This window comes from Clostridium sp. HMP27 (assembly GCF_000765165.1).
In the GTDB taxonomy this organism is placed as follows: domain Bacteria; phylum Bacillota; class Clostridia; order Clostridiales; family Clostridiaceae; genus Clostridium_AK.
The window spans coordinates 1-57671 of record NZ_JMFY01000002.1 but is presented as its reverse complement, the minus strand read 5'-3'; the positions used below and the strand labels follow the sequence as shown (position 1 = coordinate 57671).

Genomic DNA, 57671 nt, shown 5'->3' with positions numbered 1-57671 from the left:
TATTTAAAAACCATAAAGTAAATGATCCAATAATAAATTTTATAAACACCTTTTTTATTGTACTCCATTTGGATTTTCTGATATTTAAAAATGCAGTAACTATAAAATATAATCCTACCAATAGCAGACATATTACATATCCCACTAGGAATTGAAGAATAAAAGGAAATTCTATATTCTTATAAACGATAAATAATACCATTACAGTCCATATTATAAATACAATATACATACACTTTTTTATATTATCCCACATATTTTGCCTACTTTCTTCTTTAGTAAATAGTTTAAACTTTATGAGCTCCTTCAGTATTTATAAATCATATCTTACTTTCTATATTTCAAGATATAAAGATTGTAAATTATATTGGCTCCTTAAAGTTAATTTAAATTGTAAACCCCAGTAAACTCTATTTTTTTATTACGTTCTTTTGCAAATTCTAAAACATATCTTAAATCTGAAAGAGAAAACCATGATACTGGAAATATTAAATATTTACTACTATACTTATTGCAATATTTCCTACGCTTGATGATTACATAAGATAAGGGATATTCTAAAGAAACTCGACCTATGCGTATTGAATCAATATCTGTTATTAAAATTTTACGTTTAATAAAAACTTTATTAATTTGAATTTCCTTTTCCTTGACTTCTAGTTTAATTCGTTTCAGAAAAAGAAATGTGATTGTAGTAATAAAATAGAGAGAAATTAAAATCAAAGATAAGTATATAACAATACTATAAAAGACCTCACTTATACTTAAATTATCTGTTAAATTCCCACTGCCACTTAAGTATCCTAGGTATGTACAAAATGCGATTATAAGTAAGCTTAAAATTGCGTAACTTGTATATTGTTTTGGATATATTATTCTAATTATTTTATTTGAATGTTTTAAGTTCTTATTTTTCTTCATATAAATCACCATTTTATGTTTAACTATTTTATTTATTCTATAAGAATTATTTTAGATTACCTCGAAATATTCCTCCATTTGTTTTACAGCATTTTTCAGCTTCTCAGTTATGAACTAAGAAGTAAGGTTATAATTTATATGTATTCTCAGTAATAAAATCCTTATAAAGAGAAGTAGAAAATGCTTCAATTGCAGTTTGGTCTGTTGGAAATGTAAAAGTTAAACTATACTCCATTGAATCTCCATATATTGTTCCTAATATTTTTATATGACCTGTTTTATCTAAATAAAATTGTATGTTAGAGCCATAACCAATATCATATAATTCAACTTTATTTAATTTAAAATTATATAACTCTCTTATTTCCTTAATAAAAGAAATAAAATCTTTAATGTTATATTCAAATTCAGCAGTACCTGCAAAATCTCCAGAAATTACTTTAACACTAAAAGATGTATTATAGGGATTTCCGTTATTGAAATCATCGTAGGAAACTCTAATATTACTAATAATTAGCTGCTCATGGGGGTTTCCTGTAGCAATAGAGTATTTCCTCAAATTTATCACCTCTCAAATCTTGCATTATACTGGTTTCATCAAATGTATTCTTACATCTTAGTATAAGAAGATTGTGTATTAGAACTTATTGAACCATTTTTGAAATAGTTTATTTAAACTTTTCTATAAATTCAAGATTTAACTCCCATTGTTCTCTTATAGGCACTATTCTTCTACTACTCAAAGAAATAGAACCCTGTTCTGACCATAAAGGAGGATAGAAGCTTAAGCCCTTATCGCAAGGAATTTTTGTAACATCTTTTGCCCAGTCATCCCATCTTAAACCTTCATAGAATGTTTTTAGATTATTATCTAAAATCCATCTGATAAAGTCAGTATATCCCATCGTCATGTCTTCCCACTCCAAAGTATCAGGAGCCAAGTAAAAGATATTACCTATTTCACCTTCAAATGCTCCGCCATTTATAGAAAAAAATCCTCCAATAATGTCATAAGCTACAATCATTGAATTTCTGACAGTTCTAATGATATATGAGCTTTTCATGCAATTCCAATAAAGCAAATCGCCGAAAATTTTTTCATTTCCTGCCCCAAGTATTTTTAGCCAGCCATAGTCTATCAAAATGCCACCTGTTTTATAGGCTATTGCTCCTAATGTTGATTTAGTTGTTACTTGTAAATTATAAAGAGTCTTTTCAGATTCTTCTTTAGAAGTATCAAGAATTTCATAATTAACAGGACTCGCCTTAAACCAAGATTGCAAAAGTTCCCATATTTTCTCACTTTCATAGACTAGTTCTTGTAATGTTTTTTTAGTCATATTTATATCTCCTAAAGCAAACTAATATGCTGCGCAGTAACTTAAGATAACGCAGATAATAAAATAATTTATAAATACATTAATCATTTAACGCTAGTAGTAATATTTATATCTTTAAATATTACATATCGCCATAAACCAAGGCCTGAATTAAAACAAAAAACTTTTGATTATGCCATCCAAAATCATCTTTAAATTTTCTACTCATATTTATTTTCTTTTTTCTCCCAGGAATCATTAATACTTTTTCTTGTAGCAACCCATCCTAAAGGAAGGTCAAATAATTGATTTAAAGTATCATCCAAATTAACTATCATTCCTAATGATACAATCATAGCATCTTCCACAGAAACATTATTACCATAGTGGAACTGCCAAGCACCATCCTCTTCATCGTGGTAAACATAGAGTATTGGCATACCTTCATTAACAACCTGCCTTGTCGTAAAAACAGCTGTATTTTTTACATCAGAAAATTCCCATTTCATATTTTCTTTCAAATCAAATGCTCCTTTTATATAAAGTTTGGCAAAATAAATTGCTCTTGCATCGAAAAATTATAATAATTTATCTGAAATTCAAATGAGATACTGTCATAATTAATACAATCAAACCAAAAATGGGGATAAAAATACAAATCATTGCATGTCCACCAATAAATTTTGCCTGAAAATGCCCTGGACAACGATAAGTATTAATAAACTTTTTCTTATAATAAATCCATCCGAGCTTATATGAAGGAATTAAGATTAGTAATCCTATTAGATACAATGATGAGAAGTCATATTCATTTGTAAGCCAATTTTTCATTCTAACATAATTTATTCTATAACATGCAACGGCAATGGGTATAAAAATAATACTCTCCCAATTTAACAAATGATCCAAGAAATCAACATTATTGTCTTGTAAGCAACATAAGTATCCAAATATAAATACGAATATAACAAAAATACCAAGTCCTATCATGCCCTCAACTGAGGACAATATTTATTGAATGGCCAAATCAAACCCTATACTCTCCTTAATTTGTTCTATCACTAAATCATCCTCCATATCCTTTATAAATGCTTCAATTACAGTTTGGTATGTGAAAAACGTAAACCTTAATAAGGATTGTTATAAAAATACACCCATATAGCAATAATCATAATCAATATAATTACTGAGGCTATTCCTAAAGGTTTATTTTTATTAATTATTCCATAGATTATGCCCATAATTGCAGATATTGCAAGGGCAATACCTAATGCCATACTCCACCACTCCTCTATTTTAACACTTGCACTTATTATTACTTTTTAAAAGAGTCGGATTTTAATTAATAAGTTCACACCTATTTACAATTCTTCATAATAAATAATTTACCGCTATCCGCCCTTTGATGAATCACATGCATTTTGTTTATCATTTTAACTTTCTTTTTTCTTTTCATTTCTTCTTCCTCTCACACATTTTCAAAAGTTCCCTGCATAGGACTTACTCAACATCTTTAATATAAGTCTTGAAGAATCTAAGATATTGCTTATTAATCCTTATTTATTATGTGGCTTGGGTTATTTGGTAATGATATTAGCTTTTCCTTTAAGAAACTTGGTCTTATATCTAAGCTGTTTAATTCATCAAAACTAAACCATTTATATATTAGCTTCTTATCTTCTATCCCATTAAAGGAATGATTCTGATTCAATAACCATGATTCCTTATCAAGATTCACAAGATATATCGTTGAAATCTCATGATACTGTTTGTCTCCATATCTAAAGAAATTTTCTACCATCCATAGTAGTCTATTTATCTCAATAACCTCGCCTAATTCTTCTTTGATTTCTCGTTTTATTGAACAATCTGATGGCTCTAGCATTTGTACTCTACCACCAACAAGCGCCCAAAAATCATCATCTTCTTTTCTATGCAATAATATTCTTTTGCCGTCAGATATAACCCCACATGTTCTATAATTAAAAACAGTACTGTCATTGTTATAGAAGGTAATGTCCATATGTTCTCCTCCTTTTTATCCAAAGTAATTTGATTCACATTAAATTACTGTTATTAAACAATATAAGAAAATTGCCACATAAAGTATCTATTTATTATTAAATAACTGATTTACTCTGCTTATGAAGCTCTTATCCAGGCCTTTAGCATAGTTATCAAAGTTTGTTTTGTTTACAGTTTTATTAATCCCTTGTGTTTTTAACTTCTTGTCTAAGTCAATCAATATATACTCAAAGCCTCTATCCTTATCCTCATGCATACTTCCTCCAAAAAGATTTACTGACTTTTTATCAGAAAATGTTACAGTATAGTATGGAGAGTAGGAACTTCTATTTTCTTTTTCTACCCCAACATCAACTCTTTTTATATCACTGTATTTATAAATTGTATCAGCTGGTTTTATTGGTGAGCTTAACTTTATGCTGTCACTGTACAAAATTGCATAACTAGTCATTCCGTAGTATAAGGCTATCAATAAAACTGGTATGTAGCAAACTTTTATTACTTTGAATATCTTTGAAATAATATTATCAAATGCTATAAGCTTATTTAGCAGACTAATAATAGTCTGCTCTTTTCTACTAAGTGTGTCAGTATCTACAGGTTCAGCTTCTTCTATTAGCTCTACCTGTACTTCTTTCCTTTTGAATAACTTTTCTTTTATTTTAATTACTGCATATATGATTAAAGTCATTATCATAAAAACAGGTATCATATTCGAATTATTGGATATGAAAAGTAAATAGTCTCCTCTACCAAACAAAAATATCTGTAATGGAAAGTAAGTAAATATTGTTCCAAGTGCCAATATTGTTGCAAATATAATTGTTCCTATAAAATAAAGGATACCAATGCCTATCACTTTTAATATTTTCATTTGTTGTCCTTCCTTTAAAAATTCTAAAATAAAAGTATATTGATATAATACAAAGCTATATTTTAAAATAGTGTTGAAAATATACATATTTTTTAAAAGTCATTTTGACTTTTCTTAATTCGTCTCTAATTACTGTTACTTAACTTTTAAATAAAAGTACGGAGATAAAGGTATATAACAAAGGAAATAACTCCTAAGATAATTCTTAGCATTCTACTTTTCTTGCTTATTGCCGTTTCAATAAATAATACAGCCGTCAATAAGATCCATATCCTTTCAATTAAAAATGCTCCCCAAAGTGTCATAATTGAAAATCCAAATATGGGAAGCACCAAAATTAATGATACTATGAAAAGTGCACCTAAATATAATAGTCTTGTCTTAAGGGAATATCGTTTATAATATGAAAATGCCAAGAAGCATATAGTAATTAACAACGGTATCCATTGAATAATCATCTGCAAATCCTCCACTTTATTAAATTCCTAATTATTTTTCTTATTTTTATATCATCTATGTATTTTATACGAAAACAGGTATGTAAAAAGTGAAAGCATTATTAAATCATAAATCCATTTTAACCCTCTCACATTTAAAGTTTGGACATTGCTGTAATTAATAAATCTATATCTCTTTAAGAGTTGGCACCTGAAAAAATATTGAGTGAATTACCATTTATTAATTTTATTGGATAAATCAATCAGAATGTCTTTTATAGCACTTCTTATAATAGGATTATGATGGTTTTCATATCTAATAAAAATTGGTATATACTTATGATTACAAGTATTGCCTAATGCATATAAGGCATACTCAAGTAATTCAGGTTCTGACTCCAACTCGTCTATCCTTGTAGCTAAATAATCTAATGATTTAGTTGCATAGTCTCCTAACAATTGGAGAATATCCTCTTTAACTTCCTTAATATTAGTCAAAAACAAATGATCTTGAAGAAGCATAATAATATCATCAAAATAAGGTAAATTATATCCATAATAAGGGTCGAGATATTTATCTAAACAAAATAATAAACTTCTTTTCTCTGCTTCACCTGTACCATTTAAAACTTTATTTATTGCTTCTATGCCACCCTTTACAATACAACTATGCTTATTTGTATATGTTACAAAATCAACCTTATCTTCGCTCACTCAGCACACCTCGCACAAATTTATGTTTCTTGTTCGTTTTATAAGAAGATAGCGAACTAAATATACTTAATCCCTCCATCTTTTTTGATTGTAAACTTTTGAACATTGTAAACAAAGACCATCTTCATCTACTTCAAGTGGTTTAAAATATTTTCGAATATTATATGCAGCAATAGAATATTCTTCTCCAATGTGTTCAGGCATTTCAGGTTTATGTCCTTTGCTATGGCATATAGGACACTCATTTATCCACTTTAATAATTCAGGATACATTTTCAAATAAAGTTCACTATCTTTTTTATGTTTCAATATTTATCCTCCAATCATCTCAGAAATTATTTCAATCCGTAAAATTTTACCATTACTTAAAAATCATACACTTATGATTAATAGATTTTATAACAAGATTACGTATTAACACTAACATTTTTCATTTATTTCAAAACTACTTATAAAGAAATATGCGCCTTTAAACCTACCTACCAACTCTTTTACCGTACCTTAATTTCTCCCCTATAAATTCACTTCTATCACGCCATTTTATCCCCTTTGCAGAAATCCACATAGTATTATCATTATTAGGATTATCAATATTCCAATCTTCTTCATCCGCCCAATAATATATCCCATCCTTGTACTCAAGTGTTACTCCGAAAATACTATACCAATAATCCGAAGATGTAGAAACAATGTTCATTCTTTGGATTTCTCTAAAGTAAACCTCAATTGCTGAAGGATTTTCAAATTGTCTTTGAAATAATACTTTGGCATTTATTGAGTAATCTCCACAACCCATTCCTAAATCTTCAGAAACATGATAGCTATTCCATAGATGAATCTCTCTTAAACACCCATCATGAAACCACCCAAATGTATTTAATAAATTTTTAATATCATCCTCGGTTTTTATTTCTATCCAATCCATACTGTAATTATCACTCCATTTACTTATAAAGATACTGTAAATAATCTCATTTCAAAGATACAATAAATTACTGTTGTTCAACAATATATTAATATTTCGAAACAAAGATTTATTAATCTTCAGGTGATTCCCACTCCTCATCAAGTGCAAATTTACCACTTTCATTACGAATAAATGCAGTTCCTGCTGCTGAATCAAGAAACGGAATTATATCAGGGTCATAATTACATATAGTGTTGATTTGATAAATACCATGGTTGTCAGGATTATTCATATAATCATCATCCTCATCACCAGCCATAAACCTCCAACCACTATCAGGATTGCCATTTTGATATGGTTCTTCTCTATACATAAACCCAACCTTACAACCATCTACTGTAATTCTATCAGTTGCAATACATCCCTCATCTGAATCTATAATCCTTTTTATTTCATTACCAGATAAGTAAAACTTTTTTATCATAAGTCTATTCCCCTTTTTGTTCGTTATAATTTATCCTTGCAGCACAATTTAAGAACAATACTATTTACTAATAGCTTCTATTTGTAAAAGGTTTTTATAGGGAAGAAAAATCAAATCTTCAATATTCAAATTTTCAATCATCACTTGTCTTTCATCCTTAATTTCTAGCAGATCTTCGTCCTGCCAGAATGGATAAATATATATTTCTTTCGCCAATTTTAACACATCTATAAATGCATCTTTTAAATTGCTGAATTGCTCATAAAAATCACTAAAATCATATTCATATACTGTTTTTTCTTTTTCTTTTATATCATAATAAATAGAATAATTTAAATCAGTATTTTTAATTAGATAATTTTGATATTCCTTTAAGGCATTCTGATATTCCTTGTTATTCTCTAGTGTTTTATACATCTCATTTACTTTAGGATAAAGAATTTCATGAATCATTTTGATTTGTTCTTCTTGCTTCAAATTTGATTTAAATATCTTTTCTTGTTCTTCAGTTTCATAATCATCTATATGTTTACTAAAACTTTCTAGTACATCCCATAGCTTGTCTCTTGATTTTCAAATTCTTTTACTTTTATGTCATACTCTTTAGAAGTCTTTAATCTTTTCATTTTGTTTAATTTCTCAATCTCTTCGTTTTTCTTTCTTATTTTATACGCATTAAAATTACTAACATTTTCTTCTCGAAGCCTTGAAATAATGCTACTACAATCACAACCACTGTTAGCAGAATAAAATTCATAGTTTCTCGCAAGATCATTAAATTTGTAGTAGCTATCTTTAATAATATATAAATTATGTTTTTCAAAAATGCTTATTACCTCTTCTTTTGGTACACTTTTAGGCACCATATATAAATTTAATTGACACATAAACTCCACCCTCTTATAAAAGCTTTATATTGTACTCAAATGATATAAAATCAGCACATCAATTTGATGCTAAATTCCTTTAATGAGCATTTAGAAAGTATTCTTTAATTTTCCCTATCATAATTCAATCTCCTTTAATATGAATATAAGTTGTGTTCTATTAGGCTACAATATTAGATAATTGCTGTATCATATAGGAATGTTGACAATTATCATGTCTTACTATATTAATTATAAATTACATAATGGTAGGGTCTGCACCATACCATGTTTGTACATCATTCTCATCAGTACATTCATTAATCCAAGCTATACCAAAAACGAGTATATGAGATTTAGTAGTTGATAATATATTGTATCCTATCCCATTATCTAAATAGGTACTGTCATAATCATAGTTACCAATTCTTTCTCCTGTATCAAAATAACCAGTATCACATTCTATTCCTATTGATAGTTTTACCTTATCTTGATAAAATGCTTGGCATTCTAATCTTTCCCCAGATTCAGGATAATAGTTGGTTTTGATACAATCTATATCCTCAATGACACAACAAATACAGTGTGGTAGATTATCACTTTCATATTCAATTATTATTTTATATCTACCATTAATATCGGGAAATAAAACTGAATCATTGTTTAATTTTATTGCACTATATTTTACCTTGCAATCATCTTTATATATTCCCACTAAACCTAATGGCGTTATCAATTTTTCCACTAGCATCACCCCGCAACCTTAATTGACCATTTCTGTTTCGTAATATTTTTACCATTGCGTATTACTATCTAACTATTCTTCCTCATTAGTCATATATTCCAAATGGTCTGAAATCATACATTTGCTAATCCAATCGTTTAAATCTTTATATACCTTTGTTTTTGGATATTTAGGATCATCTTCTCTACCCTTAGAGTAAGTTAAATGCACTACGGCAAAACCAAATTTTGAATCATGTACCTGAAATAAAACTTCATCACAATCGTACCGTCTTCCTATTGCAACAACCCTTTTCCCATATAAAACATGCTGTTCTCCTACCTCATTGTAAAATTCTTTTTCAAAATAACTTGGATTTGTGCAAAGATCTTCCCATGGCTCTAGCCAATTGATATTGTTATCCATTATTAGCTCCCTTCCTTACATTTAATGTCATACCCTAATATTTTATTCTTTCACTGTAAAATAATAAGCTTACTCGCTAATCCTCTTTTGTTTTAGTAACAAATATATTACCATTCTTAAAACATATTAATATAGTCAAACCAGAAGCAAAAAGTATTTCATGGGATAAAGTCTGTTCATCTATTGGCAAAAACTCATCATAAGCCCAATCATCAAATCCTCTTCTATCCCCCCAGCCCTCAGCTTCTTTATAATTCACATTAAACTGCTTAATATGTTTATAAGTTATTTTAAACGTATCCACACTATTTGTAATATATATATCTATTGATATAGGATTTTTAACTCCATACTCCTTGTGTGTTAACACTATATTCTTTATGTGAAAATCATGAAAGCCGTGATTCTTCAAATATATCTTTAAAAACTTCTGAGAAAATCTAATTTTAACTGATTGAAATATTTCAGAGTATACTTCGTAATTTCTATCCCATTCGGAGTCTGCTTCATCACGTTCCTTTTGTGAATCACTATTTAGCTTTGACCATAATTCATTAGTAAAATACTTCACAGATTTGAACCTCCTAAGTTCGTAGCTTTTTATAACTGTTTAAATATCGTGAAATTATGATTTACCTCTTAACCATTATTTAATCTTAGTGGTTCCCCTTCATTTTGCCCAATACCCTTGTCCCAAACTTGCCTTTCTATTGAAACGATTAGATTTTCTTCCCTTGGAGCATTTAATTTTCTTTTACTGAATAAATCAAAAATTCCCCAGCATTCACCATCTACAATTAAAGCAGTTCTTTCTGAATTATCTGACCATATAATAAATACTTCTTTACATTCCCATATTGAAGGATTAATTTGATTATAAATCCATTGATGTTCAACTATTTCATCAAATTCTCCATTTTCTTCACAACTACATAAATACATATATCCAGTTTCTCCATCATCTTCGAAAATAGTAATCCATTTATTATCTGGTGAAGAAGAGTCTATACAATAACTTTATTTTTCTTGATTTAAACATTTATCCATAATTACCTCCAATAATATCTAGTGTGTAATTGATCATAATCCTCTTACCTCAGCTATTTGTCTATATATTCTATATAAGCCATATAATCTACATAATATACGTTTTCTTGTTGTTCATATAAACTGTTAGTACTTCGTCATATGAGAAGAATGTTAATTAGTTTTGCTTAAAGTCATTTCATTCCAAACACTTCTAGCATTACTGAACCATTTTTATCATATACTACAACAGATATAAATTGTTCTTTTCCGTACATATCAATCTCATAATTAGTTTCTGATTTTGCACTTCCTATAAATGTATATATAACATCAGAGAAACCTGGATGATATCTATCTGGTTTTTCAATATCTATTCCCAATTCATTTAAGAAATTCACTAATTCAGGAAATTGCTTATGAGCATCAATTATTGACTTTAACCTATGCCTATACATTAATTGAGTTTTCTGCACATCAAGACTGAACTGCCAACCATACTTGTCAATTTTCATAATATATGCCTCCTCTAATGCTCATATTCGCCATCTAATATTTATGTTCCACAATAAATTACTGTTGTGACTTTTTATAAAAAAATGTGACTTAACATTGACTTTTAATTATATTATTTTTTAATTATGCTGTTTCATTAGCTTATCGGCACTAAAATTCCTATTCAGCTTTTAAATAACAGTGCGGAGATAAAGGTATATAATAAACGAAATAACTCCTAAAGCAATTTTTAATATTCTACCTTTCTTGTTTATCGCTGTTTCGATAAATAATACAGCCGCCAATAAGATCCATATCCTCTCAATTAAAAATGCTCCCAAAAGTGTCATAATTGAAAATCCAAATATGGGAAGCACCAAAATTAATGACATTATAAAAAGTACACCTAAATAGAATAGTCTTGTCTTAAGGGAATATCGTTTATAATATGAAAATGCTAAGAAACATATAGTAATTAACAACGGTATCCATTGAATAATCATGTAAGAACCCTCCACTTTGTTAAATTTCTAATTATTTTTCTTATTTTTATACCATCTATATATTTTATACGGAAACAGGTATGTAAAAAGTGAAAGCATCATTAAATCATAAATCCATTTTAACCCTCTCGCATTTAAAGCAGGCTTCATATAATCAGTTAATAAATTAAATGTTGGAGGCAGTATAAGGCAACCTACTAATAAAATAATAATAAGTAATATATAAGTAATTAGCTTTACTAGCTTTGATAAAATTCACTTAATCATTTTTATCCTCCATTTGAATTGTAATATATTTCTTATGTCCTTCTACTTCTGTAACTATGCCTTCAAATGATAGTAAATTAATATTTTCTACTTGCTGATTTTAATAAATACCTAATAGAACTTACTATCCCCAATATATAAAAGAATGCGTCAATATAGCTACCATTATTATTTATCAATATATCATATAGTGACAAAATGAATATAAGTATAACAACGACCATAACTATAGAAACAATCCAATTATTTAAATACTTTTGAAACCTTTCTTCAAATATCGAAATTAAAACCCATAGGCACAATATACCTATCAGTATTATTTTATAGACATGATTAAGTTCACGTAGCATATTTCACACCCTTCTTGTGTTAATTAATTTTACATCATTATTATAAAAAACTATTTTTATCCAAAAACAATAATACGCCCTATAAGAAGAGTGCAAATTAACTATCTTATATCTCTGATATGTTATCTTCTATATTGGCTAATACCTCACAGTCACAAAAAACACCATTATCTTGCAGCCAATTTAATGATTCGTCAATTGGTAACTCATTATCTTCTAAAAATTTTATTGTATATTTTAAAGTATCATCACATCCATGCTCTCCTAATATTTCATCAAGATAGTCAAATAACATAGAACTAAATGGAAGGGTGGCAACGAAAGTCATCTTCTGTTCTACATAATACTTTTGTTTCAATTCTTTCTTCTTATTTTTATCCATGAATTCTTCCTCCTGCCATATCACTAATCTATAATTCGTCATATATTACAACTGTTTAAATATCATGGATTTATGATTAACTACTATGTTAACAATTTTGTAAAACTAATTAATTTTTGCTTCTTTGATGCTTCATAAATTCATCAATACTATTTGGGCCTGCTATGAGATTTCCTCCAATAATTGCTATTGCTATTATAATTATTAGCATTAACCAACCGTCATATAATTGCAAAATACCAATAGAATAAAGTGGATAAAAAATAATTTCCATAACTGGACGTATTAATAATGAAAATGTAAGCCATTCACCAGCCTTGAACCCCTTATAAAATAAAAGTGAGATTATCACCACAGCTGATATTGCAAAAATTTGTTTTAGTAGTACTTGTGTATTTTGTATATTCAAACCCATAAAAAAGTTTATGCCATAATATAGATTATTAATTACAATGATTAATAAAACGATTTTTCTACCTTTGCTAACTTGTTCGCTATTACTATATATAGCCTCACCTTCTTCTTGATAAGTTTAATTTATATTTTTAATTTATTACATAAGCATTGATTCTTTTAAATTTTATGAATATATCGTTGTATTCCCATAACAATACGGTACATAATTGGGAAAAATAAAATATTAATAAGAAGAAACATTAAATTACTTAAATCAAAGCTTGAAACAAATGCTATTAAGCTTAGCATGATTGTTACAATGTATCCATACATAAAAAACTTTCCAACAAAAGTAAAGAGCTTACTCTTCCCTTGGAATTTATCAATCCAAAATATTTTATGTAAAAGCATTTTTAATTTTATTGCTATATTCATATATCTAATAACCTCCATAGAATTTTTTTTGCATTATAAGCAAAGTTTAATACTTGCATAATATATCTCTTTGCATAAGTTATGTTCTCATTATGCATTACTCTTATAAAACTTAAAACCAGAAATGAAAAAATTTATTTAAAATCAAAATAACAGAAAGTAGAAAAACCAATGCCAAAAAAGCACAGCAAACTATGAGCAGAATCCCACTTAAAATATGTGCTGCTTTAGTACTCTTAAAGCTTATGAGTTTTAATGTTAGATATATTGTTGAAATAATTCCGATTATAATTAGCGGATAAAAGAAAGAATATAAAAATGGTTGTTGAAACATAAACCTTCCAATTAGACCTCTTCCTAAGCAAACAACAATTACCCCAAATAATAGAGTTTTTCCACCTTTTGCCCCAAAATAACGTTGAAAAATATCTGTTCTATAATCTAAAATAAGATTCTTGAATTTGCTCCCTTCTTGCTCCATTTTAAACAAATCCAAATTCTCATCATTTTCTTTTATTTTAATCACTCCCTTTGCAGAAAACCTAATTAATCTCCATAAATCAGATATGCCCCACTAGCCACTGTAATCACAGCAATAGCAGCTAAGCAAAGAACATAGAAAAAACCAATGTATTGACTACCGCCATGTCCAAAACGTCCATATCCTCGGATTGTTGGGATGCTTATATAACCTAACTTTACTATCTTTCTATCATTAATCAAGCCAACTAAAAAAACAAAAATGTTATAAGCTAATATAAGAATTAAAAATTTAAATAAATAATTATCTCTCGAAATCCATATTCCAGTCTCAAAACTATAATAAATCCACATACAAATTACTAACAATAGTGATACCTTAGATTCAATAATAACTATTCTTTTGAGTAAATATATATTTTTTTCTGCGATTGATCCTAAATACATCATCAAAGCCAAAGAAAAAAATATAGCTAAAATTAAAGCAACTTCTTTCAATGCATGCCCCCCTTTGTCCTTACACTCCACTAATTTAGCATGTTCTACTATCATAACTCAATATGGGGAAGAGTTATTACTTGCACCAGTCAGCAAGCTATTACACTTCCAACCAGCGAGTTTACCTGCTATCGCCTTCATCTGGTGAAGTATTCATTGAATACTCTTTCATTATTTCTTTATATATAATAGCACCTTCAATATATATAATAATCGGAATTGTCATCATTAAAGAATGTAAAAGGCATCCAAACCAATCTAGGTTTTTGTGCATTATAAAAATGAAAATCATTTGTATAATAAATAATAGTATAAAGATTAGAAAAAATCTTTTTAATACATTCTTTAATCTTCCTTCCTTCTTTAAATCTTTCAGAATGCTAAATAATGAAATAATGCTAATAATTATTATTCCTATACCTGTTAAAAGAAATATTATTATGGAAAACAACGCAAAATATTTAAAATATGAAAGTTTAGAAAATAATGCAATAGCACCAAAAATAAAAACCGCTGCCAGAGAAGCTATTGCTGTTATTTGGAAACCATTAAAAATTATATCGATGTAATCTTTTGAAGGCTTTTCCTTATAGTTTAAGGTCTCCAATTCCACTGAAATCTTTTGCCAATTCTTTTTAAAATCATTTCTTTCCTTCACATACCAATACCAATTAATAATAGTACATATCATAGCTATTACTGTAAGAATTATTGCAGCAGTTGGATTCTTAATATCTCTTTCTATATAATATCTAAAGATAAGGTTTAATGGTGGACCGGAACATATAATTGTGTTCCAAATTGCTCCATACGGGTTTGGCTTTAAAACTTCCTTGAATTCTTTAACTATTTCTGATTCATTATTATCTTTAACCATTTATTTTTTAATCTCCTGAATAAATTCTTAAAAACATTTTGATACCATATACCCTTCATAATAAATTACTCATACTTCTCAACATAAGAAAATGGTAAATTTACTTGAGACAGCATTTACTCTCTATTCCTGAGCTTGTTCTCTACTAACTCGTCCCCTAAATGCTCCAAAACCAAAGCAAACAATTGCAGCAATAATTACAACAATTTGATCTGATGGATTTTGTATTAGATACTTAAAATACTCATTTATTATAATTAAAATATCACTTCCTGTGATTGCAGCTCTTTCTGATATTATAATTGTTAAAATGATTGCAGCCGGAACTTGAACTAGGCATATTAATCCCATCAAAAATCTTATAATTAAACTAAATGATTGCTCTAAATAATATTTATTAAAGCCTGCAATAATTAAAAAACATCCAAATATAGGTATCATTAAATAATTTTTTTCTAATGAATAAATTGTAACTCCATAGACAGAAGTTGTAATAACACAAAATAAAACTGCAGCAATTATTGCTTTAATTATGTTATTATCCAGCTCTTCATTATCCTCATTTAAACTTTCAATATTAATTTCATCCTCTATGTAAACTTTATTTAATTGCTCTCCTATAGTTAATAGTAATCTTTCAGTATCTATTTCACTAAAAAACCTGAGTGGTATTTGAAAAGACTGTGGAGGAATGCCATATAGTGAGGTAAAGTTATTAGATATGGTCCTTTTCTTCTTTTTATTTACATCTTTCTCAAGTAAGATTGCGAGCATAGTATTATTATTGTATTCATATATTTGTGCTTCATGAATCTCTCTCCAATAAGCCGTTTTAGATTTAAAAGGCATGGAAACTCTTATATATTCTTCTGTCATTTCTATATAAAACCTTTTCAAAATTCCTACAGCTATAAGTATATAGGCAAAGTAAAAACCTATTCCAAGCATAAACAGCCCCATAACTAACCCCATGATAAACTCTTCTTTCATAACAGCTACAAGCATAAAGATGCCTCCACCTGCTGTAAAGAGAGTAAGCAGCAAAAATATCAGTTTCATATGCCACTTTAAGCTTGATTTTTGGTGAAACGGGATATTGTATTCCTCCATAATAAACCTCCATTAATGTAATTAATTCAAATTATTTAAGTATTGAAGTTTTGATATTAGTAAATTATAGCTTGTCTTATAATTTGAAAATTTCAAACAAAATTATGCAATATATTACAATTATATAAAGAATTGTTTCTAAATACTACAAGCATTTTATACCAATTATATTCTTCAATGCCCATACTTTTATTATATTTAAAATTTCCCTCTTAAACTTTATATGTTCTGTAAAATAATGATACAGTAATATACAAAATATGTTATAATTTTCATATAAATCATAAAAGAGGATTTATATGCTAAAATGACTGCTTAATATAAGCAGCAACAAAAAAATAATTATATGGAGGTACTATGAGCGAGAATAGTTTATTTTCAGAATTTCCCCTTATTAAAAAAAGTGAGATTTCACTAAGAAAAATAGAAAAATCAGATTTGGATGATCTTTACTCTATATATAGTAACAAAAACTTATTCAAATATAGACCATCAGAAGCCAAAAAGAATAAATCTACTGTTGAAAATATGATTTCCCATTTTGAAAGAGATTTTAACAAAAGAAAAACAATCTTTCTTGGAATTTGTTTAAATGAAGATTTAAGCAAAGTTGTTGGAGTTGCTGAAATATTTGACTTTGATGCAAAAGTAAACATGGTAACCATCGGATATACTTTAAATGAAGATTACTTCGGAAAAGGTATCGCCGCTAAAACAGTAAAGGCATTACTTGATTATTTGTTTAATACTGTTGGTCTAAATAGAGTACAAGCCTATGTTATGCCAGATAATATAAAATCAAAAAATGTATTAGAAAGAAATGGTTTTACAAAAGAAGGAACCATAAGGCAGGGAGCAATTTGGACAGGAAAAGGTGTTGTTGATTTAGATTTATATTCATTCCTAAGATCAGATTTATGATATGCTCTCCTCTCTAGTAAAGCTTATATTTTTTCTACCTTAAGGCGAGCATATCACCCCTTAGAGCTAAGAACTCTGAGGGGTGTTTTCTGAAGTTAAATCTTTGCATCGCATGCCTTTCAGCTTAATTAACATATGCTGCAAGTATTTATTTAAATTTTTATATTTAAATTTATCAATTATAAAATTTATTGAAAATGATGATATTATCGCAAAAATCCAATACGTCACAGGGAGGAAGAGACCTATTAAAACCACAGCTATAATAGGCTTTCTAAGCACTACTGTAATTACTCCCGCTGCAATAATAGCTACACTATAGGTTGGATCAATTTTCAATATATCACTAACAGCAAATGCTATACAAAAGGAGGCAAATATTGTAGGGAATATCTGTCCCCCAACCCATCGAAAATTAATAGATATTTTAGTAGCTAATATCTTTAAAAATGCAATAAATAATATATATATATCTCCCAATTCATCAAAGTTATTAACAATTTCTCTTAAGGCATGTTCACCAGAAAAAAGTGTAAGAGGAAAATAAGCCCCTAAAACTGCCAAAATCCCTCCACCAATTATCGCTTCTGTAAATGGATTTAAGCTTATTTTAGTTTTTTTACAAGTATATTTTACTAAATCACCCATATAGTTAAAAGATATACCTATTATTATTGAAAGAATTAAAATAGGTATAAAAAACATTAACTCTTTACTGGAAATATTATTTTTGCTTAATTTAAAAATAAAGCTTCCTTTATGTGTTAAATCACTTAAAAATTTTATAGTAAAGTAAGCAGATAAAGCTGTGCAGCTGTAGGTAACATAATTTAATAACTTTTTCGAAATAGGCTGTACTTTATATATTGAACTTTTAAATTTTTCACTTAGAAAAGTTGAAAGCATAGCTACCATTCCAAAAAGACCAGCTTCAGGACCTATACTGCCTCCAAAAATTAAAGGTAAAAAAGCACATATAATATATTTTGGTAAAGGTTTATAGTCAATAGTTTTTGTAAGCTTGTATTCATGAAGTATTTCATCCATTTCTTTTGGATAAGGACCTAAATATTTTTGACAAAGACCTATTATTAATCCTCCTAATGAGCATAAAATTATAGTAATGGTAAAATTATTTACTTTTATAATATGAGGCAGCTCATGCCACAGAAAATTACTTGATAAATTTACAAGAAACATAAATGCCCAGCAAAAGGCACCAATAACTATACCAATAATAAGCCCCAAAAATATAATATTTTTTATAATAGATTTAATAATATCCACCACCCCTATATAACATCTTTCTGTATTTTTACTTTATAGTTAAACTAATAAATTCAACTAAGAAATCTATATTGTCTTCTTTATCATTTGGATGAAGTTCCAACATTATTAGCATTGATGCCAATAGAGATTCTGCTAGCCTAGTATTAATATTTGAGCATTTATTAATCCTCTCTACCTTATCAATGCATTTAAAAAGATCTTCTACTCTTAAAAGCAAACTATTTTTCAAATCAATAATTTCTTTATCATCTTTTAACTCATCAATTGAAGTATTTATCAAGACTTTTCCTAAGCCATTTCTTGCTTCAATATCTTCATAAAGAGTATTTATAAACTTTTTAAGCTTTTCTTCTGAAGAAATATTAAGCTTATTTACAGCATCAAGCTTATTAAATGTGTTTTCCCAGCTTTCTTTAAGTATGCTTAGATAAAGCTGCTTCTTATTTTTATAGTAATTATATAAGGTTCCAACAGCTACCCCGGATTCTTTAGATATCATCCGCATATCAACATTAATATAGCTGAGACTAATAAATAATTCCGCAGCACAATTTCTAATATTTTTCTCAACATCCTTTATTATTTTTGGCATAAACATCACCGTCCATTTTTATTATGAACTATTGTTCATTTAAATTATAATATTATTATATTATCTTCTTCTTTATTTGTAAATTAATTTTGTATTTCCATATCCTATTTAAATGAAACAAAAATAACCCTAGAGAATATCTCTAAGGTTATTTTTTACTACGACTTTTAATTATATTTCTTTGTACTTTTGCTAGTGTATAAAGCTGGTAGCAAATAATATATCTTTAATTAAAATTCATGCTTCTTCAACACTGATACTAGAAATACAACTAAAACAATCAACATCAACAAAGCAGAAGTCATTACTGTCCAATGCACAAGAGCTCTGTTAAGAACAATTCCATACACCAATGCCCCTAAGGGCATACCGCCCTTGGTAATCATTCCAACAATTGAAAACATCCTGGACATGTATTCGTTTGGCGTTGATTTTTGTATGAAGGTCTGTATAGGAACATTGATAAACATAATGGCTATGCTTATCAGACCGAGAGTACCTGACAGTAAGTAAAAGTATAAAATACTGCCTTTCCCCAGTACAAATAAGCTGTGTGGGAACAATAAAAGCGAGAATGCAAGCATTGCAAACATTAGCAAGCTGCAGCCACTTACAAGGGACTTAGTCATATCCTTCTCTTTACCAAACAAAAGGCTTAAAAGAATTGTTCCAAGCAATGCCCCTAGTATGATTATCATCTGCAGATAGCCGTATTGTGTGTCGGAATACTCCAATTGAGTTCTAAAAAACAGAGGCAATATAACTGAAAATATTGGCTGAATAACTGCATATATTATCAAGAAAAAAACACACAACTTGAGAATTGCTTTATTAGTTAAAATAAATTTAATGCCATCTGAAAAATCTGCTGCAAATCCTTTCTCATCAATGGATTGTTCTCGCTTCACATGCCTGTACTTAATTAATAGTGAGCTGCCTGCTGACATTAAAAATGAGATTCCATTGATAAAGAACACTGCTGTAATTCCCACTTTTGCATATAATGCAGCACCAATTACAGGGCCCAAAAGGCCGCCTAAGATTCTAAGCGTTGCAAGAGTTGAATTAGCTTTGGTTAATTCATCTTGAGGTACCAATTGAGGCAGCATACCTTTAGTGGCTGGGTCGAACAAACCATAAAACAAAGATACTGCTACCTGCATGGATAAAAGCAAAGTTAAGCTCATTTTATCCAAATGTGCACCAAAAGCCAAAGCCATCACTGCTGCTGCACTGCCTAAGTCTGTTAAAACTGTTATCATCTTTCGATCAAGCCTATCAGCAAGTACTCCGGCAAATGGATAAATTATAAGAGCTGGCACTAAACTTAAAAAAGAAAATAACCCAACAGTAGCTGATGAACCTCCTGAATCGATGATATACAAGGGCATAACCACCATTTGAATTCCTGATCCAGTATCGGATATCATCCTTCCAAACATAAGCAATATAAAATTCATATTCTTCATAGAAGTTCTACATATCCTTCTTTTCCATTAATTCTTATTCTCTGTCCATCTTTTATTAGCTTTGTAGCATTTTCAACACTTACCACTGCAGGCAGACCGTATTCCCTTGCAACAACAGCTCCATGAGTCATCATACCCCCTACTTCAGTAACCAAACCTTTAATTGATACAAATAATGGGGTCCAGCTAGGGTCAGTAAATGTTGTAACTAAAATATCTCCTTCTTCTATCTTGGCATCCTCCATCTTTAAAACAACCCTTGCACGCCCTTCAACAACACCTGATGAAACAGGTACTCCCGCTAAGGCACCTTCTGGTATTTTATCTGTATTATACTCACCAGTTATAATCTCTCCATCGGAGGTTATAACACGAGGAGGCGTAAGCTTTTCAAAAGTTTCATATTCTTCTTTTCTCTTGGTTATTATATTGTAATCTAATCCACTTGTTTTAATAGCATCCCTAAGTTCATCAAAAGTTAGATAATAAATATCCTCTCTATTTTGTATAACACCCTTATTAACTAAAATGTCCGCTTCTTTCATAAGTGCCTCTTTTATAATCCATTCATACCATATCAAAGTGTACTTGTTGAATTCACGGTAACCAACATAATTGCGTAAAACGCTGATTACTTTCTTTGTCTTCTTAGCTTTTCCATTTCCACCAGGCAGCTTCTCAAGCCTCTTTAAAATTTCCTGCTCTTTCTTCTTTGCTTCCTTAAGTCCCTGCTCAAATTTAGCACTGTGTGCATTTGGGGCAAAAACTTTTATATTGCTAAGAATTGCTGGAATAAGTATAGTAGGATTTTCATTCCATCGAGTCCTTGTGATATCTATTTCAGCTGAACAACGCATACCATATTTTTTAAGAAATACTTTAATTGAATCACTAACAGTTAGGCCTCCTTCTAAACTCACCAAATCTTCAAAAAAAGTCTCTTCCCTAGGCTTTTGAAAATATTCAATTACTTCTGGATACTGCCTTACCACATCGGAAACATCCAAAAGCTCAAGTCCCATTTCAGATGTCACGTTATTAGATACAGATTGAGCTAAAATATCAGCTACATTCTTTTCACCTAACCACTTTTCAATATTTTTATTTATCCAGTAAGATGCATAAGCTCCTGCAAAAACCAATCCATAGCTATCTAGTACAATATCTTTTATTTGATTCATACTGTTAAAAATAAAGTTGAATAGTTCATCCCCCGAAACTTTAGTAATGCTTTGCTCCACTTCCATCATCAAAGCCTTATTATCATTCATCTGTTTTTCAACAATAGCTGGATCGTTTGCTCTATAGTCTTTTATGGTATCCCTTAGCCATTTAATCCCCATTGCCTTTGAAGGCATAGCTGTCTTTCCTTTATGAAGATTTTTGATAAAATCCTCTCGTTGCATTAGGTTAATAAGTGCATTTTTCATTAAAACATCTACTGTATCCAGACCTTTAATAAAAAGCTTACTTCTAAGGGGTGAAGAAATTTCACGGGACGCATCCATATACAACCTTCCACCCATTTCAATCATCCTATAGTTTACCATCTGATCAAATAAATCTTGAAAGAAGGATAATCCTAAGGGTCTCATGGCTTCAGTCATCATCTGTCTATGCCCAAAGGAAATATACACATGATTTTTTCCATCATTAATTTCTGGCGGCATAGGATACAACGTTGTGATAGGCCTGCTCTGAACAATATAGAAATTATTTTCATACAGACACCATTCTATATCCTGTGGACGGCCAAAGTATGCCTCAATTTTTCTGCCTATGCCCTCTAGCTGTAAAATACTATCATCTAAAAGAGTCTGAGTATCCTGCTTTGCATCTTCAAGTTCTTTCTCCTCTGTGCCTCCATTTTCAGCTTTATAAATTGCTAGTTTCTTCTTAGATATCTTTTTATCAATTATTTTTCCTTCCCGTACTTTATATATATCTGGATTCACTAGACCAGATACAAGAGCTTCTCCAAGTCCAAAACTTGCATCAATGGATACAACTTTTCTATTAGATGTTATAGGATCTGCAGTAAACATTATTCCCGAAGCCTGTGGGAAAATCATCTTCTGTATTACTACAGATAAATAGACCTTGCGGTGGTCAAAATCATTTTGTATACGGTAAATTACTGCTCTATCTGTATATAGTGATGCCCAGCACCTTTTGATATGCTTAAGTATCTCCTGTTTCCCTATAATGTTTAAATAGGTATCCTGCTGACCTGCAAAGGAAGCCAGCGGCAAATCTTCTGCTGTAGCACTTGAACGTACTGCATAGGCATTTTTTTCACCAAGCTTTAAAAGATGTTTTATAACTTCTTCCTCAATATCCTTTGAAATGGCTATTCCTTCTATTTGCTCTCTAATTTTTTTGCTAAGCTTACCGATTTCTTCTCTGTCATCTGCCTTTAAAAGTGATAATTTATCTATTAAAATATTAAATTCCGTACTGCTTTCAACAATTTCTTTATAAGCTTCAGTAGTTATACAAAAGCCATCTGGAACACGTATCCCCTGAATTTTGGATAGTTCCCCAAGATTGGCACCCTTACCTCCCACAACTTGAAGCTTTGATTTATCAATATCTTTAAAGTCTAATACATATAAATTCATACATATTCCTCCTTATAAAAATTGTTTCTAAGCAAATCTATAAACTCCTCAAACTCTTTGAAAAAAGCCTCATAATCAACTTCTTTCCTGTTTGATATTTGATTCATATAACCCTCAGCGAGGCAAACAAGCATTTTCATAACCAGCTTTGGATCTATACCTTCCTTAAATTTGGAATAATCCATACCATCAAAAGCAATTTTACTTCTAAAGCCTTCACTCTTTGCTAAAATAGTTTTTATATCTTCATTTACTTCCTCGTCAGCTTCAAAATACATACTTGTTAAAAATGCTGGAATTGCAGGATGTTTTTTCATAACTGAAATTTTAATATTAGCTGAAATCCTAATCCTTTCAAAGAAATCAGTTACTTTATAATCAAATTTTTCTTCAATCTCATTCATAATAGTGTTGCCGCATAGCTCAATTAAATAAAGATATAAAGCTTTTTTTGTACCAAAGTAATGAAACACCATGGCTTTAGAAATTCCCGCAGCTGAAGCTATATCGCTTACTGAGGTTTTCTTATAACCATTGGCAGCAAAGGACTTAAGTGCAGCATCTATAATTGTCTTTTGTTTATCTACAGGTAAATTAAAAAATTTCTCCATGGCTTTCACCTCTTAAAGTTTTTAAACCGAATCGGTTTATGATATTATCATTATATTCCCATAAACCGATTCGGTCAATACTGTTCTAAGAAAATATTTTTAGCTTTATATTTAAACTTTAATCTAAAATAAAAAATAAAAAATAAAAAGGGCTACCTCATTAAGAAATGAAACCTTAATATATTGTTTCAGAATTTAAAAATCTAATACAATATATTGTAGCTTTTATTCTTGATGGGCAGCCCCATATCACCATAATTAACTATCTTGGTACAGGTGTCATTATATTAAAGTTTTGATTTATAGTATCTTGAAGGGATAAGAACATATTCCATTTGTTAATATCCCCATGTACTTTTATCTTTGAAGTATCTGGCTTTTCATTAGTTGTCGCCAGCTTATATAAAACTTCCTTTGGCATAGTAACGGTAACTGCAGCATCTTTTGAAAGCTTATCACTTATATATCTAAATATTCCTCGTTTAACTTCTGCCAAAGCTGCTTCATTTCTGTCTGGAATAATAAAGTTGATTTTATAATTTAAATCTCCAGCCTTTACCCCTTCTATTCGTATGCTAAGTAAGTAAAGAATATCCTTTAGAGGTAAATTGTTTAGCACATCCTCTGAAATAAATGAACCACTAACTGGAATAACTCCATAGCGTAATTCCTGTGCTCCCATTAGGTATTCATTTCTCCAAGGACCAGATTCAGCAATATACCCTAATTGCTCCAAAGCATCAGCGCAAATAAGTTTTGCCTCTTTATTATTTGGATTTGCATATATAACTTGTTTTGTAACCTCAGCAACCCATTGATATTCTCCGTCTATGAAGGATTTTCTAGCTTTGGTTAAAACAGCATCTTCTCCCCCCATATACTCTACATATTTCTTTGCTGATTCTTCTGGAAATAATTTATTTAAATCTACTGGATTTCCGTTATACCATCCCAGATACCTTTGATATACTGCTTTTGCATTATGAATAACAGTTCCATAAAATTCACCATTGTACCATTCATCTGAAAGACTTCTTGGAAGTTTGACCATTCTTCCAACTTCCTCAATTGTGTGCCCTTTATTTATAAGTCTTAAAGTCTGATCATTTATATACTGATATACATCCCTTTGTTTTTCAAGATATTCAATGGATGCTTGATTCCCAAAACGAGGCCAGTTGTGGACTCCAAATACTGAAGTTAATGTACCTCCCCATAAATCAATTGCCTTTTGTATATTTTTTGCCCAAGCAACTGCATCTCTGACTTTAGCACCTCTTAAAGTTAATAAATTATGAATGGTTGCATTACAGTCCTCTGCAATACACAAGGAACGTTCACTTGGTATATATACAAACATCTCTGATGGTGCTTCAGTATCTAAAGCCAATCGAAACTCCATTTTAACTCCATCAATTATATATTCTGCATATTCCTCATTAATCTCATTAATATTTCTCGTAAAGGTTACTGTTCCAATTGATTGACCTTTTCCGATACCATTATCTATCTGTCCCTTCTCACATTTAGGCAATTCTACACCGTACATGTATATACCTCGGCGTGCCATTGCAACACCTACGTTTACGTTCTCTTCTAAAGCTGAATTAACAAAATTTTTTGGAGCATAAATCTTAACGCCTTCTTTTGCAAAGCTATCTAGAACACCTAGAATTCCTCCATAATGATCTTCATGAGAATGAGTGATGATAACTGCACTTACAGAAATTTGTCCAAAATAATCATTAACAAAATTTATAGCCGCTTCTGCCGTCTCCTTTGAACTTAAACAATCAATTATAATCCAGCCAGTATTTCCTTTAACAAAAGTCATATTGGCAAAATCAAAACCTCTAACTTGATATATGTTATCTGTAACTTTAAATAAACCAGTATTTAAATTTAAGTTTCCCTGCACCCAAAGCTTTGGATTAGCTGTGTAAGGTATACAGTTATTATATAAAAAACTATACCTTCTTAAATCCCAAACAGGAATCAATTGATCCTCGCTTTTAATTACAGGCAGGTTCCCATCAACAAGTATTCCTGTCTTTGCTAAGTTATTTTCAGTGGTTATTTTTCTCCAATTCATCTTTTTATATGTTTCTTGGTTTATTAGCATAGTTTTGCGAGTGGCATTTTTTCTTAAATCACTGATCTTTCTCTCTTTGTCTTGGTTATCGCTGGGTTCCATAAAATACCTCCATAAATTACCCTATCATGATAATTTATGAAGGTTTATAGGTAGTGGTTACTTATTTGTGCGGAATAAGAAAATTTGGTAGGTGATGTATTAGAAATTTATCCAACCAAATTTTCTCCATCTTTAAATGCTCTTAAAGATAACTCATTAAACACTGCTAAATCGGGATTATGACTAGTTCCGCAGTAATGAATACTATCCTCTAACTTCCAACCTAATTCTTCTAACATATCATTAGCAGATTTAATGCCTTCAGCTCCTATTTTAGGATCTGGACTCCCTTGTGCAAATATAGTTATTAACTTTTTACCTGGATGTCTCGGTGCAAAATTATCTCCAAGCATTGGGAATGTACGATCAAACCAAACTTTTGCTTGACCTGTAATTTTATAATAATAAATTGGCGAACCAAATACAATAGCATCTGCTTCCTTAATAGCCTCATACATTGGTTGAAGATAATCATTAATTGCACAACCATCATGAGTACGACAATAAAAGCATCCTTGACATCCACGAATTCCAGAATCATTTAAATTAAATTCAATAACCTCAGCACCTTTAGATTTAACTCCTTTTGCCACTTGTTCTAATAATTTTGCAGTATATCCATTCTTTCTTGGACTACCGTTGAAAATAACTACCTTTGACATCTCTTATTTCTCCTTTTAAATATAAAATTTTCTTGAATCAATCAATTAGCTATTGACTAACTTTATTATATTAACTAACATATAAATCAACAAGTACGCAAAAAATGTTTAGTTACTAATATTTATATAAGTAATGGAGGTGACCTTTATGGAAAACTGTTCTATAGAATATGCTTTAAAAATAATAAATGGAAAATGGAAACTATTAATAATTTGGATTATATCTCAAAACGGAGTTGTTCGTTTTAATGAACTACAAAGAAAGGTTACAGGCATATCAAGCCTAATGCTCTCAAAAAGTTTAAAGGAACTTGAAGAAGATTGTCTTATTATCCGCCGTCAGTACAATGAAATTCCACCAAGAGTAGAATATGAATTATCAGAACTTAGTCAAAAACTTATAGCTGTTTTACAGTTTCTTGGTGAATGGGGGGATGAAGTTTATCAATATAAAAAAACATCTATCCAACATACTACTACCGTTGATATATTGCACAATGAAATATAATTACTTCAGATACATTCTTATTCATCTTTCATAGTAATCATTTCATCTTATGGTTCTCCATTTTTTGAAACACTACATAAAAAATACCGTATAATCCAACTTTGAATAATACGGTATTTTTAACAATTATTCGTTTTTCATAGTTAAATCATTAAATAAGGAAATTAGTATAGTTATAAAAATCAAGTAGTTTACTGATAGGCGCACCCAAGGCTCTTAAGTATTTTATTGAACTCAATCGTTCAATACAACCTCCATCTCACTGCACAATGTCATACTTCCTTCTATCTCCTCTATTTTTTTATAACAGCTATCCAAACCTCTTGACGATTTTCCTGCATATAGCACTCAATAATTGGAAGGTCAGCTAATTCATACCCTGAATTAGGTAACCACTCTGTATAAAATTGTTTATAAACCTTCTGTGTTGCTTCCGGCAATTCTCCATTAGCTTCAAAAATTGCCCATGTTGCTGCAGGATAAGCAAATTCCTCCATTCCTCCGGGTACAGAAACATGTTTACAGTTTAGTACATCCACATAATTTGTCACTGCTATTATATATTCCATATCCTCTGATTCACCCCACTGCCCTCCTTGGGCAATTCCTAAAAAACCTGCTGGCCTGTAGTCAGGGAATTTCTCCATGAACCTATTCATAGTTCCATCCTTCCAAGCGTTTTCCCAAATCTGTGGAACGATTTTAAATGCTGTTGCGGTTTTTATTTTGTGTGACACTCCCATTACTCTAAATGCAGGCCATTGCTCAATTTGATAATTCATATGATTTTCTCCTTTTATCGTAATTTGGAAGGAGAGCTTGGGACAAGATTTCAACTGAACTGTTTCGTTCCGTACACTTGAAGGCAGTACCCCATGAAAACTCCTGAAAGCCCTGGTAAATGAGTCTTGCGATTCATATCCATACTTTAAAGCAAGATCAATTATTCTTTCCTTACCATTTAATAAATCAAAGGCCGCCATAGTTAAACGTCTATTTCGAATATACTCGGACAATGGCTTGTCCGCTATATATGAAAACATCCTTTGAAAATTATAAACAGAACATCTTGCAATTTTTGAAATAGTTTCATAGGATATCTCACCTGCAAGATTTTCCTCTATATAGTTTATTGATTCATTTAGTTGCTTAACCCAATCTATTCTTCTCACCCCCATTTCAATCATATCTTCTTATCAATAGCTCAACTCGATATTCTATGCCGTATTTTATCGGCTCAGCATTCCTAATAAAAATTCGTCTACTAATCTTTCTGCTTCTTTAGATGATTGTATACAATAGTCCTTAGAAAATGGATTACTAAATCCGTGTTTCCCCTTTAACATATAAATATCAATGTCCCTTTTTCCCAAAGAATTAACTAATTCCTGTACATTAAATGAATTCTCTTCTGTAGGAAAAATCAGTAAAGCTGGACATTTAGGAGTAATATTTGTATAATCTCTAATTCGTGAACCATAATATCCTATGATACCATTACACATCTTTTCTTCACTGCTGCATAGCCATGCAATTGTTGCACCTATACTATAACCTAATAAATATACATGCTTGTATTGCTTTTTTGCTTCTATAATAAGCTGCTTTACTTGCTGAACCGCTGAATCAAAGCCTATATTATTCATAAAATGCTTATAGGCTTCTTCCTCTAAATCGTAGCTAAATGGTTCACTTAGATTAATTAGGTTTGGACAAATAATATCATATCCGTAATTGGAAAATTTTTCACAAACCGTCTGTATATGTTCATTAATTCCGTATATTTCATGTAATATTATTATTACAGAATTAGAATTATTAATAATTTTCATATGACATCTCCTTAAGTAATTTGTTAACTTTTTATTACTTTGCGCTGAATTATTAGTATAGTACTTTATAGGATATATATTGCAAATTGACGATTCAATTGCTATCTATTTAGTGCAAATTCAACCGCAGAAATAGCATGTATCGTAGTTGTATCAAAAATTGGAATATCAACGTCTTCTTGTTTTATCAGCAAAGGTATTTCTGTACAACCTAATACTATACCCTCAGCACCCTTTAGTGCTAAACTTTCTATTACTTTTTTATATTTTTCTTTTGAGACTTCACTTATTATCCCTTTACATAGTTCCTCATAAATAACTTCATGAACCATATCTCTGTGATCTTCATCTGGAATAATTATATCAATATTAAATTTTTCTTTTAATATTTTTTTATAAAAGTCCCCTTCCATGGTAAATTTAGTTCCAAGCAATCCAACCTTTTTTATTCCTTTTTGAACTATTTTTTCACCTGTTACTTCAGCTATATGTAAAACTTTTATTCCTACTCTACTTTCTATATCACTTGCCATTTTATGCATTGTATTAGTACATATTATAATAAAATCGGCACCTGCATTTTTAAGTTTTTGTGCAGTATCAACCATTATATTAGTTAACTCTTCCCATTTATTTTGATGCTGTAATGACTCTATTTCTTGAAAGTCTACTGAATACATTAGGCATTCCGCAGAATGAAGTCCTCCTAATTTTAATTTAATAGTTTCATTTATAATTTTGTAGTATTCAAGTGATGATTCCCAACTCATTCCGCCGATTAAACCGATTTTTTTCAATTAAAACATCTCCCTTTAAATTTTAATAACTTAATCTAAACTATTTTTCAATAGTCAAATATTATTTATTTTTCTTGGTTCATATCACAATTATTATCTTTATAATCTATAATAATCTTCTCACATTTACGGCAGCAGTTGGCTATTACTGCTGAACCTTCTAACATGGATAGCTTTGATAAAATAATTGATCCTTTATGAAATTTTGCTCTCCCAATGTAAGACCTTTTACTTTTCCACGCGATTTCATGTGGGCTTTGTATAACTCCTTGTTCCATATCTTCGCCACAATACGGACATTTCATAATCTCCACCTCCTATTTGAAATATAAATAATATTTACTACCCATTTAGATGAGATTATGTATTTATACATATTCTATAAATCAATTTTAAATATCGCAATTCTATCCATGTACTGTACCCAATCAGGTTTTCAAGCAAATATTTTTTCTACTAAAGTTTTTCGTATTCCCTAATGAAATAACTTTGCTATCATCAATAATTAGTCCGCCAATGTTTGTAATTGCATACACCCTATCTCTTTTTTCATTCAACACTTTATTTATATATTTATTTTGTATTTCTGTTCCTTGATAATGAACTTCAATATCAAAACCTTTAATCAAATTTAGTCCTATATTGTATGTAAATTTATTATAGTCTTTATCAGGAGTAATGTGATATTCTGCTATTTGAATCATTGCTCCTGCGCTAATACCAATAACAACACCTGTAAAGCTCTCAATATTATTAATTAAGTCAAATTCCATTAATCGTAACATGGTTTTATCTGGCAGCCCGCCAGTGAAAAATAGTATACTACTATCCCTTATCTTAGTTTTTGCATTTTCCTTTGTATCTTTAAAATAATTTAACCAATCTATATTTTCTTCTCTAATTCCATAATTCAAAAGTGGTGTAATAATACTTTCATAATATTTGCCATTATCCTTACTATAAGCATTCTGCCACTCCTTATGACTGCTTATCTTATTACCGAAGGAAAATGGAATTATTAAAACCTTATCATTAAAATTTATATACTTTGAAACTGCATTTCTTGCCCAATCTTCGTGAAAATTATATGAACTAAATAACATATTTACCATTAATATTATCCCCCATTAATTTCTCAAACAAAAATGGAATAATCTATTTATTAAATTAATTAAAATTAACTTATCCTAAATAATTTGATTTTAAAAAAACTATCCACTCGTCAAATATTTCATTTTCAGTTTTGCCAAAGGTTTGTGAATAGTTCTCAGTTTTTATTAACTGCAAAACCCTTCCAATACCATATGTTTTATCTAGATACTCAATATAAGTATAAGAAATTGGATACATATTATGATTCCCAAAAGTTATAGGGTTTGTAATTTTAGTATCTTCATATGACGGAATGTTGTTAAATTTAATAGAGGGTTTTGTATTGCCAGAGATATATCCTGCCATACCCTCATTAATAAATTTTGATAATCTTGGATTAATACTCCACATTAAGGTATGTATATATTCATGTAGAGCAGCATCAGCAGTATCCTCATAATTATGCTGCTTTCCTGGAGAATTTGGAGATACAATAATAACCTTATTTTTTATATTATCCCCAATATACCATTCAGGAGCAATAATTTTACCAAACAGTCCATATTTTTTAATATGAAACTTATCTAGGCTAATGTAAATATAAACTTCAGTTTTATAGTTAGGACTTATGCTAATTGAGCTAGCAACCAGATTATATCCTTTTTCTAATCTGCTGCTAATATCAATTGCTGCATTTTCATCTTTTCTTTCGTAATAAACTATAAAATGTGGTTTTTCTATAGATGTCATATCTTTAGTTCTTAAACTTAATGTTGGAATAAAGTTTAAAAGAAATATTATACCCAAACTTATAAGGATTTTAAGTAAAATTTTATATTTTCTCTTCATTTATTTTCCCTTTTCCCTAATATCTATTTTAATAAATCCTCAAGATATATCACACTATCACTAAACTTTTTAACTCCTAATACATAATATTTTACAATTCGAACTATCCCATATGCTTTAAACTCTCTGAAACAGCCCATGCTTGATGTTCTAAAAATAAGGATTTAATTCCCTCATGAGGTTCAATCCATATCAATTTATGATCTCTCTCAATTGGTGCAGCATAATAGTTTTCTAAGCTTATAATATAGAAATAACCAATCCCTCGCAAGTACTGATTTGTCTTTGATATGTGATATAAAAAGGCTCTTCCTATAAATTTTTGTATTTCAATCTTATATCCTGTCTCTTCGATAAACTCTCTTTCAATACATTGTTTATGAGTTTCTCCATTCTCCATGCCCCCACCAGGGAGAAAATATCCTGCTGGTGTTTTTATTACAGCAACTTTGCCTTCATTATTAATCACAATACCATATACAGCAATTCTATCAATATATTCTACTCCATCAAGCTTTTTACCAAATATCTTTTCATCATTGTCTAAGATATCCTCTATCATTTTCACCCCCAATTTTAATCAATTAGTAACCCCATTAGTAAAGAGTCATAGAACTTTCCATTAATTAAAAAATCCCTTTTTATTATGCCTTCTTCTAAAAAGCCAAGCTTCTTATATAAGCTAATGCCTCTTGTATTATCAGTTCTAACTCTTAGATTTATTTTTCTAATCATTCCTGAATTTTTACTCCAGTTAATTAAATATTTTACAAGTTCTTCACCAATACCATTTCCCCAATATTTTTTAAGGATACTTACTCCAAATTCCCCAACGTGAGCTGTCCTTTGTCTTATCCCTCCAGAAAAGTTTAAATTTCCGACTACTTTTCCACTGACTTCTGCTATGATAAACAAAGCATTTTCTTTGTTCAAAGCATTTACAATAAATTCTTCTTCCTGTTCAACACTTCTCCCAAATTGCCCTGCCCCAAGGGTTAAGTAATCTGATTCTCCCCCAATAACATTAAGGTACTCTATTAATGCTTTAGCATCGGATTTCTTTGCCTTTCTAATAATTATTTCTTCATTATTAACGTATACCTCTTTCATTAAATACAACTCCCATTATCTTGTTTTAAGTTTTACTTCATGCCATCTAGTTCTAATTTTAATCTATCGAAATATTTCTCCATAAAATTGAGTCTTTCTTGTCCAATTTCTTTTGCTCTTTCAGTATATAATTTATCTGGGATTTTTTTTAACTTTACTTCATATTCAATTAAAGGTGTGTGTTTTGAAACATCTTTTAATCTTCCATTTTCAACAGTATTAGATTTGAGATAATCATTTAATGGCTCATCGGTGGTTAGTCTTTGTCCAAATTGTCCTGCTAACATAAAAATACGGGCAATTCCACTTGCTCCTATAACATCTAGTTTATCTGAATCAAAGAGTATTTTTGCTTCTATTGAATTAGGTTCATTTCCAGTTCTAAATCTATGAGCTATAATACAGTGCTTTATCTTCTCGATTTTATCTTCTTCATATTCTAAATTTCTTAATATATCCTCCGCAATCACACTTCCTAAAACGGCATGGTCAATTTTACCCGTTTTATCTTGGCTCTCTTCAACCCTTGCAATATCATGTAATAATGCTGATGGAATAAGAATTTCTAAATCAACATCTTTCTCATATTTTGCAAGTAATAGACAGAGATTGTAAACTCTAAATACATGGTCTAAATTATGTGCTGAACAGGTTAATTTATCTTGAACAATCTCGATAATCTTTTTATGTTTGATTTCTATATTCATATATTTTCCCCAATTTATAAACTTTCCTGAAAACTCTCTGCAATCCTTGCCATTAAATACTCATTTTCATATTTTCCTTTTCGGATAGCTGCAAGACGTTTTATCCCTTCTTTTTCAAATCCAAACTTCTCATATAAATGAATTGCTCTTTCATTATCCTCAAATACCCCCAATTCAACCCTGATAAGCATAAGCCAATTGTCGGCAATATCTATGATAGCTTGCATAAGAGCTGTTCCAACCCCCATATTTTGATAATCCTTGTGAATCATAATTCCAATGCTGCCACTGTGGCGTGTACGTGGGTTAGGGTTAACGGTTAATCCAACTGTCCCAATTATAATATCCTCACCTTTTTGAGTTTTTGTTACTGCAACCAATTGATGATGGTTGCTATCCATATTCATGATAAAATCTTCACTACGCTTCACTCGTTCAGATGGAATGCCAAGAATGTTTTCAAATACTCCTGGCATTCGTCTAAGATCATTAATACCTTTCCCATCACCAATTTCTATTGGTCTAATTAAAAAATCCATTTTCATCCTCCCCATCATAAAACAATCTTATCTTGTGCTAATATACACCTACGTACTCCTTATATCCTAATTATAACATTGTTTTAAAACAATGCCAAAAGCCGAGTCAAGCTATACCTGACTCAGCACCTTTGCCTTCATTATTAGCCATAATTCTCTATACAGCAATTCTATCAATATATTCTACTTCATCAAGTATTTAAGCAAATATTTTCTCTACTAAAGTTTTTCACATCCCCTAATAAAGTAATTTTGCTATCATGAAAAATTAGTCCCCCAGTATTCGTAATTGCATATATTCTATCTCTTTTTTCGTTTAACACTTTATTTATATATTTGTTTTGTATTCTCGTTTCTTCATAATGGACTTTAATATCAAAATCTTTAATCAAATTTAGTCCTACATTGTAAAAATTAATGTTTTATCATATATTCACTGCTTATATCAACATTATTTTTCACCATGTTCCAAACAGGACATGCATATTCCTCCATATTTTTTATTACACTTTCAATATCATCTGGCTGTACATCATTCGATACAAGTTCAAACCTTAATTGTATACTTTTAAAATATTTCGGTAATGTTTCTCTTCTTTCACCTGATGCAATTACGCTTAATTCAGACACATTCTTATTCATCTTTCTTAGTAGTAAAGCCAATGTCATTCCACTACAGGTTGCTAAACTCATAAGAAACAACTCAAGTGGAGTATATCCATCTCCCTCACCTAAAGGTTGTACAGCATCTATAAATACCTGATTATTATCACGAGATACCCCTGAGAATTTTACCTTGTCATTTATCAAATCTGCTGTTACTGTTAATTTGTTACTCATATTAAAGCCTCCTAATCATTTCATCTTATAGTTCCACATTTAATTGAAATGTGACACAAAAATACCGCAGAATTCAATTTATGGATAATTGGGTGTTCATGTAAATTATTCGTTTTTTCAGTTGTTACGTTAAATGATAGAACTCTGAATTTCTTGAAATATTTTTATTATATTTTTACTATATTTTAGATTTGCTTCTTAACCATTCTTGAAACTGATATGGTGTCCGCACATTATCGTATAGTACTGCCGTGTAGATGTCATAACTTCTCACCGTTTTGCCATATTCATCCTTCATAACCCAGATACTTTTAATTGTTAGGATTGATTCTCTCAATTCTGGAGTGAGCTGTTCAGGTATAATCTTAATATGCATAAGGTCAGGTTGTTTTTCTGGTTGATCAACGAACCAGATGTCCAATTTCCAATCCATTCCTTTTAGCGATTTATACTTAAGCCCGAGGTACAGTCCATCGGGGTAATCAGAGCTATTGTTAAAAATGCCAGAATCATTGATAAATTTAACCTCCCGCATACCTTTGTAAGTAATTAATTTAGATGCTATTTGAGCTATAGCATTAATATTGAGCTCGGAACATACCACTGTGATGTCTATGTCCCTCCAAACCATTAATCCGAGAGCTGAACTACCAACTTGAACTGGTTCCCCAACTGGCGATAGCAGGTCATTAAGTTTCAATTCCGTTAATATCTCTTTAGACTCAACCTGAAGCTCTTGTTGTTGTTTCAATAGTTCGCTATAAATCATTTTTCATACTCCCTCATTTACTCAACTTTTGATATATTATCATTATTAACACTGGATAGTACATACTTAACCTGTATTTACTTATAAGACTATATAAAACATCTCATTTTTAATGAATCACTTATATTCTCATACTAATAAATATTTAGTTCATATTTTTCTACCATTTTTACTTAACTAATGATAACTATATCATAGTTATATGATTTTTAGATGGTTATTCCTACAATACACATAACCCTCTTTTAATTTTTATACCGCATTATTCATTTTTGAAAGAACATTGTTTGTATTTTCATTTTCAAAAGTTAGTTCGCCTTATTATCAAAATGTCTCTTAATATAAATAATTGCCAAAGACTCTATATAAAGAATCTTCGTTAACTCCATCACTTGTCTTCCACCAGCTAAGAATAATCTTATCTCGTGATGCCATACAGCTATGTATTTCTTATACCCTAATCCTAACATTCTAATCAATTTGGATAAACATAGACCTCTGACTGCCACTTATCTATCCATCCATCATATACAAACCCCAATTTAAGCAGCAAATTTTTAGAAGGGATGTTTTCTTTTTCTGTCATGGCTACTATTTTACAATCAGAATGACATTCTTTAAGTTTTAGTAATAAGGCTTTCAAAACTTCAGTTATATATCCCTTTCGTGAATAAATTGGATTAATAGAATATCCAATTATAATAGTTTTTTCTTCCTTTAAAAGATACAAATCCCCTAAAAGATTATCTGTGGTTTTGTCCACAATAGCAAGCTGCATTCCCTTATCCAAATTTAAAGGCACTAGCAAGGCTTTTCTATATTCGTCTTTTGTTAAATTCTTAAAACCTTGATACTGCATCCATTCCTTATTATTTCTATAAGTCATAAATGACTCTAAATCTTTTTCTTCAAAAGATCTTACTATACATCTGTCAGTTTCAAGCACTAAATCACCCCATTAATTTTTTTGTTCACCAGTTATATTAAAATTGTCTCATTAAACAAGAATTAAATTTAACTTATTACTCTAGTACACTATATCTTAATATGGTTTTTAATTTATCTTTTTCTACTTTTCTTGTATCAGATAAATATATTTCTCTGTGAACTAAAGTTTTAATCTTTAACCCATTATTCTCTATAAATTCTTTCATCTTATTAAATGATTCTGGCTCATTATCATAAGAGCCTATGTGCATTATTTGTACAGCCAAACCATCCTCTATCTCATCAAAATATACTTCTTTAAGTAATGGATGCGGCTTTTTCTTGTTTGCAATTTCAAATGCTTTTCCCACCACTTCATCATTAACAAAGTCGGGTTGCCTAATCATTATAGTATATAATAATTCATCTTTATTTAAAACTTCACTTTTCCTGCCTTCTTCTGTTAAATCCCATAGTCCTTCTAAGGGATAAACAGTATATTCAAAATAACCATCTGGTGTAAATCCATTTTTAGGCATCATTCTAATTGCATAAGCAAGGGAGTACAAAACACCTATCCTTTCAGAAAAATCCTTATCATTAGGATTACCTGTACCCTTTATACAAAGGAATTTTTGTTTAGGAACTTTTACCAACTCTGCTTTATTCTTAGGACAATAAAGTTCTTTTTCATGTTTTCTATATTCATGCTTCATTATTCCATCTCCTCTTATAAATATCTATTTAATAATTTCAAAAACTTGAGAATGAGAGCCCGGTAGATATTCTCTGATTATTCACTACTCACACTTCATTGATAATTTAAATAAGCATTTTTCATCAGGAAATCTGATAAAGTCATTTGCAATACTATCTATATACAAAGGACCTTCTGTAACTATTTGCTTTAAAGATAAAAGCTCAATGAATAAATTGATAGCTTCGGCAACCTTTCCATTTGGCACACTTTGATATATGCATGCATAGGTACCAGCAGGTTTAATTGCATTACTGTCATTTATACTGTTTGCTTTTCTGAATATATATTTTGGGCGAGAGCTCACTTCTTCATTGATGATAACACCAAGAGTATATCCATTTGTAAGGTAATTTACATAAAGAGGACCTTCCTCTTGTATTTCTTCTGTAATTAAATAAGTATCCTGAATCTTTTCTATAAAAAATTTGCCACAGCCAATTTCTAAATAATGTTCCAGCTGTTCCGTGGTCTGGCTAAGAATTTCTTCAGCTTTTTTTAATTCCTCTTGTTTTTCTTTAAGCAGGGCTATTTGATTATTCAAAACAATTTTACAGTGAAGCAAATCATTCTCCTTCATTAATCTCTTTATATCACCAAGAGACATCCCTACGGACTGCAGTGCCTTTATCATGCTCATAGTTTCAAATTGTCCTGCATAGTATGTTCGGTAGCCATTTTCATTTACTTCAATAGGTTTTAACAAGTCTATTTCATCGTAATAATGCAATGTTCGTTTTTCTACTTTGCACATATCGGCAAATTGTTTTGTACCAAGTTTATCTTGAATCATAAAAACACTCCTTGACTATAACGTAACGTTACACCATATAATTTCAATTATAGCAAATAATAAGAGGGGTATCAAGAAAATGGATATAAGTATTGGAAATACAAAAAAGACATTATTTAAGTTTGCTCTGCCAATGATACTAAGTTTAATTACTCAACAATTGTATACTGTAGTTGATATGATAATTGTTGGTCAATATTTGGGAGTAAATGAACTTGCAGCAGTAGGCAATGCTGCTGCGGTAGTTCAGATTTTGATAACATTATCAGGCGGACTGGAAATGGGCAGTGAGGTCATCTTCGCAAAATTTGTAGGTGAAAAGAAATATGGAGATATTGTCATAGGAGTAAAAAGTATATTATTGTTCGGCTTAGCCAGCGGCTTATGTATAACTATTATAGGTCTTTGGATTAAGTCACCTATACTTTCCTTGATTAATGTACCAGGACAGCTTTATAAAGATACAGGAACTTACATCAGTATTTATATATTAGGTATTGCTGCCATATTCATATATGACATTTCAAGGGCAATTATAGTTGCCTTAGGTGATTCAAGATCTTCTATGATTTTAGTAATATTTACTTCATTTTTAAATGTCGTGTTGGATTTGTTGTTTATTTGTGTATTTAAAATGGGAGTTGGAGGGGCTGCATTTGCCACAATTCTTTCTCAAATTACTGGTATGATAATATCTCTGATTATGCTAAGAAGAAAAGTGGTACTATTTATTTTAGACCATGAACCTATTATCTCTATAGAATTAAGCAAAATCAAAGAAATTTTATCAATTTCAGTACCAACAATAATTCAACAGTTAATTTTATCTTTGTCCTCACTAGTTTTACAAGTATTAGTTAATCCCTATGGAAGTGAAGTAATAAGTGGATATATGACTGCGAATAAGATAATGTTATTTCAAATGCTTATAATAATAGGAATTTCTCAAGCATTATCTATTTTTATATCTTCTAATTTTGCTGCAAAACAAATAGACCGTATCAGAGAAGGATATCGAATTAGTTTAATATTTTCCGCCATATACTTGTTATGCATTGCAGTCTCAAACTTTTTAATTCCAAAACATTTGATTGGAACATTCATTGATATAAATAAAAGTCCAGCAGCTTATGAATTTGCAAAGAATTACTTGCAATTCTCCTTCCTTACCTATTTATTTTATGGATGGAAGATACTTAATGAAAGTGTACTTCGTGGGCTTTTGATGATGAAAAAATATTTATATTCTAATTTATCTGACTTAATGGTTAAGATTGTGGCCACATATTTTTTGATATCACAATTTTCTTTGGGCGGATTTTGGATTGGAAATATGCTTGGTAAAGTCATTTCTCTAATTATTAGTATTTTGGCTATTAGATATACTATTCAGCAGCAAAGCCAAGCAGTATACTCAAATGAACACTCATGCTAATCCTGGTTTCAGGGGTAGGCTGTGACGGTGCAACCCGTTATAAGCTATAGAGTATACAATTGATAAAATGATAATGTTTCTTACTGGTTCTTATACCATAAAAGATGCTATAGCATTTCCTCTAATTAAAAGATAATAATAAAATAATATATACAATATAAAAAAAGGATTCATATCACTGATAAAAAGTGTTGATATGAGTCCTTCTGTTGTTATATGTTATTTAATTTTTTATATGTATTTTTAGTTACAATTATGAATTTTACAAGTATCAAGCATTATGCAATCAAAATTTATAGTCATTCTCCACGCCTCTATTTTAATTTAGTAATTCAGCCTATGAAAATATTGCTTACTAAATAAAGTTTAGTTATTATCTGATATTATAGCAAGTATCTGATGGTCTTCCCATTGACCATTAATCTTTACCCCCTTTTGTTCTATGCCCTCTCTATGAAAACCTGCCTTTTCTAATACTCGTATTGAACCAATATTGCTTAACATTACACCCGCTTCAACACGATGCAGTTTTAATTTATTAAATGAAAATTCTACTGCTAAAGAGACTGCTTCCGTGGTATATCCTTTACCATTATATTGTTTGTCCAATGAATAACCAATTAAACATTTTTGGAGTGAGCCTCGAAATATATGATACAAGGATACATCACCAACCAATTTCCCGTTATCTTCTAAAAATATACCAAAAGAATAGTTTTTATCTTCTTTTCTTTGCTTTACAGAATTGGCTATATATTTACGTTTTGAATCAAGTGTGTAAAAGTCATCACCAAAAGTTGGAGAATACTTCTGAAAAAACTCACCGTTTCTTAAATGCAAATCGAGTAAAGATTCTGCATCTGCATCTTGAAAAAAGCGAATAAAAATTTTATTAGCCATAAGACCCATATTAATTTTACCTCCTAATATATCCAATATAATTTTTTTGTTGCATACTAATCTATAGATATTATTTAACACAATATTATCATATCTTCGTTCTCTCTAAAAAATTGTTCTGCATTTCCTAAGTCCTTCTCGTGGAAATTTTGATTGCATTATTGTTTTAACTGCTGTAACAATTAATGATAATGTATTCCATAAGGGGTTAGTCAAGATAAGATATCTTAAGGTTTATGATTAAATTTTAAAACTTAGTAGCCTCTAAGTAAACCTCATCTTCGTATAAAAATCGTAACCTTTTTCTCAATATGTAATATGTTATATTAGAGATAAGAACAAGCCTCTTATCTCTAATATAAAAGTAGGTGATGATATAATGTTTATACCAGAATCTTTAAATCAAATTACTAATAGTTTAGTAGCTCAAAACAGTCCTGTCACAATTGGGGCAACATGTATTGCTCAATTAGCTCCAGCTGTTTTTGTGTTACTTGTTGAAATAGAAGTTCAAGTTCCAGGAGAAGATATAGAAGAAGTGCTTATAATAAGCTTAACACCTGCTCAAGCAGCAGCATTATTACCACCAGCTGGTACACTTAGACTTTGTGAGATAGTAGGTCGAGATGAAATCCCAACTCCAGCACCAGGAAGAGATGTAGAGCTTATTTGCGCATTTGTATTCCGCGGAAATGTATTTTTAGTATTTGACGTTGAAACCAATACAACAGATGAGCTTGTTTTAGTTAGAGTTCCTTTATGTCCAATTGTTGGAGAAGACTAATAAACTGAATTCTATCAATGAATTTTAATACTAAAATAGCACAGCTTATTTAAAAACGAATATTCTATAATATGAAATAACGGGCCAGTGCACTGGGTATAATTCTCAGTGTACTGACTCTATATATAAAACCTCCTTGTGATATTATTTTCTTAGTTCATTAAGTCACAAGGAGGTTATTTTTTCATTATTAGATTTTTACTACTTAAGCTTTATATTCTTTTTTAATCCATACCTTTATCATCATTAGAATTTATATGTTCATCTGTATACACATAATTACCATTAAGCTGAGTTTTTTTCATTTCATTAAGTTTATTATTGATTTGTTTTACTTCTGATTGAATATTTAGCAATACATCTTTTATATCTTTATCCATTTAATCCATCTCCTTTCATAGAATAGTTTTTTCTAAGGAGCTGGTTTTATTCAATAAATATATAACTCTCATTGCTTATTTATTTTACTTCTTCTAATTCAATAACATATTTACTATTTGGAAGATATCTTAACTTATAATTCTTATCCTTATGAATTTTATTGAACCAGGGATTATAATAATAAGTCTCCCCCTCTAGTACAAAGGATGGAGTTGCACCCTTTGATTTAGTATTAACATTGCTGCACTCTCCACTAGTAGTTTTGTAATCTTTATTCATATAATAACTAACATCTTTCAAACGGGGCTTTAGTACATGGTTATAGGAGTAAGCTGTCCAAATCATAAGTAAAGGAATAAAAATTATTAAAAATAAATATTTCTTCTTATTCCTCTCCTTTATTAAAAATATTAAAAATGCAATTACCCAAAAAAACGCAAAAAATATTTGAAATAATGTATCTATTATAAAATCCATATGTTTCACATTCCCTTTACTAAAAACTTTCCATATATTCATTTTACTCCAAACACTTCTCATTATCAAAATAAATTTCATGTTTTAAATTTTGAGTATCAAAACTATATATTCACTAATACTAATAAAAAGCTTACTAAACATATATTAAAGTAAACTGGAGGTAAATCATGAGCAAAGTACTGTATATCAAAGCAAATGCAAAATCAGAAGAACTTTCTAGAACCTTTAAGATTTCCGAAAGCTTCATTGAAGCATATAAGGAAACTCATGCTGAAGATGAGATTATTACATTAGATTTGTATGATGAAGGAATAGATTTTCTTCCAAAAGGAAACCTTGACACTGTGAATAAGCCAAAAGAAGGAATAGATAAGAATCATCCAATATTAAAGTATGCATATCAGTTTTCAGATGCAGATAAGTATGTAATTGCAGAACCATTATGGAATTTAGGTATTCCAGCTATCCTTAAAGCTTACATCGACTATATTTCTGCTAATGGAATTACATTTAAGTATACTGAGTCAGGTCCTGTAGGCTTATGTAAAGGAAAAAAAGCAATTAATATTACTTCAAGAGGTGGAAATTATGATACTGAACCTTCTGCCTCCTTTGAGATGGGTGATAGATATTTAAAAGCTATATTTGCTTTTTTGGGTATAACTGATTTTACAACCATATCAGCTGACGGCCTAGATGTTGCTGGGAATGATGCTGATAAAATTATTGAAGAAGCCATAATGGTAGCTGAAACAACAGCAAGAAATTTTTAATCATCTTATAATAACTAAAAGTAAAAAGGGGCTTCTCAAAATTCACAGATATGTATTTTGAGAAGCCCTTTTTACCTATTTTCACCAGGAGCCTAACCCCTATGTTAGGGTTTGTATTATGCTTAATTCATTAGAGCCGCCTATAATTATAAGCGTATCATTTGGCTCAATCTGCTCATCAGCACTAGGAGACATAGTCACAATATTATCTCGTTTTATAGCCATAATATTAATACCGTAATTTGATCTTATATCAAGTTCTCCTAAAGTCTTACCATGCCACTTTTCGGGGCTTATAATTTCAATAATGCTGTATTCTGGAGATAATTCAATATGATCTAGTATACTAGTAGAGATAAGATTATAAGCTACTCTTGTTCCCATATCTCTTTCTGGGAGAACAACTCTGTCTGCCCCTATCTTATTTAATACCTTAGCATGAAGACTGTTTTGAGCCTTTACAACTATATATTTTATTCCTAATTCCTTAAGAAGTATAGTAACCATGATACTTGACTGCATACTTGAACCAGTGGCTACGATTGCCACATCAAAGTTTCCTATTCCTACACTTCTTAAAGACTTTTCATCTGTTGCATCCATTTGAATTGCATGAGTAACATGATGAGAAATTTCTTGTATGGAAGTTTCATCCAAATCAATCACTAAAACATCTTTACCAAGGGTATACAATGTTTTAGCTACAGATGATCCAAACCTTCCCAAACCTATTACTACATATTGCTTCTTTTTCATTACTCTAATCTCCTCATCCAACTAAAATCTTATCTTCTGGATATCTAATTTGATTGTTTCTTTTAACCTTTGTAAATGCTAAAGCTACAGTAAGTGGTCCTAGTCTGCCACTATACATAGTAAATATTAGTATTAACTTTCCTATGGAACTTAGCTTTGTTGTAAGCCCTAGTGACAGACCAACAGTTCCAAAAGCAGAAGTTACTTCATAAAAAATATATTCGAATGATTGTCCTATCTCAGAAATTGATAATAACATAGTTACTACAATAACAAGGCTGGATGCAAGTACAGTAATCACAAAGGACTTACGAACAAGATCACCTGAAATTCTTTTTTCAAAAACCTCTGTATCATCCTTTCCCTTGATTGCAGCTATTGCAGTTAAAACTATAATACTAAAAGTAGTTGTTTTTATTCCTCCCGCAGTAGATCCTGATGATCCTCCAATAAACATTAATATTGTTGTTAAAAAACGACCTGGCATGGTCATATCTGAAGTAGATATTGAGTTAAATCCTGCAGTCCTAGGAGTTACAGACGCAAATAGTGAATTTACTAATTTCCCTTTTAAACTCATAGCTCCCAAAGTATCTGGATTACTAAATTCAAATAACATCATTAATATCCAACCTGCAGATAGCAGCGCAGTGGTAGTAACTAATACAATTTTTGTGTGTAACGATAATTTATTAATATCTTTATAATTATATATTTCCGTCCATACTGAAAATCCCAATCCTCCTACAATTATAAGCACTGCTATTGTAAGTATCACTACTGAGTTCTCTGAAAAAGACGTTAAACTTGTAAACCCTCCCATTAAATCAAACCCTGCATTACAAAAGGCAGATACAGAATGAAAAATACTATAGTAAATCCCCTTTCCCAAGCCATATATATGAATAAATTGAGTAGATAAAAGTAATGCTCCCATAAATTGAACTGAAAACGTAAAACCTAGTATATACTTTATCATTTTTACAATACCTTGAAGATTTGAGCTATTTATTGCTTCCTGCATGACTAGTCTTTCGCTCAGCGTTATTTTCCTTCCAAGTACCAATGCTATCAATGCAGCAAAAGACATAAAGCCAAGCCCGCCAATTTCAATCAATAAAAGTATTACTGTCTTTCCAAAATAATTCCAATGTGTTCCTGTATCTAAAGTTACAAGTCCTGTAACACAAACAGCAGAAGTTGATGTAAAAAGACTATCTATAAATGCTGTTCCCTTACCATCTGCAGAGGAAATAGGCAAAGATAAAAGTATGGCTCCTATAAATATAACAATGGCAAATCCTATCGCTAATATTCGAACTGGTATCAATTTAACATTTTTAGCTATTCTAATTTGCATTTTATCTCTCCTTATAAGGAAAATCTTTGTTTTTTAATTTCTTCTTTTGTTTAACTTCATAAAAAAATAAATTCACCCCTATTTTTCTTATACTTCAACATATGAAATCTTAACATGGACATACCCTTCACTCAAACAACACATTTTTTCTTATCCTATATATTACTTAGTCATATAGACGATTAGTCTAAGTCATCTTTTATATGCTTAGCTTTTCTCAAAAAAGCTATAAGTAATAATTTGAAAAATTGACTTTCAGATATTTAAAACTTATACTGAAAATAAAATTAACTATAATTAGGTGATTAAATTATGTTTAAAACATTAAAATTCAAGATGGCAATGGTTTATCTTATACTTGTATCAACTACAGCAATAGTAGGTGGTATTTCTTTTCTAAATATATACACTTTAAATAAGTCTATTAATGGGCTGATGGTTAATAATTATAAAAGCATAAGCGCAACTGCAAATATGCTTGAGGTACTTAATGAACAGAATAGCCAAATTTATAACTATATATATGTAAACTCTACATCCAGCATCGATAATATTCATAAAAATATAAATATATTTTATCTGTGGTACAATCTAGAATCTAATAATATTACTGAGGATAGTGAAAAAGAATTAGTAGCAAGGATTAACAATAATTACTCAACCTATCTGAGACTTTTTTCTCAAATTCAGGAGACTAAAAATTTGCAGGGAATTGAAGCAGCTTCCAAATACTATAATGATAATTTACTTCCTATTTTTAATTCACTAAAAAAGGATTTAAAGCAGCTGTCTTTCATCAATGAAAAAGCAATGTTTAAGAATAAAGAAGTTGTAACTAAAGATGCTCATAAATCTCTTGACACCATTATATTCTTGTCTGTAGTATCTGTTCTTGGCGGCTTTATATTATCAAGATATTCCATAAAAAGAACTTTAAAACCTATTTACTCCTTAAGAGAAACAATGAAAGCAATAAAGGAAGGTAATTTATCACAGCAAGCTCCAATTATATCTGAAGATGAAATAGGCGAACTTACAATAGAATTTAATAATATGACTGATCGTATTCACAAATTGGAGGAGAGTAATATTGGAAAGCTTCTTACAGAAAAGACTAAATCTGATGCTATCATAAAGAGTATTTCTGATCCCCTCATTGTTTTAGATAGTAATTATAAAATAATACGTATTAATATGGCATGTGAAAAATTCTTTAACATTGAAGAGGCAAGTTCAATTAATAAATATTTTCTTGAAGTTATCAGAAGCGGAGAACTATTTGATTTTATTTATAACTCTTCAAAGCTAGACAGTATGAATCCTTCCCAAAAAATTATTTATTTTAATATTGATGAAGAGGATTATTACTTTAATATTATTGTGTCCATAGTTAGAGATTCTGAAGCAAAGATAACCGGCATAATAATTTTGCTTCAAAATGTAACAAATTTAAAGCAGCTAGAGCAGATAAAAAGTGATTTTATATCAACTATCTCACATGAATTTAAAACTCCTCTTACCTCAATTATGATTGGTGCTAGTCTTATTCTTGATGAGAGTATTGGCAGCCTAAATGAAAGTCAACACCAAATAATTAACACAATACAAGAGGATGGCGAAAAGTTAAATACTCTAGTAAATAATCTGCTCCAGCTTTCAAAGCTGGAATGCAGTGAGTCAATTTTTAATATAATGCCTTGTTCTGTAACTAGCCTTGTAAATAATGCAATATCGGATTTTTGTGAGCAAGCTTGCAGCACTAAAATAAACTTATACTATGAATCCAAGGAAAATCTTCCTTATATTAACGCTGATCCAGAAAAAATAAGTTGGGTATTAAATAATCTTATATCTAACGCTTTAAAATACACTCAAGCTGGAGGTAATATAATAATAACTACTTTCACCAAGCAAAATAGCATGTATGTATCTGTGAGTGATACAGGTTCAGGAATACCTGAAGAATACCATGAAGAAATCTTCAACCGCTTCGTACAGGTAAGGGGTGAAAACTCTGATGTTAAGGGCACAGGACTTGGTCTCGCTATAGCTAAAGAAATCGTTAAAGCTCATGGTGGAGAAATCTGGTGTGAAAGCAAATTGGGCTACGGAAGTGTATTTACTTTCACTCTACCTTTGGCAGTTGAGAAAATATAAACTTAGGGATGTGATATTTGTGAAAAAGGTCATTGTCATTGATGATACTAAAAATATTAGAAACTTACTAACAACTTGCCTTCAAATTAATGGTTACAAAGTATCTACAGCCAGCAGTGGTGAAGAAGCTCTTAATTTATTTCTTAAGGAGCATTTCGATTTAGCATTTTTAGATATCAAAATGCCCGAAATAAGCGGTACAGAAGTGCTGAGGAGACTAAGGCTGATGGGATTTGACCTTCCTGTAGTTATAATGACAGCCTTTGCAACAGTAAAAAATGCTGTAGAATGCACAAAGTTGGGTGCTGTTGCATATCTGCAAAAACCATTCACATCAGATAAAGTTAAGACAGTTCTTGAGGAAATTAATCAATATAGTGTCTGTGAAAAAAACGTTGTAGAAAATAAACTTATTATAAGCAAAGAACTTCTTCAAAATGGAAAAATCGATGAAGCTTTTAGCTGCCTAAAGTCAATTCTCTCCATCAATCCCTCTTGTTCAGAGTGCTATGACTTAATTGGCAAGGTACAGGAACTTAAAGGGAATTTTGAAGAAGCTAAAAAGTTTTATACTGCTGCTAATCAATTTAAATAATCATTATTTATATTTTAAAGGCCTGCTAAAGCTTCATTAAAAGAAGCAGCAGGCCTTATTAATCATTTTCAGAATATTTACAGTTTATTATTATAATGTTTACAATTTAAATTATTGATGCTATACTAAAACCTGATTGTCACATGACATCAGCTTTTTAGTAGTACAAGTCATAGTTATGTTTGATTATTTTTCAGTACTAAAAAATATTGGAGGGACTTTAATTTGGAGACAAAACAAGCATTAAAATGGGTACTATTTTGGATTTGTGCCGCATTACTTTTTAACTTAGGAATTTATTTTACACTTGGTCAGCAAAAAGCTATAGAGTTTTTAGGCGGCTATGTTATTGAACAAAGTTTAAGCCTTGATAACTTATTTTTATTTATTCTTGTATTTTCTAGCTTTGGGATAAAGAAAGAATACCAAAGAAGAGTACTAAATTACGGAATAATGGGAGCAATTGTATTACGTTTAATATTTGTAGTGTTAGGAGTTGCGGTAGTTAGCAAATTCCATTGGGTACTATACATATTTGGAGCCATACTAATTATAAGCGGCTTAAAAATGATGTTTAAACAAGAAGATGAAGAAGAGCATAACTTTAAGAATAATAAGCTGATAAAGCTTTTAAATAAGATAATACCTATAACCGATGAACTTCATGGCGAGAAGTTCCTTGTGAAAATAAACAATGTGCTTCATGCTACTCCACTGCTTGCAATACTTGTAGTTATTGAAGGAACAGATATTTTATTTGCAATCGATTCTATTCCTGCAATATTTTCTATAACAACAGATTCATTTATAGTATATACATCAAATATGTTCGCTATAATGGGTTTAAGAAGTCTTTACTTCTTACTTGTAAAAATAAATGATGCATTTAAATATGTGAAGTATGGAGTTGCGTTAATATTAGTATTTACAGGCATAAAGCTTTGCATATTAATGTTCCATATTGAAATACAAGTTGCACTTTCTGTAGCAATAATATTTGCAATACTACTGGCTAGTGTGATATTTTCTATTATGATGAAGAAAAATGAAGAAAGCCAAGTTGGTGCAGAATCCTAGACTTATATAAAACCTTGATAATTAGGAGCAGAACTTATCGGTTCTGCTCTTTGTGCATAAAAAGTGCCCCACACATAATGGGCTCAGACCCCTGGGAATAATTTACTGAACCTCGCACTTAGATTTTAAACTATATATTTAATCAGTAAAATATTAATTATATAAAAATAAATTCCATATAATATCGCTACTATGATGATAATAACTATCCAAACTAAAGTATTTACAAATCCTATACTTAAAAACATCTTTAACCTTGACAATATTGTTAGTATGCTAACTCCACTTCCTGCTAACACAGAAAAAAATAAGTTCTTAATAAATACACCCTCAGATTTATTCTCAAGATTAGTTAAAAACCTTTTTAAATAAAAATACTGAATAACATCAAGGAATATAACCAATAATACAAGCCAAATAAAGCCTATTGGCGGAGGCTTATCTGCACCTAAAAGAAATATTATTATCCACCCAAAGAAAAAAGATATTTCATTAATATATATCACTCTTTTAAATTTATTTAAATTCATTTAATCACCTCCTCTATATTTAATTAGATAATATAAAAAACAATTTAAACTTGTGAAATCATAGGTAAAAAAAGTAAATATATTTAGATTATTTACTTTATTATACATTAAGATAAATTCAAAGTAGTTACAAAGCAATTACACGACACGTACCAACATAGCTTCTAATTAAATCTGGCAATGTTTACAACCTATTTCATTGGTGCTATACTAATAGTCGATTTAATTTTATATTTAGGCTACCTTTTAATACCAAATAATATGGGGGGAATCTAATATGGATACAAAAAAAGCCTTAAAATGGGTGTTGTTTTGGATTTGTGCAGCCATGATCTTTAACTTAGGAATTTATTTTACACTTGGCAAGCAAAAAGCTGTAGAATTTTTAGGAGGCTATGTTATTGAACAAAGCTTAAGTCTGGACAATCTATTCTTATTCATTCTCGTTTTTTCTAGCTTTGGAATAAAGAAAGAATATCAAAGAAGAGTACTAAATTATGGAATAATAGGAGCGGTAATCTTACGTTTTATATTTGTACTCTTAGGAGTTGCGATAGTTAGCAAATTCCATTGGGTATTATACATATTTGGAGCTATATTAATTATAAGCGGATTGAAAATGATGCTTAAACAGGAAGATGAAGAGGAATTTGATTTCAAAAACAATAAATTAATAAAACTTCTAACCAACATAATCCCTATAACTGACAAACTTGACGGTGAAAAGTTTTTTGTAAAGATAAACAATGCGCTTCATGCTACTCCACTGCTTGCAATACTCGTAGTTATTGAAGGAACAGATATTTTATTTGCTATAGACTCCATTCCAGCAATATTTTCTATAACAACAGATTCATTTATTGTGTATACATCAAATATATTTGCTATACTTGCATTAAGAAGTCTTTACTTCTTACTTGTAAAAATAAATGATGCATTTAAATACGTAAAATACGGAGTTGCATTAATATTAGTATTTACAGGTGTAAAACTTTGCATATTAATGTTCCATATTGAAATACAAGTTGTACTTTCTGTAGCAATAATCTTTGCAATACTTCTTGCTAGCGTCCTAGTTTCTATTATAATGAAGAAAAACGAAGATAAAAATCAATTTAGTGTTTAATAAAGTGCCACCCACGTGGCAAGTGGCAAGTTGAACATCACTTGCCACTTGCCATGTGGGTGGCACTTTATTGTCCATCAAAGATATATCCAATTGATCTAACTGATTTTATAAATTTGGGATTTTTTGCATCCTCTTCAATCTTTTTTCTAAGCCTTTTTGTATAAGTTGTAACAGTATTCTCATCATACATATCACTTTTCCAAACGTTATTTAATATCTGCTTTCTTGTAAGGACCTTCCCATCATTTTCAACAAAGTATATTAAAAGATTATATTCTGTTACAGTTAAGTTAACTTCTGAATCTCCCTTTAAGACTTTATGAGAATCCTTAAAAATTTTTATTTCATCAAACTCTATTACTTCGTTATCATTGTTACTTGATGCATTTCCATATTGTTTATAACGCCTTATATGTGCTTTAACCCTAGCAATTAGTTCTACTGGATCAAAGGGTTTTGTTATGTAATCATCTGCTCCTATTCCAAGCCCTAGTACCATATCATATTGAGATGAATTTGCTGTTAAAAAAACTATTGGCACATTGGTTCTTTCCCTAAAAATCTTGCAAAGCTCAATACCACTTAATTTATTCATATTTATATCAAGTAAAATGAGGCTTATAGAGTTATCTAATTTGTTTATTGCAGTTTCCCCACTATATGCAGTTACCGCTTCTAAACCATATAACTTCATAAACTCTGAAATCATATTAACAATGGATTTATCATCATCAACAACCAGTACTTTATCCACAATATCGCCCCTTTTGACATAATTTGATATTTTAATCTTACCATAGTAAAAATAATTATTCCATAATGTTTTCTTAATATAATGACAATTTGATGACAAGCAAAAATCAAAATAGTGTGAATTGTTAAAATAAACTTTCATCTTATATATAATAAAGTAAAGGTTAACAAAATATAAGGAGGAGATATTAATGGATAATTTAAATCGAGAGACAGTTAGAGACTTAAATACAACTGCTGCCTTAGCTAAGTTTATCGGGTACAGCTTAATAGGTATTTTTATGTTCTTCGTACCATTAAAAATGTGGGGTCAATCCTCTATTCCCATAGACCACATTGTAACTGGACTAAAAAAACTCATGGGGCCCTTAACCTCAATTTATGCACTAATTATTATTATTGCAGGTGCTGCACGTCCATTTATTAAAAAGACTTGGAATAAAGACGCTGTAACCACTGTATTTTCAATTTTAAAAATTGGCGGCGTAGTAGTTGGATTCATGGCATATTTTAAGATTGGACCAAGCTGGATGTTTGACCCTGATATGGTTCCATTTCTTTTCGATAAACTTGTTATTCCAGTTGGAATGATAGTTCCAATAGGAGGAGCCTTTCTTGCCTTTCTAGTTGGATATGGATTTTTAGAATTTGCTGGAGTATTTATGAGACCAGTTATGAGACCTATATTTAAAACCCAAGGAAGATCAGCAATTGATGCTGTTGCATCCTTTGTAGGAAGCTATTCTTTAGCACTACTTATAACAAATAGAGTTTTTAAAGAAGGTAAATATACTATAAAAGAAGCATGTATCATTGCAACAGGTTTTTCAACTGTATCTGCTACCTTTATGATAATAGTTGCAAAAACTCTTGGAATTATGAATATATGGAATACATACTTCTGGGTAACCTTTATCGTGACTTTTGCAGTAACTGCCATAACAGTAAGACTTAGACCTCTCAGCAGGAAAAGTGATTCTTACATTACTGAAGTTGGAGATCCTGAACCAGAAATCAACAGCAATTATTTTCAAAACGCATTAAATGAAGGCTTAAAGGTTGCATCAGCTTCACCTAATATAGGAAAATGTGTATGGGATAATTTTAAAGACAGTCTTGTAATGGCAATGGGAATACTTCCATCAATCTTATCCGTAGGTCTTATAGGACTTATGCTTGCAGAATTCACTCCTATATTTGATATACTTGGATATATATTTTATCCATTTGTAAAACTTCTTCAAATACCTGAAGCAATGCTTACCTCAAAGGCAGCAGCTCTTGGAATTGCTGAAATGTTCCTTCCAGCACTTTTAGTTAAAGATGCTCCTATGGTTACTAAATTTATAATAGGTGTAACATCAATTTCTTCAATACTATTTTTCTCGGCTTCAATACCATGTATTTTGTCCACAGAAATTCCGCTTAAACTTTCTGATATTGTAATTGTATGGTTTGAAAGAACTCTTCTTACTATAATACTAGTAACTCCTATAGCATTCATGCTTTTTTAAAACAATTTATTAAGTATTTCTATAATTTATGATAGAATTAAAGTGTCTTTATTGCGTATTCTGCAATGTAGACACTTTAATTTTGCTTTATGGGGGTTTTTATGAAATTAAGAACAAGAATTACATTAATTATATGTACTATGATTGTTATTTTAATGGTTTCCCTTGGGACGATGCTATATTTTAAATCTGTATCCATAATTAATAAAGACTCTGAAACTCTCATGGTTTCGCAGCTTGATAGAGTTCAAGAAAATATCGATTTACTTGTTAATATGAACAAACTTGAAACAAATGAGCTTGCCCTTGATAAAAAGGTGGAATCATTTTTATTAGGCAAAGCAGACGTACCCTATATAAATAAACATTTAGTTAATCTGATGAACAATAAAAATAAAACATATAATTATTACATGGATTTCTTCATTTTGGATACCAGCGGTCATATTATTGCTTCATGTATGCCTTCTGCAATGAATGTAGATTTATCCAGCCGAAATTATTTTATACAAAGTGTAAAGACAAAATCTACAGTGACAAGTGATATTTTAGTTGGACGAGCAAATGGTCAGCCTATTGTAAATACCGTGTCTCCCATAGAAAATTTAAGTGGTGAAATTCTTGGATATGCTGGAACTGCTATTTATGCTGAACACTTTTCAAAACTTGCTGAAAATCTTACTTTAGGTCAAAGTGGATATTACGCTATTATTGATTCTAATGATTTAGTTTTATCTCATCCAAATAAAGATTTGATAGGAAAAGAATTCCCTTTTAATATTAACCATAAAAGCTTTGAAGGAAGCAGTGTAAATTTAATAAAACAAACAGTAAATGTTACTTCTAAAGAAAAAGAGTTTCAAATATTTAAACTCATGAAAAATACAAATTGGATTTTGGTCGCCTCCCTACCTGTAAATGATATGTATCATAAGTCAAAGTCATTCTTATACAGCGTTATTATAATAAGTATTATTGCTCTAATATTTTCAATATTTATTGGCGTATATGTAACCAATAAAATATCAGCTCCTATTGTTGCTACTACTGAATATCTCAATATTATTTCAAAAAGCAATTCAATTATAGGTAAATCTATATCAGAATCCATTGAAATACTAAAAAGCAGCTATAGAGAGGCCGATAAGTCTAACTCCTATGTAGAAATAAAAGATAATAATTATGATGAAATAGGACGATTTCAAAAATCCTTTAAAGATGCTAAGAAAATATTCTATATTTTACTTAAAAGATTTGAAAATGAAAGTGACCAGCTAATAAACTCATCAAAGCAGCTGGCGCTTACCATCGAAGATATCTCAAGTGGAACAGGAAAGTTTATTTCTACTCTGTCGCATGAGTTAAAAAATTCAATAACTGTTATAAAGGGATATTCAATGGGACTTAAAGCTGGAATTACTAAAGATGAAGCTGTAAAGGCAAAATTTATTGATGAAATATATAATAGAACAGAAGAAATTGAAACAATTATATCTGATGTTTTAGATTCTGCCTATGAGGCTAATAAGGATATAACGCTGCATAAGGAAAGGCTTGATTTAAAAAGTTTTGCTTTAGAACTTGCTGCTGATGCTAGAGAATATCTTAAAAATAAAGGGCTGACCTTACAGGATTATATGGATATTGATGATGCAATACTCAACATTGACAAAGTAAAAATCAAAAGAGTGTGGAATAACCTAGTGAGCAATGCCGTGAAATATTCTGAAGCTGGCTCAACAGTAATTATACGTATATCTAAACAATCTAGTATTGTAAAGTTTGAAGTTCAAGATGAAGGAATGGGTATAAGTGAAGATGATATGCAAAAAATTTATAATATGTTTTACAGAGGGACAAACGTAAAGCAAAAAGGCTATGGATTGGGGCTTTTTATATCAAAGTCTATAGTAGAAGCTCATGGCGGGCAGCTTAATGCAAAATCTGAGCTTGGTAAGGGTAGTGTATTTTGCTTTTCTATTAATGTAGATGATGATTCAAAATAATTATATGTTTATAAATATATGTAGAGAGGATAAATTTTCAGGTTTATCCTCTTTTAATTTGGTATATCTTACCACATGAGCTTAATTCCTTTATAGTTTTTTATATTGAACCCTATTACCTGGATCATCTTCAGTGACTACTGCTTGAAACTTTCCATTTTCAACTTCTGCTTTAAATCTTTTTCCATCTGCTGTGTGTTCTTCAACAGGAAAGGCATCTTCAACTACATCTTTATATTCAAAAGGATGCCCAGTTGGAACTTTATTAAGCTTATCTATATCTACATGACTCTTTTGTGACATTAATATCACTCCTTATTATTAGATTTACTCCAATAATATTATGAGCACATTTTATGTCGATTATTTATCTATATTTTTGCAAAACTTGCCACTTGCCATGTGGGTGGCACTTATTTGTTTTTAATAAAATTAATAAATGCATCCGCTTGTTTCTCTAGAAATGTTAAGCTTGTAGTCAATTCAAGTTTTCCATTCTCATTTACTTGCTGCATTGCATTGGGGATGGTAAGACGAGGCACATTCATGATATTCATATTTAAAAGGCTCAGCAAAGTAACTAAATGATCCTGAGCAATTCCTGTTCCAGACATTCCTGGAGTGATACCGCTGATTGCAGCTGGTTTTCTAGATAAAACCTGGCCTTCTGTTTTACTAACAGGTCGTGAAAGCCAATCAATTAGATTTTTCAATACGCCAGGAAAAAAATGATTATACTCCGGTGTAAAAAACCAAATCCCATCTGCCTTTTTTATTTTTTCTCTAATTTCCTTAACTTTTTCTGGTGCAGGATATTCCATATCCTGATTTAAAAGAGGCACCTCACTATAATCTATTATTTCTACGTTAGCCTTATCTTTTAGGTATCTTTTAACCTCCTCTGCAAGCTGAAGATTGAGAGAATCCTTTCTTAACGACCCAACAATTGCTACTATATTGATATTTTTCATTTGCTTCCTCCTTTCATCATCCACCATACTCTAATTTATTAATTAATATTAGTTATTCATGCCTATAATTATAGCATAATTTTACACTACCAGGGCCAGGACCTTGGGAATAATTTACTTATTCAACTTGCCACTTGCCATGTGGGTGGCACCAAAGTCTGTTTATTTTATAAATTCTATTTCCCAATTATAATATCCTGTTCTTTCATTTAGCACATATTTAAAATAAGCTGCAAAAGTTGTTCCCTTTTTACTTCTTAGATTTCTAAAGCCAACTTTGCCGTTTTTAAGCAGCAGCTCAACCATTGCCCTTGAAACCTTCTTACCAAAGGATTGAATATATTTATCATTCTTCCAAACTGTAAACTTGCAACCATTTTTCCAATTAGTACATCCAAAGCTTTTTTCCCCTTCTACTATGTCATTTCCACAGGTAGGGCACTTGCCGATGCTCTCCATACCTTCAGGTAACTCAACCTTAAAAGTGCTTAGCACAGATGTATCATTTTTTATAGAATTTACTGCTGTTATAGTAAATTCCTTAATCATATTTAAAAAGTCTTCTTTTTTAAACTTACCCTTTTCTATATCAGATAATGTTTTTTCTAGTCTTCCCGTATACTCTAAATCCAATAGCTGTTTACATGGAAATATTTCAACTATGGTTTTTCCAAGATCTGTGCATGTAAGGCTTTTGCCCTTTGCTTTAATGTAACCCACATCTTTCAATTTCTTAATGGTTTCTGCTCTGGTGGCAGGAGTTCCAATTGAAAAGCCGCTCAAAATGGAGGTCATCATTTCTTCTGTATCTTCCTTATCCTGTTCATCTTCTTCATCTTTAAAATTCTTACCGCAGGTCTCCATAATCCTTAAAAGTGTCTTTTCAGTATGGAGCTTAGGGGGCTTTTTAGTAACAGCATTTACTTTACTATCTACTACATACACGATTTCCTTTTCTAATACCATTGGCAGAATAGTATCCTTGCTGTCCATTTTCTCAACAACACGCCATCCCAAAATCGTCTGTACCTTTCCCTTTGATACAAATACCCCCTTAACAGCAGCCTCATTTACCTTAGACACAAGTTTAGTTTCCTCATACTCAGCCACCGGTAAGAATTGCATTATAAATCTATTTTTAATTGCAGTGTATACAATAGCTTCATCACCGTTTAGTCCTGTTGGCTTCATGTAGGTTGGAACTATAGCACTATGGCTTTCCACCTTTGAATTATCAAATATTCTCTTATTATCAACAAATTTAATTTGATCTTCATATGCCAACCCTTTTTTTAATGTATCTAAAACTTTTTTAGTCTTATCTTTTAAACTTTCTTCTAGTGCAACACTGCCTGTTCTTGGATATGTAATAAATTTCTTTTCATAAAGGGATTGTGCAACCTTTAACACCTTGTCAGAGGTCCACCCCTTATACTTACTTGTAACATATCCTTGCAAATTTGATAAATTAAATAATAGCGGCGGGTAATCTTTTTTCTTATCTACTTGTTTTTCTATAATTTTCTGCGTCTTTATCCTCTAAAACCATTCCCCTTTACACAACACCCAGACCCCCAAAACCCTCATAAACTCCTTTGCCGGCATTTGCTTCTGAAAAAAAAAAATCTACTGAAAAAGTTGCAAATGCACCTTCTAGAGGGACTACATCAGTAA

Annotated in this window: 71 protein-coding genes and 1 pseudogene; 11 read left to right on the top strand and 61 right to left on the bottom strand. The window is 30.3% G+C overall.

Translation table 11 applies throughout. The features are described 5' to 3' along the window. Nucleotides 1–381: 381 nt before the first annotated feature. The 28 genes from DP68_RS01610 to DP68_RS01475 all read right to left on the bottom strand — a co-directional run bounded on the left by DP68_RS01610 (nucleotide 382) and on the right by DP68_RS01475 (nucleotide 16516). Entirely contained in the window at nucleotides 382–921 is a 540-nt protein-coding gene (locus tag DP68_RS01610) for a hypothetical protein (RefSeq protein ID WP_035305148.1), read from the bottom strand. Between the two features lie 127 nt (nucleotides 922–1048). After that, nucleotides 1049–1480: a hypothetical protein gene (locus DP68_RS01605; RefSeq protein WP_035305145.1), complete on the bottom strand. Its 432-nt coding sequence runs from the start codon at nucleotides 1478–1480 to the stop codon at nucleotides 1049–1051. Between the two features lie 109 nt (nucleotides 1481–1589). Beyond that, on the bottom strand, nucleotides 1590–2261 hold the full coding sequence (locus DP68_RS01600; protein ID WP_035305142.1) for a DUF2625 family protein: 672 nt from the start codon (nucleotides 2259–2261) through the stop codon (nucleotides 1590–1592). 200 nt (nucleotides 2262–2461) lie between these two features. Then, complete coding sequence (locus DP68_RS01595; protein ID WP_291546853.1) at nucleotides 2462–2761, bottom strand: hypothetical protein; 300 nt, start codon at nucleotides 2759–2761, stop codon at nucleotides 2462–2464. Between the two features lie 606 nt (nucleotides 2762–3367). Then, nucleotides 3368–3517: a hypothetical protein gene (locus DP68_RS19415; protein WP_291546851.1), complete on the bottom strand. Its 150-nt coding sequence runs from the start codon at nucleotides 3515–3517 to the stop codon at nucleotides 3368–3370. A gap of 272 nt (nucleotides 3518–3789) precedes the next feature. Beyond that, on the bottom strand, nucleotides 3790–4263 hold the full coding sequence (locus tag DP68_RS01585) for an NUDIX hydrolase (RefSeq protein WP_035305137.1): 474 nt from the start codon (nucleotides 4261–4263) through the stop codon (nucleotides 3790–3792). Nucleotides 4264–4350: 87 nt separating this feature from the next. Beyond that, complete coding sequence (locus DP68_RS01580) at nucleotides 4351–5139, bottom strand: hypothetical protein (RefSeq protein WP_035305133.1); 789 nt, start codon at nucleotides 5137–5139, stop codon at nucleotides 4351–4353. 146 nt (nucleotides 5140–5285) lie between these two features. Further along, nucleotides 5286–5597, bottom strand: a complete 312-nt coding sequence (locus tag DP68_RS01575; RefSeq protein WP_035305130.1) for a hypothetical protein — start codon at nucleotides 5595–5597, stop codon at nucleotides 5286–5288. A 210-nt stretch (nucleotides 5598–5807) separates the two neighbouring features. Beyond that, nucleotides 5808–6290, bottom strand: a complete 483-nt coding sequence (locus DP68_RS18780; RefSeq protein ID WP_052085588.1) for a hypothetical protein — start codon at nucleotides 6288–6290, stop codon at nucleotides 5808–5810. Between the two features lie 66 nt (nucleotides 6291–6356). Beyond that, nucleotides 6357–6599 (bottom strand): hypothetical protein, encoded by a 243-nt coding sequence (locus DP68_RS01565; RefSeq protein WP_035305128.1) that lies wholly within the window; start codon nucleotides 6597–6599, stop codon nucleotides 6357–6359. 166 nt (nucleotides 6600–6765) lie between these two features. Then, nucleotides 6766–7215, bottom strand: a complete 450-nt coding sequence (locus tag DP68_RS01560; RefSeq protein ID WP_035305125.1) for a hypothetical protein — start codon at nucleotides 7213–7215, stop codon at nucleotides 6766–6768. 112 nt (nucleotides 7216–7327) lie between these two features. Then, a complete protein-coding gene (locus tag DP68_RS01555) occupies nucleotides 7328–7681 on the bottom strand; it encodes a DUF2185 domain-containing protein (RefSeq protein ID WP_035305122.1) in 354 nt (117 codons plus the stop codon). Between the two features lie 60 nt (nucleotides 7682–7741). Further along, the gene (locus tag DP68_RS01550; RefSeq protein WP_035305113.1) at nucleotides 7742–8134 is read right to left on the bottom strand and encodes a hypothetical protein; all 393 of its coding nucleotides are present in this window, start codon (nucleotides 8132–8134) and stop codon (nucleotides 7742–7744) included. An 89-nt stretch (nucleotides 8135–8223) separates the two neighbouring features. Continuing rightward, nucleotides 8224–8568, bottom strand: a complete 345-nt coding sequence (locus tag DP68_RS01545; RefSeq protein WP_035305109.1) for a hypothetical protein — start codon at nucleotides 8566–8568, stop codon at nucleotides 8224–8226. Between the two features lie 238 nt (nucleotides 8569–8806). After that, a complete protein-coding gene (locus tag DP68_RS01540; RefSeq protein ID WP_291546847.1) occupies nucleotides 8807–9292 on the bottom strand; it encodes a hypothetical protein in 486 nt (161 codons plus the stop codon). Between the two features lie 72 nt (nucleotides 9293–9364). Continuing rightward, entirely contained in the window at nucleotides 9365–9697 is a 333-nt protein-coding gene (locus DP68_RS01535; RefSeq protein ID WP_035305104.1) for a hypothetical protein, read from the bottom strand. 76 nt (nucleotides 9698–9773) lie between these two features. Next, a complete protein-coding gene (locus DP68_RS01530; protein WP_035305101.1) occupies nucleotides 9774–10268 on the bottom strand; it encodes a hypothetical protein in 495 nt (164 codons plus the stop codon). A gap of 68 nt (nucleotides 10269–10336) precedes the next feature. Next, nucleotides 10337–10705 (bottom strand): DUF2251 domain-containing protein, encoded by a 369-nt coding sequence (locus DP68_RS01525; protein WP_291546934.1) that lies wholly within the window; start codon nucleotides 10703–10705, stop codon nucleotides 10337–10339. A gap of 212 nt (nucleotides 10706–10917) precedes the next feature. Then, the gene (locus DP68_RS01520; protein ID WP_035305099.1) at nucleotides 10918–11238 is read right to left on the bottom strand and encodes a hypothetical protein; all 321 of its coding nucleotides are present in this window, start codon (nucleotides 11236–11238) and stop codon (nucleotides 10918–10920) included. Between the two features lie 171 nt (nucleotides 11239–11409). Beyond that, entirely contained in the window at nucleotides 11410–11721 is a 312-nt protein-coding gene (locus tag DP68_RS01515) for a hypothetical protein (protein WP_035305098.1), read from the bottom strand. A gap of 344 nt (nucleotides 11722–12065) precedes the next feature. Beyond that, nucleotides 12066–12338 (bottom strand): hypothetical protein, encoded by a 273-nt coding sequence (locus DP68_RS01510; protein ID WP_035305096.1) that lies wholly within the window; start codon nucleotides 12336–12338, stop codon nucleotides 12066–12068. Between the two features lie 106 nt (nucleotides 12339–12444). Then, nucleotides 12445–12720 carry a DUF2695 domain-containing protein gene (locus DP68_RS01505; RefSeq protein WP_035305093.1) on the bottom strand — a complete coding sequence of 92 codons (276 nt, stop codon included), beginning with the start codon at nucleotides 12718–12720 and terminating at the stop codon, nucleotides 12445–12447. Between the two features lie 109 nt (nucleotides 12721–12829). After that, nucleotides 12830–13135, bottom strand: coding sequence for a hypothetical protein (locus DP68_RS01500; protein WP_035305091.1), 306 nt, complete (start codon nucleotides 13133–13135; stop codon nucleotides 12830–12832). A 158-nt stretch (nucleotides 13136–13293) separates the two neighbouring features. Continuing rightward, the gene (locus DP68_RS01495; protein WP_035305089.1) at nucleotides 13294–13551 is read right to left on the bottom strand and encodes a hypothetical protein; all 258 of its coding nucleotides are present in this window, start codon (nucleotides 13549–13551) and stop codon (nucleotides 13294–13296) included. Between the two features lie 112 nt (nucleotides 13552–13663). Further along, nucleotides 13664–14032, bottom strand: coding sequence for a hypothetical protein (locus tag DP68_RS01490; protein WP_291546843.1), 369 nt, complete (start codon nucleotides 14030–14032; stop codon nucleotides 13664–13666). Between the two features lie 65 nt (nucleotides 14033–14097). Next, nucleotides 14098–14529: a hypothetical protein gene (locus DP68_RS01485; RefSeq protein ID WP_035305086.1), complete on the bottom strand. Its 432-nt coding sequence runs from the start codon at nucleotides 14527–14529 to the stop codon at nucleotides 14098–14100. A 121-nt stretch (nucleotides 14530–14650) separates the two neighbouring features. Continuing rightward, on the bottom strand, nucleotides 14651–15406 hold the full coding sequence (locus DP68_RS01480; protein WP_035305085.1) for a hypothetical protein: 756 nt from the start codon (nucleotides 15404–15406) through the stop codon (nucleotides 14651–14653). A 123-nt stretch (nucleotides 15407–15529) separates the two neighbouring features. Continuing rightward, a complete protein-coding gene (locus DP68_RS01475; RefSeq protein ID WP_035305083.1) occupies nucleotides 15530–16516 on the bottom strand; it encodes a hypothetical protein in 987 nt (328 codons plus the stop codon). 357 nt (nucleotides 16517–16873) lie between these two features. Between DP68_RS01475 and DP68_RS01470 the strand changes: the two genes are divergently transcribed. Then, nucleotides 16874–17437: a GNAT family protein gene (locus tag DP68_RS01470; RefSeq protein WP_035305080.1), complete on the top strand. Its 564-nt coding sequence runs from the start codon at nucleotides 16874–16876 to the stop codon at nucleotides 17435–17437. Between the two features lie 66 nt (nucleotides 17438–17503). Here the strand turns inward: DP68_RS01470 and DP68_RS18775 are convergent, their stop codons facing one another. The 7 genes from DP68_RS18775 to DP68_RS01435 all read right to left on the bottom strand — a co-directional run bounded on the left by DP68_RS18775 (nucleotide 17504) and on the right by DP68_RS01435 (nucleotide 26876). After that, complete coding sequence (locus DP68_RS18775; RefSeq protein ID WP_052085587.1) at nucleotides 17504–18724, bottom strand: chloride channel protein; 1221 nt, start codon at nucleotides 18722–18724, stop codon at nucleotides 17504–17506. 28 nt (nucleotides 18725–18752) lie between these two features. Beyond that, the gene (locus DP68_RS01460) at nucleotides 18753–19319 is read right to left on the bottom strand and encodes a TetR/AcrR family transcriptional regulator (RefSeq protein ID WP_035305077.1); all 567 of its coding nucleotides are present in this window, start codon (nucleotides 19317–19319) and stop codon (nucleotides 18753–18755) included. A gap of 230 nt (nucleotides 19320–19549) precedes the next feature. Next, on the bottom strand, nucleotides 19550–20788 hold the full coding sequence (locus DP68_RS01455; protein ID WP_035305074.1) for an MFS transporter: 1239 nt from the start codon (nucleotides 20786–20788) through the stop codon (nucleotides 19550–19552). Further along, entirely contained in the window at nucleotides 20785–23409 is a 2625-nt protein-coding gene (gene ppsA / locus DP68_RS01450) for a phosphoenolpyruvate synthase (protein WP_035305071.1), read from the bottom strand. The genes DP68_RS01455 and ppsA overlap by 4 nt, the downstream gene beginning before the upstream one ends. Further along, on the bottom strand, nucleotides 23406–24020 hold the full coding sequence (locus DP68_RS01445) for a TetR/AcrR family transcriptional regulator (RefSeq protein ID WP_035305068.1): 615 nt from the start codon (nucleotides 24018–24020) through the stop codon (nucleotides 23406–23408). Before DP68_RS01445 ends, ppsA begins: the two co-directional genes overlap by 4 nt. Nucleotides 24021–24282: 262 nt before the next feature. Beyond that, nucleotides 24283–26214: an alkyl sulfatase dimerization domain-containing protein gene (locus tag DP68_RS01440; RefSeq protein ID WP_035305065.1), complete on the bottom strand. Its 1932-nt coding sequence runs from the start codon at nucleotides 26212–26214 to the stop codon at nucleotides 24283–24285. Nucleotides 26215–26321: 107 nt separating this feature from the next. Beyond that, nucleotides 26322–26876 (bottom strand): flavodoxin family protein, encoded by a 555-nt coding sequence (locus DP68_RS01435; protein ID WP_035305062.1) that lies wholly within the window; start codon nucleotides 26874–26876, stop codon nucleotides 26322–26324. 148 nt (nucleotides 26877–27024) lie between these two features. Here DP68_RS01435 and DP68_RS01430 point away from each other — a divergent pair, with 148 nt between their 5' ends. After that, a complete protein-coding gene (locus DP68_RS01430) occupies nucleotides 27025–27384 on the top strand; it encodes a helix-turn-helix domain-containing protein (RefSeq protein ID WP_052085586.1) in 360 nt (119 codons plus the stop codon). Between the two features lie 293 nt (nucleotides 27385–27677). Here DP68_RS01430 and DP68_RS01425 read toward each other — a convergent pair whose 3' ends face one another. The 16 genes from DP68_RS01425 to DP68_RS18765 all read right to left on the bottom strand — a co-directional run bounded on the left by DP68_RS01425 (nucleotide 27678) and on the right by DP68_RS18765 (nucleotide 38396). Continuing rightward, complete coding sequence (locus tag DP68_RS01425) at nucleotides 27678–28547, bottom strand: AraC family transcriptional regulator (protein ID WP_035305604.1); 870 nt, start codon at nucleotides 28545–28547, stop codon at nucleotides 27678–27680. A 66-nt stretch (nucleotides 28548–28613) separates the two neighbouring features. Then, the gene (locus tag DP68_RS01420) at nucleotides 28614–29216 is read right to left on the bottom strand and encodes a dienelactone hydrolase family protein (RefSeq protein WP_035305059.1); all 603 of its coding nucleotides are present in this window, start codon (nucleotides 29214–29216) and stop codon (nucleotides 28614–28616) included. Between the two features lie 101 nt (nucleotides 29217–29317). Continuing rightward, on the bottom strand, nucleotides 29318–30013 hold the full coding sequence (locus DP68_RS01415) for an aspartate/glutamate racemase family protein (protein WP_035305057.1): 696 nt from the start codon (nucleotides 30011–30013) through the stop codon (nucleotides 29318–29320). Nucleotides 30014–30078: 65 nt separating this feature from the next. Beyond that, nucleotides 30079–30318, bottom strand: coding sequence for a PF20097 family protein (locus tag DP68_RS01410; protein ID WP_052085585.1), 240 nt, complete (start codon nucleotides 30316–30318; stop codon nucleotides 30079–30081). A gap of 123 nt (nucleotides 30319–30441) precedes the next feature. Continuing rightward, nucleotides 30442–31125 carry a Type 1 glutamine amidotransferase-like domain-containing protein gene (locus DP68_RS01405; RefSeq protein ID WP_035305054.1) on the bottom strand — a complete coding sequence of 228 codons (684 nt, stop codon included), beginning with the start codon at nucleotides 31123–31125 and terminating at the stop codon, nucleotides 30442–30444. A gap of 70 nt (nucleotides 31126–31195) precedes the next feature. After that, complete coding sequence (locus DP68_RS01400; RefSeq protein WP_035305052.1) at nucleotides 31196–31954, bottom strand: hypothetical protein; 759 nt, start codon at nucleotides 31952–31954, stop codon at nucleotides 31196–31198. A 103-nt stretch (nucleotides 31955–32057) separates the two neighbouring features. Beyond that, nucleotides 32058–32516, bottom strand: coding sequence for an NUDIX domain-containing protein (locus tag DP68_RS01395; protein ID WP_035305050.1), 459 nt, complete (start codon nucleotides 32514–32516; stop codon nucleotides 32058–32060). A gap of 14 nt (nucleotides 32517–32530) precedes the next feature. Continuing rightward, nucleotides 32531–33064 (bottom strand): GNAT family protein, encoded by a 534-nt coding sequence (locus DP68_RS01390; RefSeq protein WP_035305048.1) that lies wholly within the window; start codon nucleotides 33062–33064, stop codon nucleotides 32531–32533. Nucleotides 33065–33096: 32 nt separating this feature from the next. Next, the gene (locus DP68_RS01385; RefSeq protein ID WP_035305047.1) at nucleotides 33097–33771 is read right to left on the bottom strand and encodes an HD domain-containing protein; all 675 of its coding nucleotides are present in this window, start codon (nucleotides 33769–33771) and stop codon (nucleotides 33097–33099) included. Nucleotides 33772–33785: 14 nt separating this feature from the next. After that, on the bottom strand, nucleotides 33786–34310 hold the full coding sequence (locus DP68_RS01380) for a GNAT family N-acetyltransferase (RefSeq protein ID WP_035305045.1): 525 nt from the start codon (nucleotides 34308–34310) through the stop codon (nucleotides 33786–33788). A gap of 191 nt (nucleotides 34311–34501) precedes the next feature. Next, nucleotides 34502–34702, bottom strand: coding sequence for a hypothetical protein (locus DP68_RS01375; protein WP_035305042.1), 201 nt, complete (start codon nucleotides 34700–34702; stop codon nucleotides 34502–34504). A gap of 22 nt (nucleotides 34703–34724) precedes the next feature. Continuing rightward, a complete protein-coding gene (locus DP68_RS01370) occupies nucleotides 34725–35150 on the bottom strand; it encodes an OsmC family protein (protein WP_035305039.1) in 426 nt (141 codons plus the stop codon). 178 nt (nucleotides 35151–35328) lie between these two features. Beyond that, nucleotides 35329–35919 (bottom strand): hypothetical protein, encoded by a 591-nt coding sequence (locus tag DP68_RS01365; RefSeq protein ID WP_035305036.1) that lies wholly within the window; start codon nucleotides 35917–35919, stop codon nucleotides 35329–35331. 475 nt (nucleotides 35920–36394) lie between these two features. Further along, complete coding sequence (locus DP68_RS19110) at nucleotides 36395–36865, bottom strand: GNAT family N-acetyltransferase (RefSeq protein WP_035305033.1); 471 nt, start codon at nucleotides 36863–36865, stop codon at nucleotides 36395–36397. Between the two features lie 76 nt (nucleotides 36866–36941). Then, complete coding sequence (locus tag DP68_RS01355) at nucleotides 36942–37562, bottom strand: GyrI-like domain-containing protein (protein WP_035305030.1); 621 nt, start codon at nucleotides 37560–37562, stop codon at nucleotides 36942–36944. Between the two features lie 84 nt (nucleotides 37563–37646). After that, nucleotides 37647–38396, bottom strand: coding sequence for a MerR family transcriptional regulator (locus DP68_RS18765; RefSeq protein ID WP_052085584.1), 750 nt, complete (start codon nucleotides 38394–38396; stop codon nucleotides 37647–37649). Between the two features lie 79 nt (nucleotides 38397–38475). On the opposite strand from DP68_RS18765, the gene DP68_RS01345 reads away from it, so the two are divergent. Then, on the top strand, nucleotides 38476–39831 hold the full coding sequence (locus DP68_RS01345; protein WP_035305026.1) for an MATE family efflux transporter: 1356 nt from the start codon (nucleotides 38476–38478) through the stop codon (nucleotides 39829–39831). Between the two features lie 366 nt (nucleotides 39832–40197). On the opposite strand, the gene DP68_RS01340 is transcribed toward DP68_RS01345, so the two are convergent. Next, nucleotides 40198–40740 (bottom strand): GNAT family protein, encoded by a 543-nt coding sequence (locus tag DP68_RS01340; protein ID WP_035305023.1) that lies wholly within the window; start codon nucleotides 40738–40740, stop codon nucleotides 40198–40200. 370 nt (nucleotides 40741–41110) lie between these two features. Between DP68_RS01340 and DP68_RS01335 the strand changes: the two genes are divergently transcribed. Beyond that, a complete protein-coding gene (locus DP68_RS01335; protein WP_035305021.1) occupies nucleotides 41111–41515 on the top strand; it encodes a hypothetical protein in 405 nt (134 codons plus the stop codon). Between the two features lie 224 nt (nucleotides 41516–41739). Here DP68_RS01335 and DP68_RS19410 read toward each other — a convergent pair whose 3' ends face one another. Beyond that, nucleotides 41740–41895 (bottom strand): hypothetical protein, encoded by a 156-nt coding sequence (locus tag DP68_RS19410; protein WP_291546836.1) that lies wholly within the window; start codon nucleotides 41893–41895, stop codon nucleotides 41740–41742. A 79-nt stretch (nucleotides 41896–41974) separates the two neighbouring features. After that, on the bottom strand, nucleotides 41975–42175 hold the full coding sequence (locus DP68_RS19405) for a hypothetical protein (protein WP_291546834.1): 201 nt from the start codon (nucleotides 42173–42175) through the stop codon (nucleotides 41975–41977). Between the two features lie 368 nt (nucleotides 42176–42543). On the opposite strand from DP68_RS19405, the gene DP68_RS01325 reads away from it, so the two are divergent. Beyond that, nucleotides 42544–43149, top strand: coding sequence for an NAD(P)H-dependent oxidoreductase (locus tag DP68_RS01325; RefSeq protein WP_035305017.1), 606 nt, complete (start codon nucleotides 42544–42546; stop codon nucleotides 43147–43149). Between the two features lie 99 nt (nucleotides 43150–43248). Here the strand turns inward: DP68_RS01325 and DP68_RS01320 are convergent, their stop codons facing one another. Both DP68_RS01320 and DP68_RS01315 read right to left on the bottom strand, forming a co-directional pair. Next, complete coding sequence (locus tag DP68_RS01320; RefSeq protein WP_035305014.1) at nucleotides 43249–43905, bottom strand: TrkA family potassium uptake protein; 657 nt, start codon at nucleotides 43903–43905, stop codon at nucleotides 43249–43251. Nucleotides 43906–43918: 13 nt separating this feature from the next. Then, nucleotides 43919–45265, bottom strand: coding sequence for a TrkH family potassium uptake protein (locus tag DP68_RS01315; RefSeq protein WP_035305012.1), 1347 nt, complete (start codon nucleotides 45263–45265; stop codon nucleotides 43919–43921). Nucleotides 45266–45577: 312 nt separating this feature from the next. Between DP68_RS01315 and DP68_RS01310 the strand changes: the two genes are divergently transcribed. The 3 genes from DP68_RS01310 (at nucleotide 45578) to DP68_RS01300 (ending at nucleotide 49094) form a co-directional block, all read left to right on the top strand. Next, a complete protein-coding gene (locus DP68_RS01310; RefSeq protein WP_035305011.1) occupies nucleotides 45578–47422 on the top strand; it encodes an ATP-binding protein in 1845 nt (614 codons plus the stop codon). A 19-nt stretch (nucleotides 47423–47441) separates the two neighbouring features. Next, nucleotides 47442–48017, top strand: coding sequence for a response regulator (locus DP68_RS01305; protein WP_035305010.1), 576 nt, complete (start codon nucleotides 47442–47444; stop codon nucleotides 48015–48017). A 225-nt stretch (nucleotides 48018–48242) separates the two neighbouring features. Next, complete coding sequence (locus DP68_RS01300) at nucleotides 48243–49094, top strand: TerC/Alx family metal homeostasis membrane protein (RefSeq protein ID WP_052085583.1); 852 nt, start codon at nucleotides 48243–48245, stop codon at nucleotides 49092–49094. Between the two features lie 125 nt (nucleotides 49095–49219). Here DP68_RS01300 and DP68_RS01295 read toward each other — a convergent pair whose 3' ends face one another. Further along, complete coding sequence (locus tag DP68_RS01295; RefSeq protein WP_035305008.1) at nucleotides 49220–49624, bottom strand: hypothetical protein; 405 nt, start codon at nucleotides 49622–49624, stop codon at nucleotides 49220–49222. Between the two features lie 277 nt (nucleotides 49625–49901). Between DP68_RS01295 and DP68_RS01290 the strand changes: the two genes are divergently transcribed. Next, the gene (locus DP68_RS01290) at nucleotides 49902–50750 is read left to right on the top strand and encodes a TerC/Alx family metal homeostasis membrane protein (RefSeq protein ID WP_052085582.1); all 849 of its coding nucleotides are present in this window, start codon (nucleotides 49902–49904) and stop codon (nucleotides 50748–50750) included. A gap of 67 nt (nucleotides 50751–50817) precedes the next feature. Here DP68_RS01290 and DP68_RS01285 read toward each other — a convergent pair whose 3' ends face one another. Continuing rightward, nucleotides 50818–51507: a response regulator transcription factor gene (locus tag DP68_RS01285; protein WP_052085581.1), complete on the bottom strand. Its 690-nt coding sequence runs from the start codon at nucleotides 51505–51507 to the stop codon at nucleotides 50818–50820. A gap of 190 nt (nucleotides 51508–51697) precedes the next feature. Between DP68_RS01285 and DP68_RS01280 the strand changes: the two genes are divergently transcribed. Then, a complete protein-coding gene (locus DP68_RS01280; RefSeq protein WP_035305006.1) occupies nucleotides 51698–53020 on the top strand; it encodes a YjiH family protein in 1323 nt (440 codons plus the stop codon). Nucleotides 53021–53121: 101 nt separating this feature from the next. Beyond that, nucleotides 53122–55026 (top strand): sensor histidine kinase, encoded by a 1905-nt coding sequence (locus DP68_RS01275; RefSeq protein WP_035305004.1) that lies wholly within the window; start codon nucleotides 53122–53124, stop codon nucleotides 55024–55026. A gap of 90 nt (nucleotides 55027–55116) precedes the next feature. Here DP68_RS01275 and DP68_RS01270 read toward each other — a convergent pair whose 3' ends face one another. The 3 genes and pseudogenes from DP68_RS01270 to DP68_RS01260 form a co-directional block, all read right to left on the bottom strand. Next, entirely contained in the window at nucleotides 55117–55329 is a 213-nt protein-coding gene (locus tag DP68_RS01270) for a hypothetical protein (protein WP_035305002.1), read from the bottom strand. A 110-nt stretch (nucleotides 55330–55439) separates the two neighbouring features. After that, complete coding sequence (locus DP68_RS01265; protein WP_035305001.1) at nucleotides 55440–55997, bottom strand: NADPH-dependent FMN reductase; 558 nt, start codon at nucleotides 55995–55997, stop codon at nucleotides 55440–55442. A gap of 162 nt (nucleotides 55998–56159) precedes the next feature. Then, a pseudogene (locus tag DP68_RS01260) lies at nucleotides 56160–57521 on the bottom strand (DNA topoisomerase); the annotation flags it as partial. Nucleotides 57522–57671 lie beyond the last annotated feature (150 nt).

Coding starts and splice junctions, on each gene's coding strand:
- DP68_RS01510 (WP_035305096.1), bottom strand. CDS start 12,338: ATGCTACGTGAACTTAATCATGTCTATAAAATAATACTGATAGGTATA.
- DP68_RS01410 (WP_052085585.1), bottom strand. CDS start 30,318: ATGAAATGTCCGTATTGTGGCGAAGATATGGAACAAGGAGTTATACAA.
- DP68_RS19410 (WP_291546836.1), bottom strand. CDS start 41,895: ATGGATAAAGATATAAAAGATGTATTGCTAAATATTCAATCAGAAGTA.
- DP68_RS01490 (WP_291546843.1), bottom strand. CDS start 14,032: ATGGAGCAAGAAGGGAGCAAATTCAAGAATCTTATTTTAGATTATAGA.
- DP68_RS01440 (WP_035305065.1), bottom strand. CDS start 26,214: ATGGAACCCAGCGATAACCAAGACAAAGAGAGAAAGATCAGTGATTTA.
- DP68_RS01445 (WP_035305068.1), bottom strand. CDS start 24,020: ATGGAGAAATTTTTTAATTTACCTGTAGATAAACAAAAGACAATTATA.
- DP68_RS01290 (WP_052085582.1), top strand. CDS start 49,902: ATGGATACAAAAAAAGCCTTAAAATGGGTGTTGTTTTGGATTTGTGCA.
- DP68_RS01325 (WP_035305017.1), top strand. CDS start 42,544: ATGAGCAAAGTACTGTATATCAAAGCAAATGCAAAATCAGAAGAACTT.
- DP68_RS01365 (WP_035305036.1), bottom strand. CDS start 35,919: ATGATTTATAGCGAACTATTGAAACAACAACAAGAGCTTCAGGTTGAG.
- DP68_RS01420 (WP_035305059.1), bottom strand. CDS start 29,216: ATGAAAATTATTAATAATTCTAATTCTGTAATAATAATATTACATGAA.
- DP68_RS19405 (WP_291546834.1), bottom strand. CDS start 42,175: ATGAATAAAGATTACAAAACTACTAGTGGAGAGTGCAGCAATGTTAAT.
- DP68_RS01405 (WP_035305054.1), bottom strand. CDS start 31,125: ATGGTAAATATGTTATTTAGTTCATATAATTTTCACGAAGATTGGGCA.
- DP68_RS01340 (WP_035305023.1), bottom strand. CDS start 40,740: ATGGGTCTTATGGCTAATAAAATTTTTATTCGCTTTTTTCAAGATGCA.
- DP68_RS01320 (WP_035305014.1), bottom strand. CDS start 43,905: ATGAAAAAGAAGCAATATGTAGTAATAGGTTTGGGAAGGTTTGGATCA.
- DP68_RS01280 (WP_035305006.1), top strand. CDS start 51,698: ATGGATAATTTAAATCGAGAGACAGTTAGAGACTTAAATACAACTGCT.
- DP68_RS01335 (WP_035305021.1), top strand. CDS start 41,111: ATGTTTATACCAGAATCTTTAAATCAAATTACTAATAGTTTAGTAGCT.
- DP68_RS01500 (WP_035305091.1), bottom strand. CDS start 13,135: ATGGGTTTGAATATACAAAATACACAAGTACTACTAAAACAAATTTTT.
- DP68_RS01495 (WP_035305089.1), bottom strand. CDS start 13,551: ATGAATATAGCAATAAAATTAAAAATGCTTTTACATAAAATATTTTGG.
- DP68_RS01600 (WP_035305142.1), bottom strand. CDS start 2,261: ATGACTAAAAAAACATTACAAGAACTAGTCTATGAAAGTGAGAAAATA.
- DP68_RS01515 (WP_035305098.1), bottom strand. CDS start 11,721: ATGATTATTCAATGGATACCGTTGTTAATTACTATATGTTTCTTAGCA.
- DP68_RS01460 (WP_035305077.1), bottom strand. CDS start 19,319: ATGCCAAAAATAATAAAGGATGTTGAGAAAAATATTAGAAATTGTGCT.
- DP68_RS19415 (WP_291546851.1), bottom strand. CDS start 3,517: ATGGCATTAGGTATTGCCCTTGCAATATCTGCAATTATGGGCATAATC.
- DP68_RS18765 (WP_052085584.1), bottom strand. CDS start 38,396: ATGATTCAAGATAAACTTGGTACAAAACAATTTGCCGATATGTGCAAA.
- ppsA (WP_035305071.1), bottom strand. CDS start 23,409: ATGAATTTATATGTATTAGACTTTAAAGATATTGATAAATCAAAGCTT.
- DP68_RS01555 (WP_035305122.1), bottom strand. CDS start 7,681: ATGATAAAAAAGTTTTACTTATCTGGTAATGAAATAAAAAGGATTATA.
- DP68_RS01520 (WP_035305099.1), bottom strand. CDS start 11,238: ATGAAAATTGACAAGTATGGTTGGCAGTTCAGTCTTGATGTGCAGAAA.
- DP68_RS01310 (WP_035305011.1), top strand. CDS start 45,578: ATGTTTAAAACATTAAAATTCAAGATGGCAATGGTTTATCTTATACTT.
- DP68_RS01380 (WP_035305045.1), bottom strand. CDS start 34,310: ATGGATTTTTTAATTAGACCAATAGAAATTGGTGATGGGAAAGGTATT.
- DP68_RS01610 (WP_035305148.1), bottom strand. CDS start 921: ATGAAGAAAAATAAGAACTTAAAACATTCAAATAAAATAATTAGAATA.
- DP68_RS01575 (WP_035305130.1), bottom strand. CDS start 5,597: ATGATTATTCAATGGATACCGTTGTTAATTACTATATGCTTCTTGGCA.
- DP68_RS01435 (WP_035305062.1), bottom strand. CDS start 26,876: ATGTCAAAGGTAGTTATTTTCAACGGTAGTCCAAGAAAGAATGGATAT.
- DP68_RS01265 (WP_035305001.1), bottom strand. CDS start 55,997: ATGAAAAATATCAATATAGTAGCAATTGTTGGGTCGTTAAGAAAGGAT.
- DP68_RS01580 (WP_035305133.1), bottom strand. CDS start 5,139: ATGAAAATATTAAAAGTGATAGGCATTGGTATCCTTTATTTTATAGGA.
- DP68_RS01475 (WP_035305083.1), bottom strand. CDS start 16,516: ATGGAGGAATACAATATCCCGTTTCACCAAAAATCAAGCTTAAAGTGG.
- DP68_RS01295 (WP_035305008.1), bottom strand. CDS start 49,624: ATGAATTTAAATAAATTTAAAAGAGTGATATATATTAATGAAATATCT.
- DP68_RS01560 (WP_035305125.1), bottom strand. CDS start 7,215: ATGGATTGGATAGAAATAAAAACCGAGGATGATATTAAAAATTTATTA.
- DP68_RS01390 (WP_035305048.1), bottom strand. CDS start 33,064: ATGAAAGAGGTATACGTTAATAATGAAGAAATAATTATTAGAAAGGCA.
- DP68_RS01470 (WP_035305080.1), top strand. CDS start 16,874: ATGAGCGAGAATAGTTTATTTTCAGAATTTCCCCTTATTAAAAAAAGT.
- DP68_RS01505 (WP_035305093.1), bottom strand. CDS start 12,720: ATGGATAAAAATAAGAAGAAAGAATTGAAACAAAAGTATTATGTAGAA.
- DP68_RS01480 (WP_035305085.1), bottom strand. CDS start 15,406: ATGGTTAAAGATAATAATGAATCAGAAATAGTTAAAGAATTCAAGGAA.
- DP68_RS01315 (WP_035305012.1), bottom strand. CDS start 45,265: ATGCAAATTAGAATAGCTAAAAATGTTAAATTGATACCAGTTCGAATA.
- DP68_RS01545 (WP_035305109.1), bottom strand. CDS start 8,568: ATGTGTCAATTAAATTTATATATGGTGCCTAAAAGTGTACCAAAAGAA.
- DP68_RS01385 (WP_035305047.1), bottom strand. CDS start 33,771: ATGAATATAGAAATCAAACATAAAAAGATTATCGAGATTGTTCAAGAT.
- DP68_RS01370 (WP_035305039.1), bottom strand. CDS start 35,150: ATGAGTAACAAATTAACAGTAACAGCAGATTTGATAAATGACAAGGTA.
- DP68_RS01345 (WP_035305026.1), top strand. CDS start 38,476: ATGGATATAAGTATTGGAAATACAAAAAAGACATTATTTAAGTTTGCT.
- DP68_RS01275 (WP_035305004.1), top strand. CDS start 53,122: ATGAAATTAAGAACAAGAATTACATTAATTATATGTACTATGATTGTT.
- DP68_RS01270 (WP_035305002.1), bottom strand. CDS start 55,329: ATGTCACAAAAGAGTCATGTAGATATAGATAAGCTTAATAAAGTTCCA.
- DP68_RS01455 (WP_035305074.1), bottom strand. CDS start 20,788: ATGAAGAATATGAATTTTATATTGCTTATGTTTGGAAGGATGATATCC.
- DP68_RS01535 (WP_035305104.1), bottom strand. CDS start 9,697: ATGGATAACAATATCAATTGGCTAGAGCCATGGGAAGATCTTTGCACA.
- DP68_RS01585 (WP_035305137.1), bottom strand. CDS start 4,263: ATGGACATTACCTTCTATAACAATGACAGTACTGTTTTTAATTATAGA.
- DP68_RS01430 (WP_052085586.1), top strand. CDS start 27,025: ATGGAAAACTGTTCTATAGAATATGCTTTAAAAATAATAAATGGAAAA.
- DP68_RS01355 (WP_035305030.1), bottom strand. CDS start 37,562: ATGAAGCATGAATATAGAAAACATGAAAAAGAACTTTATTGTCCTAAG.
- DP68_RS01550 (WP_035305113.1), bottom strand. CDS start 8,134: ATGATTCATGAAATTCTTTATCCTAAAGTAAATGAGATGTATAAAACA.
- DP68_RS01395 (WP_035305050.1), bottom strand. CDS start 32,516: ATGATAGAGGATATCTTAGACAATGATGAAAAGATATTTGGTAAAAAG.
- DP68_RS01400 (WP_035305052.1), bottom strand. CDS start 31,954: ATGAAGAGAAAATATAAAATTTTACTTAAAATCCTTATAAGTTTGGGT.